Origin of the sequence: Sphingobium sp., assembly GCF_003248505.1 — a bacterium.
Classification (GTDB): domain Bacteria; phylum Pseudomonadota; class Alphaproteobacteria; order Sphingomonadales; family Sphingomonadaceae; genus Sphingobium.
The window spans coordinates 1-57,291 of record NZ_QFOA01000015.1 but is presented as its reverse complement, the minus strand read 5'-3'; the positions used below and the strand labels follow the sequence as shown (position 1 = coordinate 57,291).

Annotated in this window: 54 protein-coding genes (1 of these 54 only partly in view); 34 read left to right on the top strand and 20 right to left on the bottom strand. The window is 63.6% G+C overall.

The window, feature by feature from the left end:
• A protein-coding gene (locus tag DI606_RS08060) for an FAD-dependent oxidoreductase (protein ID WP_293981357.1) crosses the window boundary here: on the top strand, positions 1–387 show its final stretch. The gene continues 840 nt to the left of window position 1, outside the view; only the last 387 of its 1,227 coding nucleotides appear in the window; the start codon falls outside the window, past its left edge; the stop codon is at positions 385–387.
• 8 nt (positions 388–395) lie between these two features.
• Here the strand turns inward: DI606_RS08060 and DI606_RS08055 are convergent, their stop codons facing one another.
• The 4 genes from DI606_RS08055 to DI606_RS08040 form a co-directional block, all read right to left on the bottom strand.
• Positions 396–908: a 2'-5' RNA ligase family protein gene (locus tag DI606_RS08055; RefSeq protein ID WP_293981354.1), complete on the bottom strand. Its 513-nt coding sequence runs from the start codon at positions 906–908 to the stop codon at positions 396–398.
• Between the two features lie 150 nt (positions 909–1,058).
• Positions 1,059–2,030, bottom strand: a complete 972-nt coding sequence (gene mltG, locus DI606_RS08050; RefSeq protein WP_293981367.1) for an endolytic transglycosylase MltG — start codon at positions 2,028–2,030, stop codon at positions 1,059–1,061.
• A gap of 49 nt (positions 2,031–2,079) precedes the next feature.
• Positions 2,080–3,339, bottom strand: a complete 1,260-nt coding sequence (gene fabF / locus DI606_RS08045) for a beta-ketoacyl-ACP synthase II (protein WP_293981351.1) — start codon at positions 3,337–3,339, stop codon at positions 2,080–2,082.
• Between the two features lie 181 nt (positions 3,340–3,520).
• Positions 3,521–3,754: an acyl carrier protein gene (locus DI606_RS08040; protein ID WP_007689016.1), complete on the bottom strand. Its 234-nt coding sequence runs from the start codon at positions 3,752–3,754 to the stop codon at positions 3,521–3,523.
• Positions 3,755–3,963: 209 nt separating this feature from the next.
• Here DI606_RS08040 and DI606_RS08035 point away from each other — a divergent pair, with 209 nt between their 5' ends.
• The gene (locus tag DI606_RS08035) at positions 3,964–5,205 is read left to right on the top strand and encodes a glycosyltransferase family 87 protein (protein ID WP_293981348.1); all 1,242 of its coding nucleotides are present in this window, start codon (positions 3,964–3,966) and stop codon (positions 5,203–5,205) included.
• Here DI606_RS08035 and fabG read toward each other — a convergent pair.
• On the bottom strand, positions 5,159–5,899 hold the full coding sequence (fabG, locus tag DI606_RS08030; protein ID WP_293981346.1) for a 3-oxoacyl-[acyl-carrier-protein] reductase: 741 nt from the start codon (positions 5,897–5,899) through the stop codon (positions 5,159–5,161). The genes DI606_RS08035 and fabG overlap by 47 nt on opposite strands.
• A 23-nt stretch (positions 5,900–5,922) precedes the next feature.
• Positions 5,923–6,858, bottom strand: a complete 936-nt coding sequence (fabD, locus tag DI606_RS08025; RefSeq protein WP_293981344.1) for an ACP S-malonyltransferase — start codon at positions 6,856–6,858, stop codon at positions 5,923–5,925.
• Between the two features lie 159 nt (positions 6,859–7,017).
• Here fabD and DI606_RS08020 point away from each other — a divergent pair, with 159 nt between their 5' ends.
• From DI606_RS08020 to DI606_RS07995, 6 genes are all read left to right on the top strand, one after another.
• Positions 7,018–8,487, top strand: coding sequence for an efflux transporter outer membrane subunit (locus DI606_RS08020; protein WP_293981342.1), 1,470 nt, complete (start codon positions 7,018–7,020; stop codon positions 8,485–8,487).
• The gene (locus DI606_RS08015) at positions 8,484–10,004 is read left to right on the top strand and encodes an efflux RND transporter periplasmic adaptor subunit (RefSeq protein WP_293981340.1); all 1,521 of its coding nucleotides are present in this window, start codon (positions 8,484–8,486) and stop codon (positions 10,002–10,004) included. Before DI606_RS08020 ends, DI606_RS08015 begins: the two co-directional genes overlap by 4 nt.
• 6 nt (positions 10,005–10,010) lie before the next feature.
• The gene (locus DI606_RS08010; protein ID WP_293981338.1) at positions 10,011–10,712 is read left to right on the top strand and encodes an ABC transporter ATP-binding protein; all 702 of its coding nucleotides are present in this window, start codon (positions 10,011–10,013) and stop codon (positions 10,710–10,712) included.
• A 1-nt stretch (position 10,713) separates the two neighbouring features.
• Entirely contained in the window at positions 10,714–11,919 is a 1,206-nt protein-coding gene (locus DI606_RS08005) for an ABC transporter permease (RefSeq protein ID WP_293981335.1), read from the top strand.
• Between the two features lie 118 nt (positions 11,920–12,037).
• Positions 12,038–12,415: an RcnB family protein gene (locus DI606_RS08000; RefSeq protein WP_293981332.1), complete on the top strand. Its 378-nt coding sequence runs from the start codon at positions 12,038–12,040 to the stop codon at positions 12,413–12,415.
• 151 nt (positions 12,416–12,566) lie between these two features.
• On the top strand, positions 12,567–12,968 hold the full coding sequence (locus DI606_RS07995) for a BLUF domain-containing protein (protein WP_293981330.1): 402 nt from the start codon (positions 12,567–12,569) through the stop codon (positions 12,966–12,968).
• Here the strand turns inward: DI606_RS07995 and DI606_RS07990 are convergent.
• A complete protein-coding gene (locus DI606_RS07990; protein ID WP_293981328.1) occupies positions 12,965–14,365 on the bottom strand; it encodes a GntP family permease in 1,401 nt (466 codons plus the stop codon). The genes DI606_RS07995 and DI606_RS07990 overlap by 4 nt on opposite strands.
• 283 nt (positions 14,366–14,648) lie before the next feature.
• Between DI606_RS07990 and rpsF the strand changes: the two genes are divergently transcribed.
• The 9 genes from rpsF (at position 14,649) to DI606_RS07945 (ending at position 21,100) form a co-directional block, all read left to right on the top strand.
• The gene (gene rpsF / locus DI606_RS07985; protein ID WP_293981326.1) at positions 14,649–15,062 is read left to right on the top strand and encodes a 30S ribosomal protein S6; all 414 of its coding nucleotides are present in this window, start codon (positions 14,649–14,651) and stop codon (positions 15,060–15,062) included.
• Between the two features lie 13 nt (positions 15,063–15,075).
• Positions 15,076–15,300: a 30S ribosomal protein S18 gene (gene rpsR, locus DI606_RS07980; protein ID WP_004212076.1), complete on the top strand. Its 225-nt coding sequence runs from the start codon at positions 15,076–15,078 to the stop codon at positions 15,298–15,300.
• Positions 15,301–15,313: 13 nt separating this feature from the next.
• A complete protein-coding gene (gene rplI / locus DI606_RS07975) occupies positions 15,314–15,913 on the top strand; it encodes a 50S ribosomal protein L9 (RefSeq protein ID WP_293981299.1) in 600 nt (199 codons plus the stop codon).
• A gap of 163 nt (positions 15,914–16,076) precedes the next feature.
• Entirely contained in the window at positions 16,077–17,420 is a 1,344-nt protein-coding gene (locus tag DI606_RS07970; RefSeq protein WP_293981297.1) for a hypothetical protein, read from the top strand.
• A gap of 315 nt (positions 17,421–17,735) precedes the next feature.
• Complete coding sequence (locus DI606_RS07965; protein ID WP_293981295.1) at positions 17,736–18,068, top strand: hypothetical protein; 333 nt, start codon at positions 17,736–17,738, stop codon at positions 18,066–18,068.
• A complete protein-coding gene (locus DI606_RS07960) occupies positions 18,065–18,298 on the top strand; it encodes a hypothetical protein (RefSeq protein WP_293981293.1) in 234 nt (77 codons plus the stop codon). Before DI606_RS07965 ends, DI606_RS07960 begins: the two co-directional genes overlap by 4 nt.
• An 85-nt stretch (positions 18,299–18,383) precedes the next feature.
• The gene (locus DI606_RS07955) at positions 18,384–19,319 is read left to right on the top strand and encodes a DUF808 domain-containing protein (RefSeq protein WP_293981290.1); all 936 of its coding nucleotides are present in this window, start codon (positions 18,384–18,386) and stop codon (positions 19,317–19,319) included.
• A gap of 4 nt (positions 19,320–19,323) precedes the next feature.
• A complete protein-coding gene (locus DI606_RS07950; protein ID WP_293981287.1) occupies positions 19,324–20,688 on the top strand; it encodes an MATE family efflux transporter in 1,365 nt (454 codons plus the stop codon).
• A 91-nt stretch (positions 20,689–20,779) separates the two neighbouring features.
• Positions 20,780–21,100 carry a hypothetical protein gene (locus DI606_RS07945; RefSeq protein WP_293981284.1) on the top strand — a complete coding sequence of 107 codons (321 nt, stop codon included), beginning with the start codon at positions 20,780–20,782 and terminating at the stop codon, positions 21,098–21,100.
• A gap of 34 nt (positions 21,101–21,134) precedes the next feature.
• Here the strand turns inward: DI606_RS07945 and DI606_RS07940 are convergent, their stop codons facing one another.
• Genes DI606_RS07940 through DI606_RS07930 form a run of 3 tightly spaced genes read right to left on the bottom strand, consistent with a single transcriptional unit; the run spans position 21,135 to position 23,527 of the window.
• A complete protein-coding gene (locus DI606_RS07940) occupies positions 21,135–21,905 on the bottom strand; it encodes an ABC transporter permease (protein WP_293981282.1) in 771 nt (256 codons plus the stop codon).
• Positions 21,902–22,834 (bottom strand): ABC transporter ATP-binding protein, encoded by a 933-nt coding sequence (locus tag DI606_RS07935; RefSeq protein WP_293981280.1) that lies wholly within the window; start codon positions 22,832–22,834, stop codon positions 21,902–21,904. The genes DI606_RS07940 and DI606_RS07935 overlap by 4 nt, the downstream gene beginning before the upstream one ends.
• A 60-nt stretch (positions 22,835–22,894) precedes the next feature.
• Complete coding sequence (locus tag DI606_RS07930; protein WP_293981278.1) at positions 22,895–23,527, bottom strand: methyltransferase domain-containing protein; 633 nt, start codon at positions 23,525–23,527, stop codon at positions 22,895–22,897.
• Between the two features lie 196 nt (positions 23,528–23,723).
• On the opposite strand from DI606_RS07930, the gene DI606_RS07925 reads away from it, so the two are divergent.
• From DI606_RS07925 to DI606_RS07900, 6 genes are all read left to right on the top strand, one after another.
• Positions 23,724–23,948, top strand: coding sequence for a DUF2934 domain-containing protein (locus DI606_RS07925; RefSeq protein WP_293981276.1), 225 nt, complete (start codon positions 23,724–23,726; stop codon positions 23,946–23,948).
• 56 nt (positions 23,949–24,004) lie between these two features.
• Positions 24,005–26,110, top strand: a complete 2,106-nt coding sequence (glgX, locus tag DI606_RS07920; RefSeq protein ID WP_293981273.1) for a glycogen debranching protein GlgX — start codon at positions 24,005–24,007, stop codon at positions 26,108–26,110.
• Positions 26,107–27,819, top strand: a complete 1,713-nt coding sequence (gene treZ / locus DI606_RS07915) for a malto-oligosyltrehalose trehalohydrolase (RefSeq protein WP_293981270.1) — start codon at positions 26,107–26,109, stop codon at positions 27,817–27,819. The genes glgX and treZ overlap by 4 nt, the downstream gene beginning before the upstream one ends.
• Positions 27,816–29,531, top strand: coding sequence for a 4-alpha-glucanotransferase (locus DI606_RS07910; RefSeq protein WP_293981268.1), 1,716 nt, complete (start codon positions 27,816–27,818; stop codon positions 29,529–29,531). The genes treZ and DI606_RS07910 overlap by 4 nt, the downstream gene beginning before the upstream one ends.
• A complete protein-coding gene (treY, locus tag DI606_RS07905; RefSeq protein ID WP_293981266.1) occupies positions 29,528–31,930 on the top strand; it encodes a malto-oligosyltrehalose synthase in 2,403 nt (800 codons plus the stop codon). Before DI606_RS07910 ends, treY begins: the two co-directional genes overlap by 4 nt.
• A 90-nt stretch (positions 31,931–32,020) precedes the next feature.
• Positions 32,021–32,332, top strand: coding sequence for a hypothetical protein (locus DI606_RS07900; RefSeq protein WP_293981264.1), 312 nt, complete (start codon positions 32,021–32,023; stop codon positions 32,330–32,332).
• Positions 32,333–32,381: 49 nt separating this feature from the next.
• Here the strand turns inward: DI606_RS07900 and putA are convergent, their stop codons facing one another.
• The gene (gene putA, locus DI606_RS07895) at positions 32,382–35,975 is read right to left on the bottom strand and encodes a trifunctional transcriptional regulator/proline dehydrogenase/L-glutamate gamma-semialdehyde dehydrogenase (RefSeq protein ID WP_293981261.1); all 3,594 of its coding nucleotides are present in this window, start codon (positions 35,973–35,975) and stop codon (positions 32,382–32,384) included.
• Between the two features lie 98 nt (positions 35,976–36,073).
• Here putA and DI606_RS07890 point away from each other — a divergent pair, with 98 nt between their 5' ends.
• On the top strand, positions 36,074–36,565 hold the full coding sequence (locus DI606_RS07890; protein WP_293981258.1) for an Lrp/AsnC family transcriptional regulator: 492 nt from the start codon (positions 36,074–36,076) through the stop codon (positions 36,563–36,565).
• Here DI606_RS07890 and DI606_RS07885 read toward each other — a convergent pair.
• The 5 genes from DI606_RS07885 to manD all read right to left on the bottom strand — a co-directional run bounded on the left by DI606_RS07885 (position 36,549) and on the right by manD (position 43,273).
• On the bottom strand, positions 36,549–37,781 hold the full coding sequence (locus tag DI606_RS07885; protein WP_293981256.1) for an SGNH/GDSL hydrolase family protein: 1,233 nt from the start codon (positions 37,779–37,781) through the stop codon (positions 36,549–36,551). The two genes, DI606_RS07890 and DI606_RS07885, sit on opposite strands and share 17 nt — an antisense overlap.
• Before the next feature lie 104 nt (positions 37,782–37,885).
• Positions 37,886–39,370, bottom strand: a complete 1,485-nt coding sequence (locus DI606_RS07880) for a mannitol dehydrogenase family protein (protein ID WP_293981254.1) — start codon at positions 39,368–39,370, stop codon at positions 37,886–37,888.
• Positions 39,367–40,779 (bottom strand): glucuronate isomerase, encoded by a 1,413-nt coding sequence (gene uxaC / locus DI606_RS07875; protein WP_293981252.1) that lies wholly within the window; start codon positions 40,777–40,779, stop codon positions 39,367–39,369. The genes DI606_RS07880 and uxaC overlap by 4 nt, the downstream gene beginning before the upstream one ends.
• Positions 40,776–42,056, bottom strand: a complete 1,281-nt coding sequence (locus DI606_RS07870; protein ID WP_293981249.1) for an MFS transporter — start codon at positions 42,054–42,056, stop codon at positions 40,776–40,778. The genes uxaC and DI606_RS07870 overlap by 4 nt, the downstream gene beginning before the upstream one ends.
• Positions 42,057–42,061: 5 nt before the next feature.
• Entirely contained in the window at positions 42,062–43,273 is a 1,212-nt protein-coding gene (manD, locus tag DI606_RS07865; protein WP_293981246.1) for a D-mannonate dehydratase ManD, read from the bottom strand.
• Between the two features lie 290 nt (positions 43,274–43,563).
• On the opposite strand from manD, the gene DI606_RS07860 reads away from it, so the two are divergent.
• Complete coding sequence (locus tag DI606_RS07860; protein WP_293981365.1) at positions 43,564–45,708, top strand: alpha-glucuronidase family glycosyl hydrolase; 2,145 nt, start codon at positions 43,564–43,566, stop codon at positions 45,706–45,708.
• Between the two features lie 94 nt (positions 45,709–45,802).
• Positions 45,803–46,876 carry a LacI family DNA-binding transcriptional regulator gene (locus DI606_RS07855; protein ID WP_293981244.1) on the top strand — a complete coding sequence of 358 codons (1,074 nt, stop codon included), beginning with the start codon at positions 45,803–45,805 and terminating at the stop codon, positions 46,874–46,876.
• Positions 46,877–46,886: 10 nt separating this feature from the next.
• Here the strand turns inward: DI606_RS07855 and purB are convergent, their stop codons facing one another.
• The gene (gene purB, locus DI606_RS07850) at positions 46,887–48,203 is read right to left on the bottom strand and encodes an adenylosuccinate lyase (protein WP_293981242.1); all 1,317 of its coding nucleotides are present in this window, start codon (positions 48,201–48,203) and stop codon (positions 46,887–46,889) included.
• 279 nt (positions 48,204–48,482) lie between these two features.
• On the opposite strand from purB, the gene DI606_RS07845 reads away from it, so the two are divergent.
• Positions 48,483–48,902 (top strand): EF-hand domain-containing protein, encoded by a 420-nt coding sequence (locus DI606_RS07845; RefSeq protein ID WP_293981239.1) that lies wholly within the window; start codon positions 48,483–48,485, stop codon positions 48,900–48,902.
• 118 nt (positions 48,903–49,020) lie between these two features.
• Here the strand turns inward: DI606_RS07845 and DI606_RS07840 are convergent, their stop codons facing one another.
• The gene (locus DI606_RS07840; protein ID WP_293981237.1) at positions 49,021–49,215 is read right to left on the bottom strand and encodes a hypothetical protein; all 195 of its coding nucleotides are present in this window, start codon (positions 49,213–49,215) and stop codon (positions 49,021–49,023) included.
• 162 nt (positions 49,216–49,377) lie between these two features.
• Here DI606_RS07840 and DI606_RS07835 point away from each other — a divergent pair, with 162 nt between their 5' ends.
• Genes DI606_RS07835 through pyrF form a run of 7 tightly spaced genes read left to right on the top strand, consistent with a single transcriptional unit; the run spans position 49,378 to position 55,598 of the window.
• The gene (locus DI606_RS07835; RefSeq protein ID WP_293981362.1) at positions 49,378–50,520 is read left to right on the top strand and encodes a fumarylacetoacetate hydrolase family protein; all 1,143 of its coding nucleotides are present in this window, start codon (positions 49,378–49,380) and stop codon (positions 50,518–50,520) included.
• Positions 50,517–51,275, top strand: a complete 759-nt coding sequence (locus tag DI606_RS07830; RefSeq protein WP_293981234.1) for an SDR family NAD(P)-dependent oxidoreductase — start codon at positions 50,517–50,519, stop codon at positions 51,273–51,275. Before DI606_RS07835 ends, DI606_RS07830 begins: the two co-directional genes overlap by 4 nt.
• 1 nt (position 51,276) lies before the next feature.
• On the top strand, positions 51,277–52,152 hold the full coding sequence (locus DI606_RS07825) for an SMP-30/gluconolactonase/LRE family protein (protein WP_293981231.1): 876 nt from the start codon (positions 51,277–51,279) through the stop codon (positions 52,150–52,152).
• A 31-nt stretch (positions 52,153–52,183) separates the two neighbouring features.
• Complete coding sequence (locus tag DI606_RS07820; RefSeq protein ID WP_293981229.1) at positions 52,184–53,596, top strand: sugar porter family MFS transporter; 1,413 nt, start codon at positions 52,184–52,186, stop codon at positions 53,594–53,596.
• A gap of 2 nt (positions 53,597–53,598) precedes the next feature.
• Positions 53,599–54,498, top strand: a complete 900-nt coding sequence (locus tag DI606_RS07815) for an aldose 1-epimerase (protein ID WP_293981226.1) — start codon at positions 53,599–53,601, stop codon at positions 54,496–54,498.
• Between the two features lie 36 nt (positions 54,499–54,534).
• On the top strand, positions 54,535–54,927 hold the full coding sequence (locus tag DI606_RS07810) for a hypothetical protein (protein WP_293981223.1): 393 nt from the start codon (positions 54,535–54,537) through the stop codon (positions 54,925–54,927).
• The gene (gene pyrF, locus DI606_RS07805) at positions 54,924–55,598 is read left to right on the top strand and encodes an orotidine-5'-phosphate decarboxylase (protein ID WP_293981220.1); all 675 of its coding nucleotides are present in this window, start codon (positions 54,924–54,926) and stop codon (positions 55,596–55,598) included. Before DI606_RS07810 ends, pyrF begins: the two co-directional genes overlap by 4 nt.
• 10 nt (positions 55,599–55,608) lie before the next feature.
• Here the strand turns inward: pyrF and DI606_RS07800 are convergent, their stop codons facing one another.
• Together DI606_RS07800 and DI606_RS07795 are read right to left on the bottom strand one after the other, a co-directional pair.
• On the bottom strand, positions 55,609–55,767 hold the full coding sequence (locus DI606_RS07800) for an S-adenosylmethionine:tRNA ribosyltransferase-isomerase (protein WP_367119464.1): 159 nt from the start codon (positions 55,765–55,767) through the stop codon (positions 55,609–55,611).
• A 141-nt stretch (positions 55,768–55,908) separates the two neighbouring features.
• Positions 55,909–57,114 (bottom strand): site-specific integrase, encoded by a 1,206-nt coding sequence (locus tag DI606_RS07795; protein ID WP_293981216.1) that lies wholly within the window; start codon positions 57,112–57,114, stop codon positions 55,909–55,911.
• Between the last annotated feature and the right edge of the window lie 177 nt (positions 57,115–57,291).

The following is a 57,291-nucleotide window of genomic DNA, read 5'->3' as shown; positions in this document are numbered from 1 at the left end:
CATGCCAACCGTTTTGCAGGTGGCGCGCATATGCGGGTCGAATCGGTGCAGAACGCCAACGACCAAGCCAAGACCGCCGTCGCGCACATCCTGGGCAAGGACGAACCTTATGACGCCGTGCCATGGTTCTGGTCGAACCAATATGACCTGAAGCTCCAGACGGTCGGCCTGTCGGTAGGATTCGATCAGACGGTGCTACGAGGCGATCCGACTGCTCGCAGCTTTTCGGTCATCTATCTGAAAGGCGGAAAAGTCATCGCGCTCGATTGCGTCAATTCGGTCAAGGATTATGTGCAAGGCCGCGTCCATGTGCTGGCGAACGCCGCGCTCGATACGGCGCAGCTTGCTGACGCCAGCATTCCTTTGAAGGAGGTCGGGCTCGCCTGATTGCCGGATCAGCCTCTGAACATGGTCTTCATCGCCAGATCCCAGGGCCCGCCGCGATAATGCCACGCGGCGAGGCCTGAGATCGCCAAAGGGCGGGGTTCGAAGGTTTCACGCAGCCTGGTTGCAAGCGCCTTAGCCTCGTCGGGGGCGACCTTGTTCTGGACGGTGATATGAAGCCGGGGGCGGGCCTGATCCTGCGGCGTCAACAAACCGGCAAACGCGTCCGCAAGCGTCTGCCGCATCTCCAGCAGGCGCGGACTGTCGACGCGATAGGCTACACCGCGTCCCAGCATCATGACTTCCGTGAGACGCGCCAGGGGCGGTGGTCCGGCGCATAAGGCGCGCAATCGCTGCGCGATCTCGGCGATGGCCGATGGCGGCAAATGGTGAAACAGCGTGATGTGCGCCGTAAGATGGTTGCGTTCAGGCGGGAAATACGCCCGTCGCAAGGTATCCGCCAATGCGAAATCCTGTGCTCCCATGAGAGCCGTGACGATGATGGGGGCATTCTCGCTCGCCATGCGGCTCCCTCGACTTTGAAGCGGGCGGATGCAATTCCGCACAGACTGTCAGGCACCTATCCCGTTCAATCGAAAATGCAGGAAAGCAGGCGATGATGGCGAAGTCGTCGATATCATAGCCACTCCATCGGCATCACCCTTGCGCGAGGATCACAACTCTCCTCGCGCGCGTCGGATCTCGAACCATTTGCGCACATTTTCATTATGTTCCTGGTAGGTGTCGGCAAATATGTGCCCACCCTTTCCATCAGCCACGAAATATAGAGCCTTGGTTGCCTCAGGATGGAGGACAGCGAAAATCGACAGCTTGCCCGGGTTGGCGATCGGTCCTTTTGGCAGGCCGGTCATCGCATAGGTATTATAGTCGTTGACCGAAGCGATTTCCGATTTGCGGATACGCCGACCCAGCGGCTTGCCGCGCGTGATCGGATAGATGATCGTCGGGTCGGCCTGGAGCATCATGTTGGCGCGCAGGCGATTATAATAGACTGCGGCAACCTTGGGCCGTTCGGCAGGAATGGCGGTTTCCTTCTCCACGATGCTGGCAAGAATCAGTGCTTCCTTTGGCGTTTTAAGCAAAAGGCCCTTCGCCCTTCCCTCCCAAAGCTGCGCAAGCTCCTTGTCCATCGCGCGCTGCATTCGACGGAGCACGGCGGCGCGCGGCTCTCCTTTGTCGAAGGCGTAGCTGTCGGGCAGCACGCTGCCTTCTTCGGGAACCGTGATCGCGCCGGTCAGCTGATCGTTGGCCATCAGCCGCTCGTAGACGAGGATCGAGGGCATCCCTTCTGGAACGGTGACGAGGCGCGTAACCGTCTTTCCGCCTTGAAGGATGGAGAGAATATCGCTGTTGCTGGCACCGGCCGGGATTACGAATTCTCCCGCCTTAATCGGTTTCGCCGCACCGAAAATCTTTGCCCGGGTCAGGAAGGCGTCAGCGGACCGCACCGCCCCTTCCCGTTTGAGCACCACCGCTGCATCGGACAGACTCGCGCCTTCCGGAACGGCGATGCTGACGTCCTGCGGCGCCGGCCCCTTCTCGGTCCAACCGTGGACGAAACGAAATGCGATGAAAGCCGCAACGGCAAGACCCACCAGAACGACAGCGAGCCCGAACCGGCGCATGGAAGTTGAGCGGCTCTGACGTGCCATAGCCTGACCGCCCCCTAACCCGTCAGACCGCTTTCATGATGAGGGAGGCGTTGGTGCCGCCAAAGCCGAACGAGTTGTTCAAAACCGCGCGCACCTTCCGCTCCTTCGCTACGTGCGGTACGAGGTCGACACCCTTGCAGCTCTCGCTCGGCTCGTCGAGATTGAGCGTGGGCGGCACGATTTGGTCACGCATCGCAAGGATGCAGAAAATGCTTTCCACCGCGCCCGCGCCACCCAGAAGATGGCCGATGGCGGATTTCGTGGAAGACATTGACATAGTGGACAGATGTTCGCCGAACAGGCGCTTGACCGCGCCCAGTTCCAGTTCGTCACCCAGCGGGGTCGAAGTACCGTGCGCGTTTACATAGTCGATGTCGGCAAGGGAAAGCCCGCTCTTCCTCAGCGCCATTTCCATCGAACGATAACCGCCGCTGCCCTCCGGATGGGGGGCGGTAACATGATAGGCATCGCCCGACAGGCCATAGCCCACGACTTCGGCGTAGATTTTCGCGCCACGCTTTTTAGCATGTTCATATTCTTCGAGCACGACGACACCTGCGCCTTCGCCCATTACGAAGCCGTCGCGGTTGACGTCATAGGGGCGGCTCGCCTTTTCCGGCGTATCGTTGAAGTTGGTCGACAACGCACGCGCCTGCGCAAAACCGGCAATGCCGATGGGACAGATCGCGCTTTCCGCGCCACCTGCCAGCATCACGTCCGCATCGTCCATTGCGATCATGCGGGCCGCGTCGCCGATTGAATGCGCGCCGGTCGAACAGGCGGTAACGACGGCGTGGTTCGGTCCCATCAGACCATATTTGATCGATACCTGGCCGGAGATCAGGTTGATGAGGCGCCCGTGGACGAAGTGTGGGGAAACGCGGCTCGGCCCTTTGTTGGCCAGCACCAGCGATTCGCTTTCGATTCCGGGCAGCCCGCCGATGCCCGATCCGATCGAGCAGCCCGCACGCAACCGCTCCTCTTCGGACATATTGTCGAGGCCCGCGTCGCGCAAAGCCTGGCTGGCGGCGGAAATGCCGTACACGATGAAGGGATCGACCTGCCGCTGAATCTTGTGATCGACGTCAAGAGACGCGTCATAGCCATATTCATGGGTGGCCGGCTTCACTTCGCAGGCGATCCGGCATTTATAGTCGGTGGCGTCGAAGCGGGTGATTGTCGCCGCGCCGGATTTGGAAGCGATGATGTTCTTCCAGCTGGTTTCCACATCCCCGCCAAGCGGGCTCACCATGCCAAGGCCGGTAACGACGACACGACGCATATGCTAGCTCCGAATATGATATCTGGGCCTGTTCCCGCCCATGTAGCCATTGAAGGCGCGCTTTCAAACCACGCGCCCCATATGAAAAGGCTCCCCACGCTCCGGCGGGGCCGGAAAGGAGGAGCCGTTCCTTCTCGCAAAAAGCGGCGGCCGCCCCCTTCGGGATCAGGCCGCGAGCGCCTTACTGCTTGCTGTCGATATAATCGATGGCGTCCTTGACGGTGGCGATCTTTTCCGCCGCGTCGTCGGGGATTTCGACGCCGAATTCTTCCTCGAACGCCATGACCAGCTCAACGATGTCGAGGCTGTCTGCGCCGAGATCGTCGATGAAGCTGGCATCCTCCGTCACCTTTTCGGCTTCGACGCCCAGATGCTCGACGACGATTTTCTTTACGCGATCCGCGGTCTCACTCATGAGAGGTCCTTCTTACTGGGTATCGTTGATGGTCTGTGAACAACCGTTAAGGCAATGCCCTAGAGCCAAGCCCCGATAGAGGCAAGAGGGAAGGCCGCCAAGCCCCCTTCGACAGGCGCCGCAACATTGGCGGCACGGCGAGCGGATCGGGGCATCGTCCCCGCGTGGCCGTTTACCAAAGTTTCAGCCCGATCTGCAACAAAGGCCGCATGATCGCACTGCCCTTCCCCGACCGCTTCATCACGCGCGAACGCATCCGCGTTACGTCCATCATCCTGCTGGCAGCAACGATCATCGGCATCGGCTATCTGTTCGCAACGGCTCATGGCACAGTCGATATTCTCGGCAGGCCGCTCGGCACCGATTTTTCCAACGTCTGGACAGCGGGATGGATGGCCGATCAGGGGCGCGCCGCAGCGGCTTGGGACTGGAGCACGCAACATGCGGTGCAGAAACAGATTCATCACGATCCCCACATTCCTTTTTACGGCTGGCACTATCCCCCGCCCTTCCTGTTGATCGCCAGCCTGCTTGCAAAGCTCCCCTATGTCGCGGCGCTGCTGCTGTACCAGGCGCTGACGCTGGCGGGTGCGCTGCTGGTGGTGCGGCGCATCCTCCCAGACGAGCGGCTGGCGATGCTGGCCGCAGCCGGTGCGCCGGTCGTGATGGTATGCCTTGGCCATGGGCAGAATGCGTTTCTTACCGCAGCGCTGTTGGGCGGCGGGATGCTGACGATCGACCGGCGACCGTGGCTTGCGGGAATGCTCTTGGGCGCGCTCGTCTACAAACCGCAGTTCGCGGTGCTGATCCCGGCACTCATTCTGGCACGTGGAAATATCCGTGCGTTCCTGGGCGCGGGGGCGACCGTTACGATCCTGTGCCTGCTGACTTTTGCGATTTGGGGCTGGGCGGTTTGGCAGGCCTTTGTCGAATCACTGCCGTTGACCCAGCATATCATCATCGAAGCGGGCGCGACGGGGTGGGAAAAAATTCAGAGCCCGTTTGCCGCCATTCGCCAATCGGGCGGGTCCATAGCTGTCGCTTATGCCGTGCAGGGCGTTGTGACGGCCATCGCGATCGCGGCGGCGGGCCTTACGGCTTGGCGCGGATCGATGGAGGTGCGCGGCGCAGCCGCACTCAGCGCGGCTTTGCTCTGCACGCCCTATGTACTGGATTACGACTATGTCCTGCTGGGCGTCGCCATCGCATTTCTGGTGGCGGACATGCTACGGCGCGGGGTCATGCCATGGGAGCCGACGGGGCTCGCCTACGCCTGGGCCGCACCGCTGTTCGGTCGTGCGGTGTCGGAATTGACGCATGTCCCCGTCGACCTGATCGCCGCGCTTGCCGTTCTGTCGCTCGCCATGCGGCGCGCCATCCTTTTGGACGGCGCGCTGGACATGGTCAGATCATCGCCATTCCGCCGTTCACATGCAGCGTCTGGCCAGTGACGTAACCTGCCTCACGGCTAGCCAGATATACGACTGCCGCACCAATATCGTCCCCGCTGCCCAGGTCGCCCGCCGGAATCTTGGCGAGAATGCCGCTCTTCTGTGCATCGTTGAGCGCGTCCGTCATGGCCGATCTGATGAAGCCGGGCGCGACACAGTTCACGGTGATGCCGCGGCTCGCCAGTTCCTGTCCCAGGCTCTTCGACATGCCGATGATCCCGGCCTTCGATGCGCAATAGTTTGCCTGCCCCGGATTTCCGGTGACACCCACGACCGAGGTGATGGAAATAATGCGCCCGAAGCGTGCCTTCATCATCGGCTTGGCTGCCGCGCGCACCAGACGGAAGGCCGCTTCCAGATTGACTTGGATGACCTGGCTCCACTCCTCGTCCTTCATGCGCAGGATGAGGTTGTCGCGCGTAATGCCTGCGTTGTTGACCAGGATATCGATCTTCCCGCCCAAAGCTTCGACGGCCTGCGGCACCAGCGCATCGACGGAAGCGGAGTCGGACAGATTGCAAACCAGCGCCTTGTGGTCTCCGCCCAGTTCTGCGGCGAAGCTCTTGAGCTTATCCTCGTTACTGCCCGACAGCGCGAGCGTCGCGCCCTGCGCCGCCAGCGCCTGTGCTATCGACGATCCGATCCCACCCGAAGCGCCGGTCACCAGCGCGGTCATGCCTGTAAGGTCGAACATGGTTTTACAATCCTCTTTCCGGGTCAGAAGGCGGCGAGCGCCGCTTCGATATCGTCCATCGTGATGACGCTGCGCACGGTGGCGTCGGGCGCAATCCGCTTGATCATGGGACCTAGCACCTTGCCACCGAGTTCGACAAAGTCGGTTACGCCTGCGTCCCACATCGCCGCGATGGATTCGCGCCAGCGGACACGGCCCGTCACCTGCTCGACCAACCGTGCCTTGATCTCCTGCGGGTCCGCAATCGGGGCGGCAAGGACATTGGCGTAAACGGGCAGCAACGGGGCGTTCATCGTCGCCTTGCCCAATGCCGCTTCCATCGCTTCGGCGGCAGGCTGCATCAGCGGGCAGTGGAAGGGCGCCGAAACCGGAAGCAACACGGCGCGCTTGATGCCATGATCCTTCACCATCGCAACGGCGCGCTCGACCGCGCCTTTATGGCCTGAAATCACGACCTGCGTCGGGTCGTTGTCGTTGGCGACTGCGCACACTTCGCCCTGAGCGGCGGCGTCCGCCAGCGCCTGAGCCTTATCGATGTCCGCGCCCAACAGCGCCGCCATCGCGCCCTGCCCCACCGGCACGGCGGCCTGCATCGCCTGTCCGCGCAATTTCAAAAGCCGCGCGGTGGTGCCGATGTCGAACGCATCGACCGCACAAAGGGCGCTATATTCGCCAAGGCTGTGGCCAGCGACATAGTCGCCCTTTTCGGTCAGGCGGAAACCGCCCTCCTTCTCCATCACACGCAAGGTGGCGATCGCATTGGCCATAATCGCAGGCTGGGCATTTTCGGTAAGGGTAAGGTCGCTTTCCGGCCCGTCCACCATGATGCGAAACAAATGCTGCGACAGGGCGTCATCGACCTCCTGAAACAGTTCGCGCGCGGCGGGACTGGCATCGCCCAACGCCTTGCCCATGCCTACGGACTGGCTGCCCTGCCCCGGAAAAACAAATGCGCGCATCCCTATCGTCCTTTTCTGCGGCACTTCCCCAAAGCGCCTGTTTCTTCAATCGTTACACTTTGAGACATAAATGTCGTTGAGACGTACATATGCCTGCGGCAGTCAGAGGCTGAACTCGCCCGCCCAGTGCAGGGCGAAAGTGAAGCGGCCCCTTTAACGATGAGAGTGAGCAAGGAAAAGGTGCGTTATCGCAAGCTCCTGATCGGCGGGACGGCTCTGTTGCTGGCGGGATGCGCAGCAGGTTCGGACTATCACGCGCCGCAGGTAAGCGCGCTCGGCGTACCGGACGCTTATTATACCGCGAGCGGCGGGACCGTCCCGAGCGAGGCGGACCTCGCCCGATGGTGGACGCGGCTTGACGACCCCGCCTTGAGCGCGCTGATCGATGCGGCGGTCGCCAACAACCTCGACATCGTGCAGGCGCAGGCCCGTCTGCGGCAGGCGCGCGAGAGCCTGGTACAGGCCAACGCATCCTTTTTGCCTCAACTGAACGGTTCGGCCACCGGCGGCCGCAATTACAGCAGCCAGGACGCGGGCGGACGGCTGGACGCGAACGGCAACCCGATCGGCGGCGGCGGCGGCAACTGGTCGAGCAGCTACAATGCCCGCGTCAACGCCACCTGGCAGATCGACCTGTTCGGAGAGCTGGCGCGTGGGCGCGAGGCGGCGCGTGCCGATCTGGCAGCGTCGGGATACGACCTCGCCAATGTGCGCATGACGATCATCTCGGAACTCGTCACCAATTACGTGCAGGCACGGCTCGCACAGGAACAACTGCGCATCGCCCGCGAAACGCAGAAGGTGCAGGGGGACAATTACCGGATCGCTGGCTGGCGACTGCAAGCAGGGCTGGTGTCGTCCTTGGACGAGCAGCAGGCGCGCGCACAGCTGGCGCAGACCAACGCGTCCATCCCGCAATTCGAGGCGAGCCTGCGCGGCAGCCTGAACCGTATCGCGGTTCTGACGGGACAGGCGCCGGGGCAAGCGACCCGAACGCTGGAAACCCCCGCCCCCATACCCGCCGCGGCCACGACCATCGCTGCCGGCATCCCCGCCGACACGCTGCGTCAGCGGCCGGACGTCCGCAGCGCGGAACGGGCGCTGGCGGCCGCGACCGCACGGATCGGCGTCGCGCAGGCGCAGCTTTATCCAGCCCTCGGCATCAGCGGAAATATCGGTACAACGTCAAACGCGTTTCGCGATCTGTTCAGCCTCATCACCGGCGGGATCTTCGGCAATGTGCAACAGTTGATCTTCGATGGCGGTCGCGCCGCGTCGCAGGTCCGGTCGCAACGAGCGGCGGCCGACGCCGCCTTCGCCGCGTACAAACAAACGGTTCTCACCGCACTGGAAGACGTAGAAAACGCCATGGCACAGCTTGCCAGCGCGCGCACGCGAAAGGCCGAGTTCGCTACGGCGCTGGACGCGTCCGGCAACGCCGCGATCCTTGCCCGCAGTCAGTATCAGGCGGGTCTTATCGATTTTCAGACGCTGTTGACCAGCGAATCCACCTTGCTGAACGCCCGCAACAGCCTCGCGTCAGCGCAATCCGACGAGGTTCTGGCCGTCGCCCGGCTGTATAACGCGCTGGGTGGCGGCTGGCAGAACATGGACACCCAGCCCCGATGAGCAATGACATCACCCCGGACAAGGACCTCGACGATTTCCTCGGCGCGAAGCCTCAGAAGCCTTGGCGTAAATGGGCGATACGTGGGGTCATCGGCCTTGGACTCGTCCTGCTGATCCTGCTCGTCGCACGATGCTTTTCGGGGGATGAGAAACCCAATTACGCCACTCGCGAGGTGCGCACCGGCGACCTGACCGTCAGCGTATCGGCGACCGGAAATCTCAAGCCCGTCAATCAGGTCGATGTAGGGTCCGAACAGTCGGGCAAGATCACGGCAGTCTATGTCGACGTGAACGATCGCGTGACAAAAGGGCAACGGCTTGCGGAACTCGATACGCGCAGGCTGGTCGACACCGTGAACCAGAACCGCGCACAAGTCGCCGCCAGCCAGGCTCAGGTCGCGCAGGCGCAGGCGCAGGTCGCGCTCGCCAAGGCGACGCTCGACCGGCAGGAGAATGTCTTCCGCCTATCCGGCGGTCGTGTACCTGCGAAGACGGAACTTGATTCGGCCCGTGCCAACTATCAGTCGGCGCTCGGCTCCCTGCGCGCGGCGCAGGCGCAGGTCAGCGTGTCCCGTGCCCAGCTTTCGAGCGCGCAGACGAACCTCTCGATCGCGCAGATCGTATCGCCCGTGACCGGCGTCGTCCTGTCGCGCGATATCGAACCGGGCCAAACGGTCGCGGCCTCCTTCAACGCGCCGGTGCTCTTCACCATCGCGGAGGACCTTACCAAGATGGAGGTGGAAGTCGCGGTGGATGAGGCGGACGTGGGCCAGGTTAAGGAAGGGCAGGCTGCGACCTTCTCGGTCGATGCCTTCCCCGGTCGGACTTTCCCTGCGCGTGTCACTCGCGTCAATGTGGGGTCGAACGCGTCCAGCAGCAGTTCCACCTCCTCGTCCTCAGGCAGCAGCACGGCGGCCAGCACGACCGGGGCGGTCGTCGCCTACACCGCCGTTCTCAGCATCGACAACGAAGATGAAATCTTGCGCCCCGGCATGACCGCCACCGCCGACATTGTAACGCAGGAATTGCGCGACGTGCTGCTGGTCCCCAACAGTGCGCTGCGGTTCAAGCCGGACAGCGGTGCCGGCCAGGGCGGCGGCATTGCCAGCGTGCTCCCCGGACCGCGCCGGTTCCGCCGGGGCGGCGGAAACCGGCAGGTCAATTTCGGCGCAGGCAGCAGCCAGACTGTCTATGTCGTGGGCGAAGACGGCAATCCAAAGCCCATCCAAGTCGTTATAGGTGCGAGCGACGGCGCACGCACCGCGGTGACCGGTGGCGACCTCAAGCCCGGGATGCGTGTCATTACGGGGCAACTCGCCAAGGGGCAGGAAGCCCCGGCGGAAGACCAGCGCGACCAGCAGGGCGGCGACCGAAAGGCTGCGCCCGCTGGCGAACGGCGGCGCAATCCTGCTGCGGACGGCAAACCTGCCAGCATCGGCACGCTCGGCAATAGTGGAGATCGCGCGCCGGAGACGGCACCTGTCGCTCCCGTCGACGCGCGTCGGACAGGCAACTGATCCGTTATGAAGACCGATCCGATCATCGCACTGCGCGGCGTCACCAAGGTCTATGGCGAAGGACCGACCGCGTTTCAGGCCCTGAAAGGCATCGACCTCGACATTGCGGCGGGTGACTTCGTCGCGGTTATGGGTCCTTCGGGATCGGGCAAGTCCACAACGATGAATATTCTCGGTTGCCTCGATGTGCCGTCGGGCGGCGAATTCCTCTTCAAGGGGCGTCATGTCGAAACGCTGGATCGCGACCAGCGCGCCCTCCTGCGACGGCGCTATCTCGGCTTTGTTTTTCAGGGCTTCAACCTGCTTTCACGCACCACCGCGCTGGAAAATGTCGAATTGCCCCTCCTCTATCGCGGCGAGGACAAAAAGCAGCGTTACGACATGGGCATGGCCGCGCTCGACAAGGTGGGCCTCAGGCAATGGTGGGATCACACCCCTGCCGAACTGTCCGGCGGTCAGCAACAGCGCGTCGCCATCGCGCGCGCCATCGTGACTCAGCCCGACGTGCTGCTGGCCGACGAACCGACCGGCAATCTCGATTCGGAACGATCGGTCGAAATCATGCAATTGCTGACCGACCTCAATCGCAACAGCGGCATCACCGTTCTCATGGTAACGCACGAACCCGACATGGCCGCTTATGCCCGCACCATCGTGCATTTCAAAGACGGGCTGGTCGAACGCATCGATGAAGGAGTGGCGACCTGACATGCTGGGGACTACCGTCATCCTCGCCTTTCGCGCGATCAATCGGCACAAGCTGCGCAGCTTTTTGACGACGCTCGGCATCATCATCGGCGTGGCGGCGGTGGTGACGATGGTGACGCTCGGCAACGGAGCCACCGCGGCCGTGCGCGAACAGATCAGCTCGCTTGGCGCGAACGTGCTTCAACTGCGTCCGGGACAGGGTTTCGGTCGCGGCGGAGGCGGCCCGCGCCCGCCCGACTTCAAGGAAGGCGACCTCACCGCCATCGAAAACCAGCTCACCGGCGTGCGCGCCGTCGCGCCGGTCGTGCAATCGAGCGGCACGGCGATCTACGAAGGCAACAACTGGTCGACCACCGTCTACGGCACCACCTCCACCTATTCCGAAGTGCAACAGTGGAAGGTGGCGGACGGTCGCCTCTTCCTTCCCGACGAGGAGGAAGCAGGCCGCGCCGCCTGCATCATCGGCAATACGGTGCGCACCAACCTGTTCCAGGGAGCGGAGCCGGTCGGCAAGCGCATGCGCATCAAGGGCGTTTCCTGTCAGGTGATCGGCGTTCTGGCGACGCGGGGCCAGGGCGGCTTCGGCGATCAGGACGATGTCGTCGTCATGCCGATCAAGTTCGTGCAGCGCCGTTTCACCGGCGACCGCGACATCAGCCAGATCATGGTCGCGGTGGACGACGCCTACGACACCAGCACCGTGCAGACGAGCCTTGAGGAATTGATGCGCGAACGGCGCAAGATCAAACCGGGTTCGGAGGACAATTTCAACGTCTTCGACACCAAGCAGATCAGCGACACGCTGACAGGAACGACCACCATCCTGACGCAGATCGTGGGTGCGGTCGCTGCCATATCCCTGCTGGTGGGCGGCATCGGCATCATGAACATCATGCTGGTGTCGGTGACGGAGCGGACGCGCGAAATCGGCATTCGGCTCGCCATTGGGGCTGTCGCGCGCGAGGTACTGCTCCAGTTTCTGGTGGAAGCGATCGTCCTGTCTTGTCTTGGCGGGCTGATCGGGCTACTGCTGGCGCTTGCCGCCTCGCTCGCCATCGCGCCGCTGATGAAGGTGCCGTTCCTGTTCGGCCTGCGCGTGAACCTCATCGCCTTCCTGTTTTCAGCGGCCATCGGCGTGGTATTTGGCTATTTCCCGGCGCGCCGGGCGGCTGCGCTCAATCCCATCGATGCACTGCGCCACGAATGACCTTGATACATTTTCCGACATTCTTTGTGATCGCCTGGGACAGGCTCGTTACAATTGCTTCCTAACTCTGTGTTCGACGCCGGGAACGGCGCCCGACACAGAGGACAAGGAGCAAGACATGTTCAGGAAAATCATCATGGCCCTGACCGCCACCACCATGATCGCAGGCCCGATCGTGACCGCTCAGGCGCAGGCCCAGACCTATGGCCCCCATCGCCAGCAGGTCACCCGCACCGTGGTGAAGCAGAAGCCCAATGGCCGTACCGTCGTCAAAAAGCAGACCGTCGTGCGCAAGGATACGCATCGCCGCTGGGCGAAGGGTCAGCGCTTCGACCGGCGCTATGCGACCAATTATCGCGTGATCAACAACTACCGCGACTATCGCCTGAACGCCCCGCCGCGTGGCTATCACTGGGTCAGGTCGGGCAACGACGCCGTCCTTGTCGCTCTCAGCAGCGGCATCATCGGCGCCGTCATCGGCAGCGCCCTTCGCTAAGATCGGGTTCGCCACCTGCACTCGTCGCCCCGACGCCCGTCTTTCGGCTTCGGGGCGGCGGGCGCTTGATCTGGATTAACTACGAATTATCAACTATTTGCAAGCTATGTCCTGTGCCGTGTCGGGGGACATGGAAATAACAGGAACATGCATGTCCGTGCACCAGATCATGTATATAAGCAGCGCCACTACCGCAGTTTCATCCGTGGATTGCGCGGAAATCGCGCTGGGATCGGCCCGACGCAACCGCGTGGACGATGTGACTGGCCTGCTGCTGTTTAACAGCAAGCGCTTCCTTCAGGTTCTTGAGGGGCCCAGGGACGCTGTCGACCGCATCTACACGCGTATCGCGAAAGACCCTCGCCACGGGGCGATCGTCAAGCTCCGCGAGGGCAGCGTCCCGGCAAGGGAGTTCGGCAACTGGGGCATGGCCTATGACGACGCTGCGCGCCCGTCGGAACAGTTGCGCGACAAGGTCGCTGCGCTGCTCGACCAGGCAGGTCCTTCGACCCGTGCGCATTTCCTCGGATCGGCGGAAATGCACCGGGGCTAAACAAGCCCCGTCAGGTAGAACACGGCAATCACGATAAAGACGGTCAGCGTTTTGATCAGTGTCAGTGCGAAAATATCCTTGTAGGCCTGCCGGTGCGTCAGCCCCGTCACTGCGAGCAGCGTGATGACAGCCCCGTTGTGCGGCAGGCTGTCCATGCCGCCCGACGCCATCGACGCGATCCTATGCAGCACTTCGCGCGATATGCCGGCAGCGTCGCCCACCGCCATGAACTGGTCCGCCATCGCGGCGAGCGCAATCGACAGTCCGCCCGATGCCGATCCCGTAATGCCCGCGAGCGAGGTGACGGTGATCGCTTCGTTGACGAGCGGATTGGGAATGGCACGCAGAGCGTCCTTGACGATCAGGAAGCCTGGCAAGGCGGCGATTACTGCGCCGAACCCATATTCGACCGCCGTATTCATACCCGCAAGCAGAGCCCCGCCGACCGCCGCCTTCGATCCTTCGGCAAAGCGCTGTGCCACGGTCCCGAATGCGAACAGCAGGATCGTCGCTATGCCGGCCAGCAGCGCGCCTTCTACCGCCCAGAGCGCGGCGACCTGCGCCACCTTGACGGACACGGGTTCGGCCATGCCTGGGAGCGACAATGACACCGCCTCCTGCGGCAACCATCGCGGAATCAGGAATGTGAGCGCCAGATTGCCGAGGCCTACGACCAACAGCGGAAGCAAGGCGACGATCGGATGAACGCGCCCGCCCCCCTCGACAAGCTCCGGCTCGTTCACCAGCGTTTCGGGCGCGCCATAGCCTTCGCCCGCCGCCATCAGCGACCGCCGCCGCCAGCCCAGATACGCAAGTCCCATGGCGACGATACATAGAGATCCGATGCTGCCGAGCACCGGCGCGGCCCAGGTCGTAGTGCCGAAGAAGCTGGTGGGGATGATATTCTGAATCTGCGGCGTACCCGGAAGCGCATCCATGGTGAAGGTGATGGCGCCAAGGCCGATGGTCGCTGGCACCAGCCGCTTGGGGATGTCGCCCCGGCGGAACATCTCCGCTGCGAACGGATAGACGGCAAAGACCGCGACGAACACGGATACGCCGCCGTAGGTGAGCAGTGCCGTTACGATCATGATGGCGGGAATGGCGCGCGCCGTACCCACCACGCCGATCACCGCCGTCACGATCGCGCGGGAAAACCCCGAAATCTCGACCAGCTTTCCGAACAGCGCGCCCAGCAGAAACACCGGGAAATAGAGCTTGAGGAAGCTTGCGACCTTTTCCATGAACAGGCCGGAAAATGCCGTCGGCACCGCTGCCGGATCGGTCAGAAATACCGCCAGCATGGCCAGCAGCGGGGCCATCAAGATGACGCTCATCCCCCGATAGGCTGCGATCATCAGCAGGATGAGAGATAGCGCCGCGATTGCTACTGCCATATGTGAATCCCGCTCCTTCGTTGAGTGAAGCGCTCTCTCCTGCGCCGACGCAACTAAGAAGAAAAGAACGGTGCGCACAAGGTTGCAAGTGACGCTCATTCCCCCGCCCCGGCGAAAGGGCGATGCCGCTTGCCTTTCCCTGTTCTTTCCGCCATAGGCGCGCCTTCGTTCGGACGTTGGGGTGACTCGACCGCCGATGCGATGCTTAATTGCAGGACGACAGCCGGAGGGGCGTTCCACATGGGGTGGGCGTCAGCGATCGGCCAACAGAGAAGGCACAGACATGGCTCTTTACGAGCATGTGTTCCTTGCGCGCCAGGATCTGGCACAGGCGCAGGTGGACGCTCTGGCGGAAACCGCCACCAAGATCGTCGAGGATATGGAAGGCAAGGTCACCAAGGTAGAAACCTGGGGCCTGCGCAGCCTCGCCTACAAGATCGCGAAGAACCGCAAGGCGCACTATGTGATGCTGAACATCGACGCCCCCGCCGGCGTCGTTGCGGAGCTCGAGCGCCAGACGCAGATCAACGAAGACATCATCCGCTACATGACCGTCAAGGTCGATGCGCTCGAAACCGGCCCGTCTGAGATGATGCGCAAGCAGGACCGTCCGGACCGTGGCGGTCGCGGCGACCGTGGTGATCGCGGCGATCGCGGCCCGCGCCGCGAGCGCGAAGAAGCCCCGGCTGGCGAATAAGGAGATCTGAAACATGGCACGCCCGTTTTTCCGCCGCCGCAAGAGCTGCCCCTTCGCCGCCAAGGATGCGCCGAAGATCGACTATAAGGACGTTCGTCTGCTTCAGGGCTTCGTGTCCGAACGCGGCAAGATCGTCCCTAGCCGCATCACGGCGGTCTCCGCCAAGAAGCAGCGTGAGCTGGCCCAGGCCATCAAGCGCGCCCGTCATCTGGGCCTGCTGCCCTACATCGTAAAGTAAGGGAGTAGACCCCATGGAAATCATCCTGCTCGAACGCATCGAGAAGCTGGGCGGCATCGGCGACGTCGTAACCGTCAAGGACGGCTACGCGCGCAACTTCCTGCTGCCCAACAAGAAGGCCCTTCGTTCCAACAACGCGAACAAGAAGGTGTTCGAGGCGAACCGCGCCAAGATCGAGGCCGACAACGCTGCTCGCCGCTCGGATGCCGAAAAGGCTGCCGAAGGCGTCAACGGCAAGCAGATCGTCCTGATCCGCCAGTCGTCGAACGCCGGCCAGCTTTACGGCTCGGTCGCGGTCCGCGACATCGTCGAGGCTCTTCATGCCGATGGCGTCACCAATGTCACCAAAGCGATGGTGGTTCTGGAACGTCCGATCAAGACGCTTGGCCTGTTCGACGTCAAGGTCGCGCTGCACCCCGAAGTCGTCACCACGATCTCGGTCAATGTCGCCCGCTCGCCGGACGAAGCAGACCTTCAGGCGAAGGGCGTCGACGTGATGGCTGACCTCTTCGAAAAGGACGAGAGCGGCTTTACCGAAGATTACGATCCCAACGCAGAGCCGGGCGAGATCGCCACGGCCTCCGCGGACGAAGAGACGGTCGAAGAGGCCTGATCCCTTCCTTCGGATCGAAAAACGAGAAAGCCGCCCCTTGCCGGGCGGCTTTTTTGTTGCAGGAAGGATACCGCGCATCCTCCAACGCGAGTCGCTCTTTTCGATGGTTGCCAAAGCATCGTCCTTCGCCCGCCACTGGCCTCTGCTCCTATCGATGCTGCTGATGGCGGCATCCCTCATTCTCTTTTGGCCGGGCATCGTCAGCTATGACGCGGTCGGCCAATATGCGCAGGCGATGACGGGTCGCTACGACGACTGGCACCCGCCGGTCATGGCCCGGCTCTGGTCGTTGTTCCGCCCGGCGGAATGGCGGGCCAGTCCCATGTTGCTTTTGCAGATGGCAGGATATTGGCTGGGGTTCGGGTGGGTGGCGCAGGCTCTGTCCGGATGGCGGCGGATCGCGGTACTGGCCACCGCTCTTTTTCCGCCGCTGCTCGGCTGGCAGGGCGTGATCGTGAAGGACAGCCACCTGATGGCGGCAATGCTCCTGGCGACTGGGCTCATTCTCCGCTCCCGCCTGCGCGGCAGCCCGATGTCGCTGTGGCAACGGATCGTCGTTGCGATCCTTGTCGGCTATGCCCTGTTGGTCCGCGCCAACGCCGTGTTCGCAGTCATCCCGTTCGCCGTGCTGGCGGCGGTCCAGGGCCCGCTCCGTGTGCGGCACGCCGTAGCGGTTCTTGGCGGCATCGGCCTCGTGCTCGCCGTCAGTCCTGTCATCAACCATGGCCTGCTCGGCGCGCAGGACAGCGGGGTGCAGCGCACGGTTCCCCTTTACGATCTGGCCGGCATTGCCGTCCGGATCGACAAGCCGGTCGCAGGCCTCGCTCCGGGATCGGCGCAGGCGCTGGTGCAATCGCATTGCGTCAAGCCGCTTTTCTGGGATCCGCTTGGCAGCCGCGATCAGTGCATGGCCGCGATCCACCCGCTTGACCGCGATACGCCGGGGCATCTCTATCGATTATTGGCCAGTACGGCGGTCGCACATCCCTTCGCCTATTTGGCCCACCGCTTCGCTCACTTCAACTCTACCGAACGCTGGCTGGTCGGCGGGCACTGGCCCCTAGCCGTGCCGCCGTCCCGCACAGAGCCGAACCGGTGGGACCTGCCGGACCCGCACGACACCGCAGTCCTGGCATGGATGGCCGTTGCCGGGATTCTGGTCGGCACACCTTTATGCTGGCCGATTGTTTGGACGTTCGCGGGAGCGGTCGGCTTGCGGCTATGTTGGCGCGGACAAAGCGTTCGGGAGTCTATGGCTCGGGCCCTGTTTGCCTCGGCGATTGTGCAGGAAGCCAGTTTCCTCGCGATCAGCATTTCTTCCGACCTGCGCTATCACCTCTGGTCGATGGTTGCGGTCATGCTCGGCTGGCTGGTCACGGACCGCCGGGGGTCCAAAAGCCTTACCGTTACCACTGCGGTCGGCGCCTTGTTCATCGTTGCCACTGGCACAGCCGCACGGTGGGTCTTGCCGACGGCCCCGGCAAATTACGCCGACCTCATCAAATAGGATGGGATGACCCAGGGGTATCTGGGCTCCCCCTCGTTGCACCGGATTTGCTGCCCCCACCCGGCTCCTTCTTTACAACCGTTCGGGAAATTCCCCTGGCCTCATCAGGCAGAACGTCCCGATTCTCTTGGTTTTCCTCGACATGGCCGGCTTTACGTGTGTGCTCGTCAATGTAGTTGCTTTTGTCGGCTCAGGGCTTCGCTTTCCTTTGCCAACGGGCTTGCGATCCACCCGGTTATAAACCCATGTGTTGAAATCGGTGCGCTCGCGTAACGAAAGACGGAACGGCGCTTGGTTAACGGGCGTTCGGGTCGCATGGACAATCATACTCTCATCGAACGGCTGGCCCGATACCTCGCCGGGGATCATCCTGAAAACTGGCCCGACCGGGTGGAGGCAGCGGCAAGCATCCTGGCCCTGATGAAGCAGCCAGACAGCGCTATGTTGGAAGAAGGCGAAGTGGCGGTGTGGGAGCGGATGATCGATGCTGCCCTGCGTCAACGTTGGAACACGGCCTTGTCAGCAACCGGCGGGCATTGTCCCGACAGTGCCGACGCAGAAGGCGAAATGCCACTGACGCCCGACGCCGTCGGGCATGATCGCGCGGATTGGGTCCACATGCATCGTGAAAAGGAGAAGTCGTCATGAAGGGGCTATTGAAACTAGCCATCGTCACGGGCCTCGGCGCTTTCGCATTCAAAGGCTGGCGAGAATGGATGGGAACCGCGCAACCGCGCAAGGAGCCGGGATCGGCGGTGCCGCCGGGCGAAATCCGGGAAGCGGGGCCCCAGCACGGAATCGCCGCCAAGGACTGGGATGTTGTCGACGAACAGTCCGACGAGAGCTTTCCAGCCAGCGATCCGCCCGGTAATTATTGACGACCACGCTCCATTGCCCCCCTGCCCGCTGCGCCTTATGGAGCGCGCATCAGGGCGTTGATGCCCGTCACAGGGGAAATCTTCCATGCCTTCTGGGCTGATCGCGTTGCTCGACGACGTAGCGGGCATCGCCAAACTTGCGGCGGCGTCTCTGGACGATGTCGCCGGCGCCGCTGGCCGGGCTGGATCGAAGGCCGCGGGCGTCGTAATCGACGATACCGCTGTCACGCCAAATTACGTCATGGGCCTCAGCCCCCAGCGCGAACTGCCGATCATCTGGAAGATTGCCAAGGGCTCGCTCCGCAACAAGCTCCTGTTCCTGCTTCCGGCAGCTTTGGTACTTTCCGCCTTCGCGCCTTGGGCGTTGCCGCCGCTGCTGATGCTGGGGGGCGCCTTTCTTTGTTACGAGGCGGTGGAGAAAATCGTCGAGGCATTTCAGGGCGGTCATACTGACGAGGGGCCCGCCCCTGCCAGCCCGGCCGACCTTGAAACGCAAAAGGTATCGAGCGCCATCCGCACAGACTTCATCCTGTCGGGTGAGATCATGGCGATCTCCCTCGGCACGGTGGCGGACAAGCCATTGTGGGAACAGGCGGTCGTGCTCGTCATCGTGGCGTTCGTCATCACCGCAGGCGTTTATGGCGTCGTGGGCTTTATCGTGAAAATGGACGACATCGGGCTTCACATGGCCCAGCGAAAATCCTCCGGGGTCCGAGCGTTCGGTCGAGGGTTGGTCAAGGCGATGCCGGTACTAATGGCGGTGCTGGGGGTGGTCGGGACGGCGGCAATGCTGTGGGTCGGCGGCGGCCTGATCGTCCACGGACTGCATGAATTCCATTGGAACCTCATTCCTGGGACCATTCATCACGTGGCGGAAAGCGCAGCGCACGCCACCCCGGCAATGGGCAGTGCGGTCGATTGGGTCGTCAATGCCGCTGGCGGCGCGCTGGTGGGCCTTGTGATAGGCGGCCTTATCGTCGCTGCGCTGCACATGCTCTCGGCCAAGGCACGCAAGGGCTGACTCCATGACGTCTCCATGGCGGATCGAAGCAGGTGCCCTGATCGCGCTGGCGCTACCGATGATCGCGGGTAATGTCGCCTGGTCGGCCATCGCCGCGAGCGACCTGCTGCTGCTGGGGCGGCGGGGCGCGGAAAGCGTCGCAGCCGGGGCGCTGGCGATCAACCTGTTTCACGCCCTGCTGATATTCGGCATGGGGTTGGTGACCGCTGCGTCTCCGCTTATCGCCAGCGAACGTGGGCGCAGACGCCACAGCGTCCGAGAGGTTCGGCGCACGGTCCACCAGACGCTGCGTGCCGCCCTGTTCTTCGTGCTGCCGGGTTGGATCGTCCTGTGGGAATGCGAAACCATCCTGCTGGCCATGGGACAGGAACCGGACCTCGCACGCGAAGCCGGGCGATTGATGCACGGCCTGCAATGGGCGCTTCTGCCGTTCCTGGGCTTTACAACGCTGCGCAATTTTATCGCTGCGCTGGAGCGACCGGTTTGGGGCCTCGTCATCATGCTCGCGGCCATTCCTGTGAACGTCCTGATGGGCTGGGCCTTGATCTTCGGACATCTGGGGTTGCCCGAACTTGGATTGTTCGGGGCGGGCCTGGCCAGCAGCATCTCCTCTTCCTTCCTGTTTCTGGGGTTGCTGGCGGTCATTCTGATCGACCGACGGTTCCGACGTTACAGCTTGATGGGGCGTTTCTGGACGCGCGATCGGCAGCGGCACCGGCAGGTGTGGGCGCTGGGCCTGCCGATAGCGGTGACGCTGGGTTTTGAAACGACCGTGTTCAACGCGTCCGCGTTCCTCATGGGGCTGATCGGCCGCGAATCGCTGGCGGCCCACGCCGTCGCGATCCAGATCGCGGCGCTCGTCTTCATGGTGCCGATGGGCATCGGACAGGCGGCCACCGTCAGGGTCGGCATGGCCTATGGCCGCCGCGACCGTGAGGCGATAGGCCGCGCAGGGTGGCTCGCGCTGGGGCTCGGCACCGGATTTGCCCTGTGTGCCGCCGCGCTGCTAGTCTTCGCCCCGCGCGCGCTGATTTCGGCGTTCCTCGACCTTTCCGATCCCGCCAATGCACGGACCGCCGCGCTGGCGGTCAGCTTCCTCAGCATCGCCGCCCTTTTCCAACTGGTCGATGCGGCACAGGCGGTTGGCGCGGGCGTGCTGCGCGGGGTTCAGGATACGACCGTACCCATGATTTTCGCACTCATCGGCTACTGGATCGTCGGGATCGGCGTGGGCGCGTTCCTTGCCTTTCCCCTGCATATGGCGGGCCTGGGCATATGGATCGGCCTCGCAAGCGGCTTGGGCGCAGTCGCTTTTCTGCTGGTGACGCGATGGGCCATGCGCGATCGGCTTGGCCTCACCCCGTCCTGAACGGTTTATCGCGAGGATTGCACGACAGGAGCATGGTGCAGCGCACAAAACAATTGAAAGACTCGCGCGAATCGGTCAATCAGACGCCATCATGCAAGCCCCGACCGAGATTTTTGAAGCGATCGCGCTCCAGAAGTGCCTGAAAGTGACCTACAACAAGATGGTGGTCACGCTGGCGCCGCACATCCTTTATACGCGCCATGACGAAATGTATGTCGACGCGGTCACCACCGACCGCGACGGTCGCCCGCCGCGTGAACTGAAGCTTGGAACGTTCAAGCTCGCGGGACTTTCCGATATCGTGGTTCTCGACGAGCCGTTCGAGGGAATGTACGGCCTCTACAACGAAGGTGACGACAAATATAAGGGCGTGACCCTTTTTGCCATCGCGCCCGAAAGCGCGGCGGCCTGATCCCTGCCGGTGTGGCGGCGGCACTGCCCCCTCGTCATTTCTTAAGTCGATACCCGGTGCGGAACATCCATGCGATGACCGCGACGCACACCGCCAGCATCCCGGCGGCAAACAGCAGGCTGAACTCGATCCCCACGTCTCCCCGACCGAAGAACGTCCAGCGGAAGCCCGAGATCAGATAGACGATAGGGTTGAACAGCGTGATCGTTCGCCAAGGTTCGCCCAGCATGTGCACGGAATAGAAAGCGCCTCCCAGAAACGTCATCGGCATGACCAGAAGCAGGGGGATCACCTGCAACTGTTCGAAACTCTGCGCCCAGATGCCGAGGATGAAGCCGAACAGGCAGAAGCTGACCGCGATCAACACCATGAAAGCCGCCATGGCGAAGGGATGCGCCACCGGCACGTCGACAAAGAGATGAGCGGTGACGAAGATGATCGTGCCCACGATCAGCGATTTCGTCGCTGCCGCGCCGACATAGGCAATGACGGTTTCAGTCGCGGATACGGGCGCGGAAAGCAGTTCGTAGATAGTCCCGGTGAACTTGGGCATGTAGATGCCGAAGCTGGCATTGAAGATGCTCTCGGTGAACATCGACATCATGATGAGGCCGGGCACGATGAACGCGGCATAGGGGATACCGTCGATTTCCGTCATGCGGGACCCGATCGCACCGCCGAACACCACGAAATAAAGCGACGTAGTGATGACGGGGACCAACAATCCGGTCAGCAGCGTCCTGCGAAACCGATGGAGTTCGAAGGCGTAGATGGCCGCGATGGCACGCAGATTCTGTAGGCTCATGCGGCCGTCTCCTGATGGACGAGGCTGACGAATATGTCCTCAAGGCTGCTCTGGCGGGTGTTCAGATCCTTGTAGCCGATGCCAAGATCGCCCATCCGCCGCAGGAGCGAGGAAACACCGGTACGCTCTGCCTGCGCGTCGAAAATATACTCGATCTCGCTCCCTTCGGCGTGGAGCGTCACGTCCCATTCGGCAAGCTCGGGGGGAACGGCCCGAATCGGATCGGCCAGAACGATGCTCAATGTCTTTTTGCCGAGCTTCTTCATGAGTGTGGCCTTTTCTTCGACCAGCATCAGTTCACCCCGGTTGATGACCCCAACGCGGTCGGCCATCTCTTCCGCTTCCTCGATATAATGAGTGGTGAGGATGATGGTGACGCCGGTGTTGCGCAACTCACCGATCAACTTCCACATATCGCGGCGCAATTCCACATCGACGCCTGCGGTCGGTTCGTCGAGGAACAGAACGCGGGGCTCGTGCGACAATGCCTTGGCGATCATGACCCGGCGCTTCATCCCGCCCGACAGTTCCAGGATCTTGCTGTGCCGCTTGTCCCACAGAGACAGGTCGCGCAGTATCTTTTCGACATGGGCATCGTTGCGCGGCTTGCCGAAAAGGCCGCGGCTGAACGTTACGGTATCGATCACCCGCTCGAACTGGTCCGTCGAAAGCTCCTGCGGCACAAGTCCGATGGCCGAACGTGCGCCGCGATAATCGCGTGCGATGTCATGTCCGGCAACGGTCACGCTGCCGCCGGTCGGGCGCGCGATGCCGCAGATGATGGAGATCATCGTCGTCTTGCCCGCCCCGTTAGGGCCGAGCAGCGCAAAAATCTCGCCTTCCCGAATAGAAAGATCCACGCCTTTCAGCGCTTCGAAACCCGACGAATACCGTTTCGTCAGGCCGCTAATCTCGATGATGGATGCCATGAATGGCTCAAGCCCCTTTTGCGTTATCGCAAAGATAGGGGGGCAGTGCCGATCCGCAACCTATTCCCCCTTGCGGAAGAAATGGAAGACCGTGGCAGGCGGGAAGTTTCGCACGGTCTGACCCGCGCGCTCGACCTCTAGGCCGAGTGCGTCGAGCACGTCGCGGTTGACCGGCGGGCGCATGGAGTAGGTAAATTGTACCAAGCGACCGCCCGGCCGCAGCATGCGGAACGATTCGGACAGGATGTCGGCGTGCGTCCCACGGTCCATCGCCAGCAGCGGCAAGCCGCTGACGACCGCCTGATAATCGCCCGGCTCTCCCTCCGTTGCAGTAGATACGATCTGCGCCGGCACTTCGAGGACCGATACGGCGGGAAAATGACGGCGAAGGCCGCGGGCGAAGCCGGGATTGATCTCCACCACCTCCAGCCGGTCGGGGGGCAGACCGGTGCCGAGGATCGCGCGAGTGAAGACACCCGTGCCGCCGCCAAGTTCGAGAACGCGCCCGCCGTCAGTCGGTTCGATACGCGCCACCATCAGGCGCGCCAGATATCGGCTGGAAGGAACGACCGACGCAGTCTGGCGCGGCTTTTTGACCCATGCGGCGAGAAAATCGAGATACTCGGTCGCGCGCGCCCGAAACTCGCTGTTGGGCAAGGCGATCGCGCGGGTGCGCTTGGGCTTATATTGCATGGGCGAAATGCGACCGCTCTCTTACCATCCGCCTCCCCTTAGCGATGTGTACGGCCCACGTCGATTGGCTTTCGTTCACTGCCGTCCGACGATGAGCCGACGAAATTTCATCATGGGCCGATGCCCATGCATCCTAATCGCGACGCGCGCATTAAGGCTAGAAGCGTCAGCCGCGCCAACAGGGAGGCTTTGATCGATGGATGACAGGGAAGACAGGATACGCGCACGCGCACACGAAATCTGGGAAGCGCAAGGCCATCCCGAAGGTGTAGCCGACCAGCATTGGCAGCAGGCAGCGTCGGAAATCGACGCTCTTGACGATGGTGGGCCGGAAGCCGAATTGCCCAATCCTCTCGCAACCGGTGCCGCAGCCGAAGAACTGGCGAAACCCAGGCGTCGACGGAAAGGCGCAACGGCGTAACGAGTCGCCGCCTAATTACTACCTTTGCCCCTTTCACCATACGATCCGGAGGCCGCTTGAGCCATTTTCCCGACCGCCTGGAGGGCGGCTCACCCTATCCGCTCGGTGCCAGTTTCGATGGCCTCGGCGTCAACTTTGCCATCTTTTCCGCCAATGCCGATCGTGTCGAACTTTGCCTGTTCGATCCCCAGGGCAAGAAGGAATTGGTGCGGCTGACATTGCCCGAGTGCACCGATGAGGTCTGGCACGGGTATCTGCCGGGCGCGCGTCCCGGCCTCCTTTATGGCTATCGCGTCCACGGCCCTTTCGCGCCGGAACAGGGCCATCGCTTCAACCCTAACAAGCTGCTGCTGGACCCATACGCCCGCCGCCTTTCGGGTAGTCTGCGATGGAACGACGTTTTGCACGGCTATCCCCTGCGCGGGCGCAAAGGCGATCTGGGCTTCGACAAGCGAGACAGCGCCCCCGCAATGCCCAAGGCCGTCGTGACTCACGACAGTTTCGATTGGTCGCGTGACGTGCGGCCCAATATTCCCTGGTCCGAGACCGTGATCTATGAAGCCCATGCGAAGGGCCTCACCAAATTGCTGGAGGCTGCTCCGCCACAGGAACGCGGCACCTTCGCTGCGCTTGCCCATCCCAAAGTCATCGACCATATCAAGCGCCTTGGCATTACCACCCTGGAGCTGATGCCGATCCATGCCTTCACGCAGGACCGCTTCCTTCAGGAAAAGGGTTTGCGCAACTATTGGGGCTATAACACGCTCAGCTTCTTCGCGCCGGAGCCGAGCTACTTTTCCAGCGACACGCATGACGAACTACGCGTTGCGGTGCGGCGACTTCACGCAGCGGGGATCGAGGTCGTTCTCGACGTCGTCTACAACCACAGTTGCGAAGGCAGCGAGGCGGGCCCGACGCTGTCCTGGCGCGGGATCGACAACGCATCCTATTACCGCCTACTGCCTGACGACCCGCGCTATTGCCTCAACGACACCGGTACGGGCAACACTTTCAAGCTGACCCATGCGCGCGTGATCCAGATGGTGGCAGATTCGCTGCGTTACTGGGCGACGAGCTTCGGTGTCGATGGCTTCCGGTTCGACCTTGGCTTGACGCTGGGCCGAACCGACCATGGTTTCGACCCCAATGCGGGCCTGTTCGACGTGTTGCGTCAGGACCCGATCCTTGGACGCCTGAAACTCATCACCGAACCGTGGGACGTCGGTATGGGCGGATATCAGCTCGGCAATTTCCCGCCCGGTTTCGCCGAATGGAACGACAAGTATCGCGACACCGTGCGTCGCTTCTGGCGTGGCGATCCGGGGCAACGCGGCGACCTGGCCGCTCGCCTTGCCGGATCAGGCGACCTTTTCGACCGGCGTGCGCGTCGCCCTTGGGCGAGCGTCAACTTTCTGACCAGCCATGACGGCTACACGCTGGCCGACCTCGTCTCCTATGAAGAGCGCCATAACGACGCCAACGGTGAGGATAATCGCGACGGCCACGACAATAATCTCTCCCGCAACTGGGGCGCGGAAGGGCCGACCGACGACGCTGCCGTGAACGATACGCGTAGATGCGTGCGCCGGGCAATGCTGACGACCCTGCTTGCGTCCCTTGGCACCCCGATGCTGGTCGCCGGCGACGAATTCGGGCGCACACAGGGTGGCAACAACAACGCCTATTGCCAGGACAATGAGATCAGCTGGCTGGATTGGTCCATGATGGAGGAAGAGGACGGCAAGGCGCTGTTCGACTTCACTGCGCGCCTTATCGCTCTGCGTAAGAAGCATCCGGTCCTGCGGGCTGCGACATTCCTCTACGGGCAGGATTCGCCCGGGTTCGGCGTCAACGACATCGAATGGTGGGACGAGCGCGGGCAGCAGCTTTCGGCAGAAGATTGGGAAAATCCCGAAGGCCGGGCCCTCGTCATGCGGCGAGCCACTTTGAGAGACGATGGGCGGGTAGAAGCGTTGACATTGCTCCTGAACGCCAGCGACGACGTGATCGACTTCACCCTTCCCACCCCGTCGGCGCCGCGCGAGGTGCTGATCGACAGCGCCCAGCCGGAACGGGAACCGTTCGAAATCGGCGACGAATATGGGGTCCAGCCCCATTCGGCGGTGCTGATCTGCTGGGTCGCGGACAAGCCCGGCGCATGACTTCATGGGGCCCCTCGGCGCTGGGCCGCGATCGCTGGCGCTTTTCCCTATGGGCGCCGGATCGCGACGCTGTGACGCTGGAACTTCGCGACGGCCACATCCAGCCGATGGCGAAGCATCAGGATGGCTGGTTCGTCGCTGACGCCCCAGCAACGGACGGCACACGCTATCGCTTTCGGCTAGAACCCGGCCTCGCCGTTCCCGATCCGGCTTCGCGGCAGCAGGACGGCGGCGTCCATGGCTGGAGCGTCGTGGTCGACCCGTCGCGGTTCGAACCGGCGCAACATTGGTCGGGCCGACCGTGGGAAGAATCCGTAATCCTTGAGGTTCATGCCGGATTGTGCGGCGGCTTCACCGGCATGATCGGGCTATTGGACCGGTGGGCTGACCAGGGCATCACCGCTATCGAATTGATGCCGGTCAACGCCTTCAGCGGCAATCGCAACTGGGGCTATGACGGTGTGCTGCCGTTCGCGCCTGCGGAATGCTATGGCACGCCCCATGAGGTTCGTGCGCTGGTCGATGCCGCGCATGAGCGCGGCCTGATGGTATTTCTAGATGTCGTCTATAACCACTTCGGGCCCGACGGAAATTATCTCGGCGCTTACGCTTCCCCGTTCTTCCATGCCGATAAACATACGCCATGGGGCGGCGCAGTGGCGGTGGACCGGTTGGAAGTCGCTGCTTTCTTCATCGAGAATGCCCTGATGTGGCTTAACGAGTATGGGTTCGACGGCCTTCGTTTCGACGCGGTGCACGCCATCGGCGACGATGCATTTCTCGACCGGTTGGCAGGCGAGGTTCGTGCGGGCGTGGCACCCGGTCGGCATGTTCACCTCATGCTGGAAAACGAGCATAATGACGCCGACCGCCTGTCGCCCGAGCGCTACGATGCGCAATGGAACGACGATTTCCATAATGTCATGCACGTTCTGCTGACCGGCGAGACCGATGCCTATTATGAAGATTTTGCCGAGCGTCCCGCCGAACGGCTCGCTCGCTGCCTGGAGCAGGGATTCATCTATCAGGGCGATCCTTCTCGTCACCAGCAAGGCAAGGCGCGCGGCAAGCCCAGCGCCCACCTGCCGCCGTCGGCCTTTATCTCTTTCCTCCAGAATCACGATCAGGTCGGCAATCGTGCCTTAGGCGAGCGGCTGATCGCGCTGACGACACCCGAAAAGCTCAGGGCCGCGACCGCGCTGCTTCTCCTGATGCCGCAAATCCCTTTGCTGTTCATGGGGGAGGAGAACGGCGCCCGCAGCCCGTTCCTCTTCTTTACCGACTTCCACGATGATCTTGCCGACGCGGTACGGGAAGGGCGACGCAAGGAATTTGCCGGCTTTGCCGCTTTCTCCAGCGACGAGGCGCGCAGCCGCATACCCGATCCCAACGATCTTGCCACATTCGAACAATCGCGCGTGCATTCAGGTGTCGATGCGGACGAATGGGGGGCCTTCTATCGAGAACTGATCACGATCAGGCGAGAGCGCATCGTGCCGGGCATCCGGGAATGCCGCGCCCTGTCCGCATCGGCTTTGACGGACAAGGCGGTCGAGGCATCCTGGAAGCTGGGAACAGGCGAGACGCTGACGATCCTGCTGAATCTGGGGGAGGCATCCGTTCCCCCCTCCTCCCCTGCGCCCCCGCTTTATGCCAGCGGCGATCCCGACGGCCCCACCAGCTTTGCCGCGTGGATCGATTCCGCATGAATGTCTTGCATCAGTTAGCGGCGAAGGCCGGGATTGCGCGCGAATGGACGGATGCGGCGGGCGTGCAGCAGTTGGTGGCCGACGATGACCTTCGGGCCATTCTTGCCGCGCTGGGCGTGGATGTGGCGACGAGGGCGGGAATGCTCATCGCCCTCGACCAGATCGAGGATGCGCGTGCCCGTCGCCCGGTGCTTTTCACCGCAGACTGTAACGAGCCGATTATCCTCCCCGACGCCCCCCTGATGGGCGAGGACGGGCAAGTGGTGATATGCGACCCAGCGCTGTCGGGTATCCCCCACCCAGGCTATTACCGGATGGATCTGCCCGACGGATCGCTGACCGTGGCCGTCGCACCCGAACGCTGCCCCGGCATCGACCGTCCCTTGTGGGGCGTCTGCATCCAAATCCCGTCGCTGCGAGGTACTGGCGACTTCGGCGATTTTGATACTTTGGCGCAAGCGGTGACGGCGCTGGGCAAGGCCGGCGCGGACGCGGTTGCGATCAGCCCCGTTCATGCGCTTTCGCTGGACGATCCCGGTCGATTCGCCCCCTATTCGCCATCGAGCCGAACCCAACTCAACGCCCTTTTCGGCGCAGCCAAGGTCAGTCCCTCAAGGTTGGACGCCGATCTCATCGACTGGCCCCGCGCCGGGCCCGCCAAGATCGCCGCGCTCCACGCACTGTGGAGCGAACAAGGCGAGCCGGACGATTTTGCCGCGTTCCTCAACCGCCATGCCCGCGAAGGGCTGGACGCGGTGCAAACCTGCGCCCGCGCCGCCGGGATGGCAGTCGGCCTCATCACCGACCTTGCCGTCGGGGTCGATCCGGAAGGCAGCGAAGTCGCCGCTAGCCCGCATCTCTTTCTCAATGGGCTGCGCATCGGCGCACCGCCCGATCCGCTCGGTCCGCAGGGACAGGATTGGGGCCTGACGAGCTATAGTCCCAAGGCGCTGGTTAACAGCGGCTTCGATCCCTTCATCGCCATGTTGCGCGCCAACATTCCACAGGGCGGAGGCATCCGCATCGATCACGCCTTCGGCCTGCGGCGGCTCTGGGTCGTTCCGGAAGGACGACCTGCCAGCGCAGGCGCCTATCTCTCCTTCCCGTTCGAAGATATGCTGCGGCTCATCAAACTGGAAGCATGGCGCAAGGGCGCAATCGTCATCGCCGAGGATCTGGGGACCCGGCCGGATGGGTTTAGCGAATCGCTGGAAGCTGCGGGTGTCTACGGCATGGCGGTCCTGCCCTTTGCCCGGGACGGGGAGGGCGCATTTCTTCCCGCCGCCGCCTATCCGGCAACATCGGTGGCGATGAGCGCGACACATGACATAGCGACGGTTGCGGGCTGGTGGACCGGTCGCGATCTGGAATGGAACGATCGTCTCGCGCGCGGCGGTCCGACCGCAGTCGAGCGGGCGCAGGATCGGGCAGCGCTCTGGCAGGTCATCGGGAACGGTGCTCCCCAGCCTGCGGATGACGATCCCGCACCGGTGGTCGACGCAGCGATCGGTTTCCTTGCCCAAACGCCCTGCCCGCTGACGCTGATTCCGATGGAGGATATGGCGGCGCTTGTCGAACAGCCCAACCTGCCCGGCACCATCGACGAACATCCTAACTGGCGTCGCCGCCTTCCCGCCCCCATGCCTGCGCTTCTGGCGCAGCCGGAAATTGCCGCCCGGATCGCGCGGCTCAATCGGAAGAGAGGCGCATGATCCCCCGCGCGACCTATCGTCTGCAACTGACACGAGACTTTCCTTTCGCAGCCGCCGAACGCATCGTCCCCTATCTGGCGGACCTTGGCGTCAGCCACGCCTATCTTTCACCGATTACGACAGCGTGTAGCGGTTCGACCCATGGCTATGACGTCATCGATCCCACGCGCATCAATCCCGAACTGGGCGGCGACAAGGGCTTTCGCAGCCTTGTGGCAGCGCTGCGGCAGCGGGAGATGGGAGTCCTGATCGATATCGTGCCCAACCATATGGGGGTTGCGGGCGGGGAGAATCGCTATTGGACCGACGTGCTGCGGCATGGAGAAAACAGTGCCTACGCGTGCTGGTTCGATATAGACTGGACCGGACCGCTCATCCTGCCGGTACTGGGTGCGCCTCTTGCCCAGGCGATTGCGGCGGGTGACATCGCGCTGGTCGAAGATGGGTCAGACCCGCACCTCATCCTCTATGGCGAGCAGCGGCTTCCGCTTCGTCCCGGATCGCTGGAAGGGGCACCCGACGGCAGCGACAGGATACGCGCCGTCATTGACCGACAACATTATCGCCCGGTCTATTGGCGTACCGCGAACGACCGGCTCAACTGGCGGCGTTTCTTCGCAATCAACGAACTGGCGGGCGTTCGCGTCGAAGATCCCGCCGTGTTCGAGGTGACGCAAAAGCTCTATTTCGATCTCTTCGCCGAAGGACTGATCGACGGAGTCCGGATCGACCATGTCGATGGCCTGACCGATCCGGCGAGCTATTGCCGCGCGATGCGCGAGCGCGTCGACGCAATCGGCGGCGGTCAGCGGCGCGCCCTCATCATCGTCGAGAAGATATTGGCGGCGGACGAACCGCTGGCCACCGATTGGGGAATCGACGGCACCAGCGGCTATGATTTCATGCGCGATGTCACTGCGCTGCTGCACGATCCCGCAGGCGAAGCGCCGCTTGCTGAAACATGGCTGTCGCTCGACCCTGAGCATGGAGATATGGATCGGCTGGTGTTGCAGGCGCGGCAGGACATGCTCGCTTGGCAGTTCGACGGGCAGTTAATAAGTTGCGTTGCCGCGTTCGTCGCGCTGGCGCAGTCCTCCGACCAAGGGGATGATGCAACGCCCGCGATGTGGCGGCGTGCGATCGAGCGGCTGCTCTGGATATTCCCCGTCTACCGCACCTATGGCAACGGTCGCACGGCACCGCTCAACGACGCGAAAGCGCGGAACAAGGCGTGGAAGGATGTGCAGCCTCACCTTCCCCCGGGCGAAACGCAGGTGGCACGCCGCGTCCTCGACTGGCTGGCGGGGGAAGGTCCGGGCGATCCCACCCTCGCGGGGGAAGCAGTGCGCCGTTTCCAGCAACTATCCGCCCCCATCGCCGCCAAGGGGGTGGAAGACACCGCTTTCTACCGGTACGCGCCCCTCCTGTCCGCCAACGATGTGGGCTCCGCGCCCGAACAGTTTTCGATAGCACCCGGTCTTTTCCACCAGCGTGCCGCAGAGCGCGCGCGCGACTTTCCCCACGCGATGCTGGCGACCGCCACGCACGATCACAAGCGCGGTGAGGATGTGCGGGCGAGACTGGCGGTGTTAAGCGCCGTGCCCGGCTTATGGCAAAAGCATTGGCGCAAATGGGATGCGATGAGCGATCCCGATGCGACGGTTCACCCCGCCGACCGCTATCAACTGTGGCAGACCCTTATGGGTGCATGGCCGGGTTCCGACGCATCGATGGAACTGTTTCTCGATCGCATGAGCGGTTGGCTGGAAAAGACCCTGCGGGAGGGGCGGGTCCGCTCAAGCTGGGAAGCCCCCGATACGGCCTATGAGGCGGCAGCGCAGGCGTTGCTTGCGTCCGTCCTTGCTAATCGCGAACTGATCGGCGACGTGGACAGCTTCGTCCAGCGCCTGCGTCCTGCGGCTATGGCGAACAGCCTCGTCCAAACGGTCCTCAAATTCTGCACACCCGGCATCCCCGACATCTATCAGGGGTGCGAAGCACTGGATTTCAGCCTGGTCGATCCGGACAACCGTCGCCCGGTCGATTACGATCGCAGACGCCAGTGGCTTTCCCACCCGGATGGAGACGATGGGATCAAGCTCGCTCTGGTGCATGAATTGCTGACGATGAGGAGGAATGCGCCCGCGCTTTTCGCTGAGGGCGATTATCGCTCCCTGATTGTCACCGGCGCGCGCAAAGATCATGTTCTGGCCTTTCGACGCCAGCATGAGGGCCGCACTCTGTTTTGCGCCGTGCAGATCCGTTGCGGTGCCACGATGGTCGACGCGCAAGGCCAGCCGCACTCATCCTGGTGGGCCGACACCCAGATAGAGGGATGCGACGATCCAGCGGCCATTCTGTTCGCCGACCGACCCTACAGCGTTAAGCTGTCTGAATAAATTGACAGATTAGGGGGAACCGTCGGGGTTATTCATGCGTATCTTTGCCATCGGCGCGGCACATTCGAAGCCGCCCCAAGGCAGGTGGTGATGATCGACGTTGCGTTTCTGGAATGGCTGGCGCCGCATACTCAGAGTTTTCAGCTCCGATCCAATCCTCAATATGACAGCCACACGACGGTGGCTCGACACATCCTGCATTGCGACCGTTTGGGCGAACCACTTCAATTCAGCACGACCGACGCCCGCAAGGCTGCCATCGAACATGAGAGTCTTTGGGAGTTGAGCGTTCGCCTTCTGGATGGCGGCGTCGCCCATCTCGGTGCGCCCTCGCTGGAAGAATGCCTCGCTTTCGCGCGTGCCCGTCTGGCTCCAAAAACCCTGCGCGCCATCGCCGCCTGACTCATCCCGCCGTTTCGCGACAGCGAGATGGACAGGTCCACGTATTTATTCAGCCTATCATCATCAGGCTGGCGTTGCCCCCGGCAGCCGTCGTGTTGATGGATGTGGACACCTCTTCCAATAGCCAGTCCAGGCAATAGCCGCTGTCTTCCACATGAACGGAGGCGATGGGGCCGGGGAAATCGGCCGCCTGCCGCGTCACCGCCGCGACATGCGCCGCATCGCCCTCTACCAGGACTGCAGCATATGGGCCTTCGCCGATATTGCTGAACCATGTCGCGACTTCGGACGGCAGGCCGGGAGGAAGCGTCATGTCCTGCACGATGCCGCGATTGCCGGTGGCGAGGACCGCCGCCATCTGGCAAAACAGGCCCTGCCGCGTCGAGGGCTGCATCAGGATGCGTCCGCGCGGGTGCAGCGCATAAAGGTTCCGCTCGCCCACCGGGCCGGGAAGTTCCAGTTCGACACCGATCGCCGATGCGTCCCCTGTCCGGCGCACCTGCGCGGCGGCGTCGCCCTCCCCCTGCGCATCGAGCCAGTCTGCAAACGCGTGCAGGGGCGAGCGCAAATGGCTGACCCGTTCCGCGAATACCGGCGGCGTCGTGACCAGCCGCCCGAGATAGAGCGGTCCACCCGCCTTCGGACCTGTGCCGGACAGGCCGCATCCGCCGAACGGCTGAACCCCGACGATCGCCCCTATGACGTTGCGATTGACGTATATGTTGCCGACCTTCACCCGGTCGGTCACGCGGGCGATGGTTTCGTCCAGCCGGGTATGCAGGCCGAAGGTCAGGCCATAACCGGTGGCGTTGATCTGATCGACCAGCGCGTCCATTTTGTCGCGCCGGAACCGCAGGACGTGCAGCACCGGGCCGAACACCTCGCGGCTCAGGTCCGCGATACTGTCTATCTCGATGATCGTGGGCGGGACGAACGTGCCCTGCCCGGTTTCAGGCGACAGCGGGGTCTGTTCCACCTTGCGACCCATCGCGCGCATCGCCGCGATATGACGCTCGATCCCGTCGCGGGCTTCGGCGGTGATGACGGGGCCGACATCCATCTTGAGCGCGTCGGTCCGACCGATCCGCAATTCGGCGAGCGCGCCCTTCAGCATCGTCAGCGTCCGGTCGGCCACATCCTCCTGAAGGCAGAGGATACGGAGCGCCGAACAACGCTGACCCGCACTGTCGAAGGCAGACGCTATGACATCGGCCACCACCTGTTCGGCAAGCGCGCTGCTGTCCACGATCATCGCATTCTGCCCCCCCGTCTCGGCGATCAGGGGAATGGGCTTTCCAGCAGGCGACAAGCGCGTTGCGAGTTGCTTCTGGATGAGGCGCGCGACTTCCGTCGATCCGGTGAACATCACGGCGGCGGTTTCGTTCGCAGCGACCAGCGCCGCACCGATGCTGCCGTCGCCCGGCACCAGATGCAGCGCATCGACGGGAACACCCGCCTCATGCAACAGGCGCACCGCTTCGGCCGCGATCAGCGGCGTTTCCTCGGCAGGCTTTGCAAGCACGGCATTGCCCGCGACCAGCGCGGCGGCGACCTGCCCGGTGAAGATCGCCAGCGGAAAGTTCCAGGGTGAGATGCAGGTGACGACGCCCAGCGCGCGCTGAGCGGGACCGAAGGTCGAACGGGCCTGCGCCGCATAGTAGCGCAGGAAGTCGATCGCTTCGCGCACTTCGGCAATCGCGTTGGGCAGCGATTTGCCCGCTTCACGCATGATGAGGCCAAGAAGGATCGGCATCCGCGCCTGCATCGCATCGGCCGCGCGGTCGAGCGCGGCAGCGCGGTCGGCGACAGCCATGTTGCGCCAGCCCGACGCGGCAGCGGCAATGGCGGCGGCCCGCGCTTCCTCCTCGTTCGCTTCCGTCACATGCCCCACGACATCGCGATGGTCCGCAGGGTTGAGCACAGCACGCACCGTCCCCTCACCGCTTGCGGGCGCGGCTTTCCAGTCCAGCGTTGCACTGTGGGTCAGCGCTTCGCTCAAATCGGCCAGCACGGCTTCGTTGCTAAGGTCAAGGCCCGCCGAATTGCGCCGGTCGGGATAGAGGTCGGCGGGCAGAGCGATCTGGTCATGCTGCGCGCCGGGATGCGCCATCGCGCGCACCACATCGACCGGATCGGCGACAAGCTCCGAAATCGAAACGGCGGGGTCGGCGATACGGTTCACAAAGCTGGAGTTCGCCCCGTTTTCCAGAAGGCGGCGTACCAGATAGGCGAGCAACGTTTCATGCGTTCCGACCGGCGCATAGATGCGGCATGGGCGGCCCAGCTTGCCAGCACCGACGACCTGTTCGTAGAGCGGCTCGCCCATGCCGTGCAGGCACTGGAACTCATAGTCGCCGATGCTGAAATCCGGCCCTGCCAACTCATATATGGTTGCGAGCGTCTGCGCATTGTGCGTGGCGAATTGGGGGAACACAGCGTCACGCGCGCCCAGCAGCTTCCGCGCGCAGGCGACGTAGGCGATGTCGGTGTGCAGCTTGCGCGTATAGACGGGAAAGCCCTCCAGCCCGTCGACCTGCGCGCGCTTGATCTCCGCGTCCCAATAGGCGCCCTTCACCAGCCGGACCATGATCCGGCGTTCGGCACGGCGGGCGAGGTCGACGATCCAGTCGATGACGAACGGGCACCGCTTGCCATAGCCCTGCACCACAAAGCCCAGGCCGTTCCATCCGGCAAGGTCCGGGTCCAGCGCAAGGCTTTCCAGCAGGTCGAGCGAAAGTTCGAGGCGGTCGGCCTCCTCCGCATCGATGTTGAAACCGATGTCGTAACGCTTGGACAGCAGCGCCAGTGTCCTGACCGCAGGCAACAATTCGCCCATGACGCGATCCGCCTGCGCACGGCTGTAGCGCGGATGAAGCGCCGACAGCTTGATGGAAATGCCCGGGCCGCCATAGATGCCGCGTCCCGCCGACGCCTTGCCTATGGCATGGATGGCGCGCTCATAATCGGCGAAGTAGCGCGCGGCGTCGGCGGCCGTGGTCGCCGCCTCCCCCAACATGTCGTAGCTGTAGGAAAAGCCTTTCGCCTCCATGTCGCGCGCGCGTTTCAACGCTTCCTTGATCGTTTCGCCGGTGACGAACTGTTCGCCCATCATCCGCATGGCGAGATCGACGCCGCGCCGGATCACAGGCTCGCCCGCGCGCGCGACGAGCCGGGTCAGCGCAGCACCCAGGCCGCGATCGTCGACGCTGCCGACGAGCTTTCCGGTCACGACCAGGCCCCAGGTCGCCGCGTTGACGAACAGCGACTTTTCGCCGCCCAGATGCGATCCCCAATCGCCATCGGCGATCTTGTCGCGGATGAGGGCATCGCGCGTATCGTTGTCCGGAATGCGCAGCAGCGCCTCGGCAAGGCACATGAGCGCCACGCCTTCCTGGCTGGACAGCGCATATTCCTGTACCAGTCCTTCGACCCCGCTGCCCTTGTGATTGGCGCGAAGGGCGGTGACCAGACGGGTCGCTGTGGCGGCCACGGCAACCTGCGTCTCATCTGGAAGCGTCGCCGCCTCGATCAGCGGGGCCATCGATTCCGCCTCGTCACGGCGATAGGCGGCGGTGATCGCGGCACGCAAGGGTGTGGGCCGGGCGATGGCGGGCGCGAAGGCGGAAAAGGGCTGGTCGATCATGCCGATATCATAACCAGAATCGCAAGTTCGTTTCGACCGAATTTAGGCCATCTGACAATCATAATGACTTATTATTACGCATCCAGTAGGCATATAGGATGTCAAATACATCATCCGCAGTCGATATGGACGAATTCGACCGCCGCATCGTCGCCGCTCTGGTCGAGGACGGGCGGATGTCCGTCACCGACCTGGCCGCCACGGTCGGCCTCTCCAAGACGCCGTGCCAGGTGCGATTGCGGCGTTTGCAAGAGAGCGGCGTCATTCGCGGCTTTCGCGCCATCGTCGATCCCGCCAAGCTCGGCATGGATCATGTCGCCTTCACCGAGGTGAAGCTGTCCGATACGCGCGAGGCGGCGCTCAACGAATTCAATGCCGCCGTGCGGCGTATCGCCGAGGTCGAGGAATGCCATATGCTGGCAAGCAATTTCGACTATCTGCTCAAGGTGCGCACCGCCGACATCCGCCGCTACCGCGCGGTGCTGGGCGAGAAGATCAGTGCCCTGCCCCATGTCGCCAGCACGTCGACCTTCGTCGCCATGGAAACCGTGCTGGAAGCGGGCAACCGCCGCGTCAGTCGAAAAGGGTAAGCGGAATGGCGTCCCCCATCGCCCGGTATCCGGCGGGCGACGGGTGTAGCGCATCGCCTTCGTCATAGGCGGGCAGCAGCCGGTCGGGCCGTGCCGGATCGCGCGTCACCCTGTCGAAATCGATCACCGCGTCGAAATGACCGGGCTGCCTGATCCATGCGTTGACGGCCTGCCGATCGGCCTCGTTCTGCGCGTCGGCATGATAATAGGCGTTGCCGACGAAGGGCATGACGGTCGCGCCTACCACCTTGATGCCCTTCGCATGGGCGCGCGCGACGATCTGGCGATATGCGCCGATCATGCGAGCGACATGCGCTTCATGCGCGCCCTTGCTCACCGGCGCTTCGCGGGTCAGCGTGCCAAGGTCGTTGATCCCTTCCAGCAGGATGACATGAGTGACGCCCGGCTGCGCCAGCACGTCGCGGTCGAGCCGCGCAAGCGCGCTGGGACCGAGCCCATCGTCCAGCAGCCTGTTGCCGCCGATCCCCTGATTGACGACGGAAACGTTCCGCCGCTCGCCATCGGCCTGAAGCCGCTCGGCCAGCCGGTCGGTCCAGCGGTCGTTGCCGTTGGTTGTCGATCCGCGACCGTCGGTGATCGAATCGCCGAGTGCGACGATGACGCGCGCGGGGCCGCAGCGCTCCACCTCCAGCCCCGACAGATGGAACCAGTGATCGAAACTCGCCGAACCGGCCATGACGGCATCGCCCAGATGATCCCCCGGCAGATGCCACGATGTGGCGCGCGATCCGGGATGCGACGTTTGTTCAGGTTCGCCGCGATAGCGGATCGACACCGCGATATTCTCCAGCGCATGGGCGGGCATGGCAACCGGATCGGATAGATAATCCGCGCCGGGGGGAATGATGACATCGACCTTCCCGTCGAAACGCAGGGGCAGGATGCTGCGCGGATCGACGGCGGGTGACGCTGCGCTCGGCGCGCGGGCGATGCTCGCCCCGGCGATCTGGAGCGGCTGCGTGCCTGCAAGATTGGAAAAGCGTACGCGCAGGCGGTCGCCGGAGACGGACGGGCGAACGATCTGACGCAGCGTGCGGTCGGCGAGCGTTCCGGGCGGCAGGACCGCATCGCCCACGGGCTTGAACTGCGCCGAAGCCCATGCCGCCGTCCACACCGGCGTGCAGCCCTTCGCCTGAGCCGTCGCGGGGATCAGGGCGGCCAGCGGCAACATCAGCCAGGCCAGACGGATCTTCACGATAGGCTCTCCTGCTTCATTCCTGTCGGCCCCACGAAAAAGCGGGCCGGCCTTTCGACCGGCCCTCAACGTCATCCCTGAGGGAGGATCGGGTAAACCATGTGTCAGGCAGCGTCCGACCGCGCCTGCGCCAATATCGTGAGCGCGCCGCGCGCGCCCTGCGTTTCCAGCACGGTCAGCCAGCGCACCAACTCTTCGCGCAGGCGCGGATCGGCGGCCAGCGTGGGCGGCACGATGGCCGGAAGGCCCAGTATCGCGCGCACGCGCGCTTGCGGCGAGTCGGCGGCGTGCAGCGCAGCCGCAATGGGTGCGGCCAGCGGATCGTCGATCATATGGCCCTGCCCATGATCGTCCCGCCCCGCCTGCCAGCGTATCCACGCAGCAACGGCAAGCGCGAGTGCAGCGATGCCCTGCCCCGCCGCCAGCCGATCCGCGATGGGAGCGAGCAGGCGCTGCGGCAGTTTCTGCGACCCGTCCGTCGCGATCTGCCGCGTCCGATGGCGCAGCGTCGGATTGTCGAACCGCGCCATCAGTTCGCGGCGATAGGCAGCTACATCCAGTTCGGGCGGCGGCGACAAGGTGGTTTCCGCTTCGTCCCACAGCGCTTCCACGAACAGCCGCGCCGGTTCCAGCGCCAGCACCTCATGAACATGCTCGATCCCGGCAAGCCCGCCCAGATAGGCGATGCCGCTATGCGCGCCGTTGAGCAGGCGAAGCTTGGCGTCTTCCCACGGCGCGACGGTGGCGGTGATCTCCACCCCCGGACCGAAAGCGGGGCGTGGGCCGCAGAAGCGGTCCTCGATCACCCACTGGGTGAACGGCTCGGTCTTGACCATCGCGCGATCCTCGACGCCGATGGTGTCGGCGAGCGCCGCGATGTCTTCCTGCGTCGTGGCGGGGACGATGCGGTCGACCATCGTCTGGGGAAAAGCGCCTTCCGCCGCGATCCATTGCGCAAGCGATGGGTCATGCCGCTCGGCCAGCGCAAGCACGGCGTCGCGCAGCCGCGCACCGTTGTGCGGCAGATTGTCGCAGCTGATCGCGGTGAACGGTGGCAGTCCGGCGGCGCGGCGGCGGACAAGAGCCGCGACGATGAAGCCGGGCGCTGTTTGCGGACGGTCGAGCGAAAGCAGGTCGGCGGCCAGTTGTGGGTCGTCCTCGATCAGCGCGCCGGTCGCGGGGTCGAGCTTATAGCCTTTTTCCGTGACGGTCAGCGTCACGATATGCGTATCGGGCGACGCCATCGCCGCGACCAGCGCGCTGGGATCTTCGGGCGCGACGATCACGCGCCGAACCGCGCCGACGACGCGTGCCTGTTCCCGATCCCCGTCGCGGACCAGCATGGTGTAAAGCCCGTCCTGCGGCTCCATCTGGTCGCGCACGGCTGGCGAACGGAGCGACGCGGCCACGATCCCCCAACGCTGGTCGCCCGCTTCGAGCGCGTCGTCGAAGAACGCCGCCTGATGCGCGCGATGGAACGCGCCGATGCCCAGATGCACGACGCCGCATCGGACCGCAGCGCGATCGTAGCCTGGGCGCGTGACCGAGCCGGGCAGGCTTTCCAGCGATGCCGCCGACAACCGCGTCATAGCTTGTAGGCCTTTTTCGCCAGATCGTAGGCGAGCGCATGGGCGAGTTCGAAGGCTTCGTCCTCCTCCATCCGATGTTCGGCTACAAGCTGGGCGAGCCAGGTACAATCCATCCGCCGGGCGACGTCGTGCCGCGCGGGGATCGACAGGAAGGCGCGCGTGTCGTCGTTAAAACCGACCGTGTTGTAGAAGCCCCCCGTTTCGCTCGCGCGCTCGCGGAAACGACGCATCCCTTCGGGGCTGTCGTGGAACCACCAGGGCGGCCCCAGCCTCAGCGCCGGATAATGGCCTGCGAGCGGCGCGAGTTCGCGCGAATAGACATCCTCGTCCAGCGTGAAGAGGATCAAGGTCAGGCGCGGATCGTTGCCGTAGCGGTCGAGCAGAGGCTTGAGCGCCTGCACGAATTCGCCCGCCGTCGGGATATCCGCCCCCTTGTCGCGTCCGAAGCGGTCGCGCACGGCCTCGTTATGGTTGCGGTGGACGCCCGGATGCAGCTGCATCACCATGCCGTCCTCGATCGCCATGCGCGCCATTTCGACCAGCATGTGCCCCCGAAACAGTTCGGCATCGCGCGTGCTCGCGGGACCGCTCGTCACCCTGTCGAACAGAGCCTCCGCCTCTTCGCGCGAGAGGTTAGCGGTGAAGGCGCTGGGATGGCCGTGATCGGTGGATGTCGCCCCCGCCTCACGAAAATCGGCACGGCGTTTTTCGTGCGCGCGCAGATAGCCGGCATAGTCCTTGGTTTCGCCCGTCATCGCGCAGAAACGCTGCACATTGTCGATGAACCGGGGGTCGTCGGGGTCCATTACCGGATCGGGGCGATAAGCGGTCACGACGCGCCCGCCCCAGCCCGACGCGCGGATCGCGCGATGATGGTCGAGCGGATCTAGCGGCCCTTCGGTCGTTGCGATCACTTCGATATTGTAGCGCTCGAACAGGGCGCGCGGGCGGAATGCATCGGTCTTCAGCGCGGCGTCGATGATGTCGTAATAATGATCGGCGGTGGCCGCCTCCAGCCGCACGTCGATGCCGAACGCCTGCGCGAACACCCAGTCGAGCCACAGCCGCGACGGCGTGCCCCGGAACAGGTGATACCGCTCGGCGAATCGCCGCCAGATGGCGCGGGGGTCGCTTTCGGTCGCGCTGCCATCGACGGTCGGCACGCCCAGTTCGTCCAGCCTGACGCCCTGGCTGTAGAGCATACGGAACACATAATGGTCCGGCACGATCAGCAGCTGGGCGGGATCGGCGAAGGGATCGTCATAGGCGAACCAGCGCGGATCGGTGTGCCCGTGCGGGCTGACGATCGGCAAATCCCGGACGGTCGCATGGAGCGCCCGCGCAATCGCGCGCGTTGCCGGATCGGACGGGAAGAGACGGTCGGGATGCAGACGCAACGGCTTGGTCATGGAAGGCTTTCGGCGGGGATCGCCACCGCCTGATAGCGGGGCAGGAGAAGGTGGATGACCGCAAGCGCGATCAGATAGGCGACCGATGCGACCGCGAAAATGGGGCCGTAGCTGCCGATGGTTTCAAGGATCACGCCTGCAAACTTGGCCATCAACATGCCGCCCACCGCGCCCGACAGGCCGCCCAGGCCCACGACCGATCCCGCCATCCAGCGCGGGAAGACATCTCCCGGCAGTGCGTAGAGATTGGCGGAAAAGCCCTGATGACCGGCGCAGGCAAGGCCGATGAGGCCGACCGCGACCCACATCGAGGGCGCTTGCGCCGCAAAGGCGATGGGGACAGCGCAGCAGGCGGCCAGCAGCATCGCGGTTTTGCGGGCGCGATTGACGCTCCATCCCCGGCCCATCAGCCGCGACGACGCCCATCCGCCCGCGACCGACCCCACGTCCGCGAACAGGTAGACGGCGATCAGCGGCGGACCGAAGTCCAGCATCTTGACGCCATATTGCTTGTTGAAGAAATCGGGCAGCCAGAAGAGGAAAGTCCACCATACCGGGTCGATCAGGAACCGGCCGAGCATATAGGCCCAGGTCTGGCGATGGCGAAAAAGGCTCGTCCATTTGACGGAGCGCTTGGGCTCCACCGGATCGGTCTCGATCCACGCCAGCTCTTCGGGGGAGAGGCTCTTCTTTTCGCGCGGGCGCCGGTAGAAGCCAAGCCATGCCGCCAGCCAGATCACGGTCAGCAGGCCGGTCAGGACGAACGCCCAGCGCCAACCCAGCGACACCGCGATGATCGGCACGATCAGCGGCGTCAGAATCGCGCCGACGTTGGACCCTGCGTTGAAGATGCCGATGGCGAGCGCCCGTTCCTTTTTGGGGAACCACTCGTTCGTCGCGGCGATGGCGGCGGGGAAAGTCCCCGCCTCTCCGACCGCGAGCGGAATGCGGGCCAGCAGCATCCCCGCCGTCGAGGTGAAGAAGATGTGTGAGACATGGCCGATGGTCCACAACGCGACGGCGAGCGCATAACCCGCGCGCGCGCCGATCCGGTCGATCAGCCGCCCGAACACGACATAGGCGATGCCGTAGCCCGCCTGGAACCAGATGGCGAGGTCGGCATAGCCGCTCTCGCTCCAGCCGTAGCGCGCCTGAAGATCGGGCTTCAGCGTGGGCAGCACCAGCCGGTCGATATAGCTCAGCACCACGGCGGCAAAAAGCAGGCCGCAGACGATCCAGCGGACTCTTCCGGACGGCTTGGGGATCGCCTGCGTCATGGCGATCACCAGTTGAACATCGTGCCATCTTCCAGCCGGTTCACCGGCAGGAAGGCGCGCTGATATTCATATCCTGCTGCGAGTTCCTCATCGATGTCGACACCCAGCCCCGGTTCGTCGCCCGGATGCATCATGCCGTTGTCGAAGCTGTAGGCATGGGGGAAGACGGCGTCGGTTTCGGGCGTATGGCGCATATATTCCTGCACGCCGAAATTGGGGACATTGATGTCGAAATGGAGCGCGGCGGCCATGCAGACCGGCGACAGGTCGGTCGCCCCGTGGCATCCGGTGCGAACCTGATACAGATCGGCGAGCGCGGCGATCCGGCGCAGGTGGGTGATGCCGCCGGCATGGACCACGGTGGCGCGGATATAGTCGATCAGCTGGTTCTGGATAAGATCCTTGGCGTCCCAGATCGAATTGAAGATCTCGCCCACCGCGAGCGGTGCCGTGGTGTGCTGGCGGATGAGCTTGAAGGCTTCCTGATTTTCCGCAGGCGTCGCATCCTCCAGCCAGAAGGGGCGATAGGGCTCCAGATCCTTGCCGAGTCGGCCTGCCTCGATAGGGGTGAGCCGGTGATGGATGTCGTGCAGCAGATGCACGTCCCAGCCCAACGCTTCCCGCGCGGCCTTGAACAATTCGGGCACGACACGCAGATATTTGGGAGTGTTCCACACATTTTCGGAAGGCAGGTCGGAGTCTGCGGGTTCGTAGAAATACCGATCCTTGGACACCCCATAGGTCGACGCCATGCCCGGAATGCCGCATTGCAGGCGAATCGCCTTGTAACCCTGGCGCTGGTAATCGAGCGCGGCTTCGATCGTTTCCTCGATGCTGACGCCGTTCGCATGGCCGTACACCATCACGCCTTCGCGGCTGGCGCCGCCCAGCAGCTGATAGACGGGAAGACCGGCAATCTTACCCTTGATATCCCACAGCGCCATGTCGACCGCCGCGATCGCGGTCATCGTCACGGGACCGCGCCGCCAATAGGCGCCCTTGTACAGATACTGCCAGATATCCTCGACCCGGTGCGCGTCGCGACCGATGAGGCAGGGGATGACATGATCGGTCAGATAGCTTGCCACCGACAGCTCGCGACCGTTGAGCGTCGCGTCGCCGACACCGGTGGTGCCATCGTCGCAGATGATCTTGAGCGTGACGAAATTACGACCCGGGCAAGTGATAATGACACGGGCGTCAACGATCTTGGGCATTTGGACGATCCTGTTCAGAAGAAGTTGAACGTGAAAGGCAGCGCGGGGCGCATGGCGCCCCGGACGATACGGCAGACTGAAAAAACGTGGAGTGGGACGCGGTGCCCGCGGGGAGAAAGGCGTCGCCCGCCTTGCCACTATGCTCGATCATCCACCCCTCCTTTTTGCGCGCGGCGCATCTTTCCGCTTGCCGCCACCGAACTGATACCGTTACCATCGCGACAGAGACAAGGCTTGTCAATGCCCGACTGCGGGGTTGAGGCTGAATGGACGGTAGGGGAGAGAGTTCGATGCTGGCGCGATTGTTATGCTGGATGGTGGCGTTGGCGACGGTAGTCCTGCCGCCTGCGGCTCGCGCCGAAGACGGCTACGATCTGTGGCTGCGCTATCGCCCTGCCGACGCTGCCCGGTCCCACGATCTTGCCGCCCATGCGACCGCCATCGTCGCGTCCGGCAGCGATCCCATGCTTGCGGTCGCGGTCGCCGAATTGCAGCGTGGCGTCAAGGGAATGACCGGCGCAACCGTGTCGCGCTCCACAGCTGCGCAGCCCGGCGCGATCGTGCTGGCAAAGGCGCAGGCGGGAACATCCCTCCCTATCGACACCGGCAAGCTGGGCGAGGAAGGCTATGCGATTCGCTCCACGCAGATGAACGGCGTGCCCGTCACCCTGATCGCCGCAAACAGCGAACGGGGTTTGCTCTACGGCGCCTATGGGTGGCTGCGCCTGGCGCAGAGCGGCGCACCGCTCGACCGGATCGACGTGCGCAGCGCGCCGCGCATCGGGTTGCGGATGCTGAACCATTGGGACAATCTCGATGGCACGGTCGAGCGCGGCTATGCCGGTATGTCGATCTGGGACTGGTGGCGGCTGCCCGATTATAAAGGGCCACGCTATACCGACTATGCCCGCGCCAACGCGTCGATCGGCATAAACGGCACCGTGCTCAACAATGTGAACGCGAAAGCGACGAGCCTGACCGCCGCCTATATCGCCAAGACAGCGGCGCTGGCCGATCTGTTACGCCCCTATGGGATCAAGGTCTATCTGTCGGTAAAATGGACCGCGCCGATGGAACTGGACGGCCTCAGAACCGCCGACCCCCTCGACCCGCAGGTCGCCGCCTGGTGGAAGGCGAAGTCGGACGAAATCTATCGCGCGATCCCCGACTTCGGCGGGTTCCTGGTCAAGGCGAACAGCGAAGGCCAGCCCGGACCGCAGGATTACAAGCGCACCCATGCGGACGGCGCCAACATGCTCGCCGCGGCGGTCAAGCCTCATGGCGGCATCGTGATGTGGCGCGCCTTCGTATACCAGCACGACAATCCCGACGACCGCGCCAAGCAGGCCTATGACGACTTCAAGCCGCTCGACGGGCAGTTCGCCGACAATGTGCTGGTCCAGGTCAAGAACGGCGCAATCGACTTCCAGCCGCGCGAACCCTTTCACCCGCTGTTCGGCGCGATGCCCAAGACGCCGCTGATGATGGAATTCCAGATCACAAAGGAATATCTGGGCCAGTCGACGCATCTCACCTATCTCGGCCCGCTGTTCGAGGAGGTACTGAAGTCCGACACCCGGTCGAAGGGCAACGGCTCCACCGTCGCCAGGGTGGTCGACGGATCGCTCGACGGGCACCGGCTGACCGGAATCGCGGGCGTCGCCAATATCGGCGTGGATCGCGACTGGAGCGGCTCCGTTTTCAACCAGGCGGACTGGTATGCGTTCGGGCGCATGGCCTGGGACCCGGACCTGACGGCGCAGGCGGTCGCGCACGAATGGGCGGCGCAGACCTTTTCCCCCGATCCGCGCGTGGTCGATCCCGTCGTCGCCATGATGATGGGATCGCGCGAAGCGGCGGTCGATTACATGACCCCGCTCGGCCTGGCCCATGTGATGGCGACGGGGCATCATTACGGCCCCGGCCCCTGGGTGTCCGATCTCGCTCGCCCGGAATGGAACCCCGTCTATTATCACAAGGCCGACGCGAACGGCATCGGCTTTGACCGGACGGCGACGGGCAGCAACGCCTTCGCGCAATATGCGCCGCCCGTCGCAAAGATGCTGGCGAACCCCAAAACCACGCCCGACCGCGACCTTCTCTGGTTCCATCACCTGCCCTGGACCTATCGCCTGTCGTCGGGCGACACTGTGTGGGACGGGATGGTGCATCGTTACGATCGCGGCGTCGCCTATGTGGAGGACATGCAGCAGCGGTGGGACACGCTGCGTCCCCTGGTGGACGCAGAGCGGTTCGAGCAGACGCGCGATTTCCTGCGTATCCAGCGGCGCGAGGCGCAATGGTGGCGCGACGCCAGCATCGCCTATTTCCAGTCGGTCAATCGCCTGCCCCTGCCCGCAGGATCGGCGGTGCCCGCCCACGACCTCGACTGGTACAAGGCGCAGAACTTCCCCTTCGCGCCAGGTCACTGGTAAATGCCGCACTGCAAAACATAAGTTGATTTTTACCGTCAACGCTGGTCGAGATGCAGGCATCTTTTCGCGCGCCGCAGTTTCGAAAGTCCCAGCCGTGACCGACACCCGCTCTTCCCGCCGCCAGCGCAACGCTCCTACCATCAACGATGTGGCGCTGGCAGCCGGGGTGTCGCCCATGACCGTCTCGCGCGTCATCAATGGCGAGCAGGTCGTGCGCCCGGTGACGCGGGAGAAGGTGGAAACGGCCATCGCCGCGCTCAACTACGCGCCCAGCGCCGCCGCGCGCACGCTGGCGGGCGGGGACGAAACGCGGATCGGCCTGCTCTATTCCAACCCTTCGTCCTCCTATCTCAGCGAATTCCTCGTCGGCAGCCTCGATCAGGCAAGCCGCAGCGGCATCGATCTGGTGGTGGAGAAATGGGATGAGCGAACCTCCGTACGCGCCGTCGTGGAGCATCTGAAACGCAGCCGGATCGACGGCGTGGTGCTGCCGCCGCCGCTCTGCGACCTTGCCGAACTGCTGGACGCCCTGCGAAAGGCGAGTATTCCCGCTGTCGCCGTCGCGTCCGGCCAGCCGCATTCGGACATGCTGGCGGTCAGCATCGACGACTGCCATGCCGCCTACGAAATGACGCGACACCTGCTGTCGCTCGGACATATGCGCATCGGCTTCATCAAGGGCAATCCGAACCAGAGCGCCAGTTCGCGCCGGTTCGAAGGTTATGTGAAGGCGCTGGAGGAAGCCGGGCTGCCGGTGCGGGACGACCTGATCGCGCAGGGCTTCTTCACCTACCGGTCGGGCCTTGACGCAGCCGAGCATATATTGGCGCTGGCCGACCCGCCGACCGCGATCTTTGCGAGCAACGACGACATGGCAGCGGCCACCGTCGCCATCGCGCATCGCACCGGCCTCGACGTGCCCGGCGACCTCACCGTCTGTGGCTTCGACGACACGTCGCTGGCGACGACGATCTGGCCTGAATTGACGACCATCCGCCAACCGATCAGCGACATGTCGCGCGCGGCGGTCGAAGCGCTGGTGCGCCAGTTGAAGCCCCGCCGGGGCGGCGACGGCGATGCGATCCAGCATCAGGTTCTCGATTATGCGCTGATCCGCCGCCAGTCGGACGCCGCGCCACGCACCCGGCCGCGCACCGGCGGCCGGTAGGCGCAGCCGGTCAGCTTTCGCCGAACACCCGGGCGAAGATCGTGTCGACCTGCGCGAAATGGTAATCGAGGTTGAATTTATCCTCGATCTGCTCGGACGTCAGCGCCGCGGCGACATCGGCATCGGCCTTCAGCAGTTCCTTGAGCGACAACTGCCCGTCCGATTCCCACACCTTCATCGCGTTGCGCTGGACATATCGATAGCTGTCCTCGCGGCTCACCCCCGCCTGCGTCAGCGCCAACAGCACACGCTGCGAGTGGACGAGGCCTCCCATCTTGTCGAGATTCTTCATCATCCGCTCGGGATAGACGAGCAGTTTGTCGATGACGCCGGTCAGGCGGCCCAGCGCGAAGTCGAGCGTGATCGTCGCATCGGGGCCGATATAGCGCTCGACCGACGAATGGCTGATGTCGCGTTCATGCCACAGCGCCACATTCTCCATCGCGGGCAGCGCATAGGCACGCACCATGCGGGCAAGGCCGGTCAGATTTTCCGTCAGTACCGGATTGCGCTTGTGCGGCATCGCCGAGGAGCCCTTCTGCCCCGGCGAGAAATATTCCTCCGCTTCCAGCACCTCGGTGCGCTGAAGGTGGCGGACCTCGACCGCGAGCCGCTCGATGGACGAAGCGATGACACCCAGCGTCGCAAAGAACATGGCGTGGCGGTCGCGCGGGATGACCTGCGTCGACACCGGTTCCACCGACAGACCCAGCTTGACTGCGACATGTTCCTCGACGCGCGGGTCGATATTGGCGAAGGTGCCGACCGCACCGGAAATGGCGCAGGTCGCGACTTCGGCGCGCGCGGCGACGAGGCGCGCCTTGCAACGACTGAATTCGGCATAGGCCTCCGCCATTTTAAGGCCGAAGGTGACGGGTTCGGCGTGGATGCCGTGGCTGCGACCGATGGTCGGCGTCAGCTTATGTTCGAAGGCGCGGCGCTTGATGACCTCCAGCAGCTTGTCGATATCCTCGATCAGGATGTCGGACGCGCGGGCCAGTTGCACGGCAAGGCAGGTGTCCAGCACGTCGCTCGACGTCATGCCCTGATGCATGAAGCGCGCTTCGTCGCCCACCTGTTCGGCGACCCAGGTGAGGAAGGCGATGACATCGTGCTTCGTGACCGCTTCGATCGCATCGATTGCAGGCACGTCGATTGCCGGATTGGTCGCCCACCAGTCCCAGAGCGCCTTGGCCGCCGAGGGCGGCACCACGCCCAGCTCGCCCAGCTTCTCCGTCGCGTGGGCTTCGATCTCGAACCAGATGCTGAAGCGCGCCTCCGGTTCCCAGAGTGCGGTCATCTGCGGGCGGGCGTAGCGTGGGACCATCGGGCGAATCCTGCATTGGCTTAAAGAAAAAGATGGTGCGCCGCCTAGCAGCGTCCCCGCCACGGGGCAAATGCGCACTCCTGTCCCACCGGCGAGGCGAGTCGTCGCAACTCGTCGGCCGATATGAGACGAGCCGAACGGAGCGGCAGGACGAGTCGCCGGTCATGAACAGCCGTTCAGGAACATTCGGGCGTTCTGGTCTATTGTCTTTACACAGGAAACATGACGGGCGAACGGGCCTCTGGCTCGATCCCGATGAAGAAGATGCAGGAGATTGCGATGTTGCGGACCCTAATCCTTACGAGCGCGCTTCTCGTCTCGGCGCCCGCGTTGGCGCAGCAGGCGGCACAACCATCGATGCAACCGAACACGGCGTCGCCGCAGGCCATGCCGCAATCGACTGCGCCCGCTCAACCCTCCACCACGCAACCGGCTACGTCGGCAAGCGCCATCGCATCCATCGTCGACAGCGAGTTCGCTGCTTATGACACCAACAAGGATGGCGTCCTCGACCAGTCCGAATTTTCACGCTGGATGGTTGCGCTGAAGGACCAGGAGATGAAAACCACCGGCTCCACTCTGCCCGCTGAAAAGCTGACCGCTTGGGTCAGCGGCGCGTTCACCTCCGCCGATAAGGACAAGAGCGTTACCGTCAGCAAGCCCGAACTTATCAGCTATCTGAGCGGCGGCGCAGCTTGAACTAATTTCCCCGCCTGTCACGAAGGCAAGGAAAGATGACCCTGAAGGGTCGCACGGGGCGGCATGGAGCGAAGGCCATGCCGCCCCATTTTTGCGATTCGCGGAAAAATGAAGCGCTTCAGCCTTTACGGCGCGTGTAAAGCAGCGCCGCGACGATAGCCGCCGATCCGATGCCGACCGCTGCGCCGGTCCATATCCCCTTCCCGACCGACTTGCCCGCAGCTGTAGCGAGATCGGGCACCTTTTCAGGCGAAGATGGCGAAGGGGGCGTTGTTGCGTCGGGGGTCGACGCCGTGTCTTCGTGCTTGCTCATGGTCCGACCGTTTATGCCCGAAAGGGGGGCGGACGGGAAGTGCGTCGTCACATGATCGTAAACTTGTTCCATTGGCGCAGCATCGTTGCAACATCTTCTTGACTTCCCGGCCCCATCCATGCTGGTAGCGCTATCAAACGTAATATGCTTTAGGAGCTGATGATGCCGGGGGTTGCTGCCTTGCTCGATTGCCTTCCTGCCGACTGGCGGGACGGACTGTTTCTCGGACGCGTGGAAACGGCGCAGGGGCCCAGCCCCATCATGGTATCGGGCGGTGTCGCCTACGACATGAGCCGCGTGGCTCCCACCCTCTCCCAACTGGTTGAAAAGCTGCCGCTATTGCCGGATGCCGGCGAACCGCTCGGGCCGCTCGACGTGATCGACCTGCCGCTTCTGAGCCCGGTAGATCTGCAATGCGTAAAGGCATGCGGCGTCACCTTCGCGCTGTCCGCCATCGAACGCGTGATCGAGGAGCGCGCCCGGGGCGATGCCGCCGCCGCCGCCGACATCCGCAGCCGTCTGGAAGAACGGGTGGGCGGCTCGATCCGCGCGGTATCTCCCGGCTCACCCGAAGCCGCCGCGCTCAAGGCCGCACTCATCGAGGATGGGCTGTGGTCGCAATATCTGGAAGTGGCGATCGGACCCGACGCCGAAGTATTCACCAAGGCACCGGTGCTGTCGACCGTGGGCCTGGGCGCGCAGATCGGCATCCGTTCAGATTCGACCTGGAACAACCCGGAACCTGAGATCGTGCTACTGGTGAACGCGACCGGCAAGACGGTGGGCGCGACGCTGGGCAATGACGTCAATCTGCGCGATTTCGAAGGACGCTCCGCGCTCCTGCTCGGCAAGGCCAAGGACAATAACGCGTCCTGCTCGCTCGGTCCGCTGGTGCGCCTGTTCGACGACGGTTTCACCATCGACGACGTTCGCAACGCCGAAGTCGAACTGACCATCGACGGCCCCGAAGGCTATCGCCTGGAGGGGACGAGCAGCATGAACCAGATCAGCCGCGATCCGCTCGACCTCGTCCGTCAGACCTTGTCGGAACATCAATATCCCGACGGTTTCGCCCTTTTCCTCGGCACGCTGTTTGCGCCGGTACAGGACCGCGACGAGCCGGGCCGCGGTTTCACGCACAAGGTCGGCGATATTGTCGCCATCTCCACCCCCCGCCTCGGCACGCTCGTCAACACGGTCGTCACGTCGAAGGACGCAGCGCCTTGGACCCAGGGCCTGGTCGCTTTCATGACCAACCTTGCCGCGCGCGGCCTGCTGAACGCCAAAGAGAAAGTATCTGCATGACCGGTGCCACCTACCCCAGCTTGAAGGACAAGCGGGTTTTCATCAGCGGCGGCGGTAGCGGTATCGGCGAGGGATTGGTCGAGGCGTTCGTGGCGCAAGGGGCGAAGGTCGCCTTCTGCGACATCGCCGTCGCGGAAAGCGAAAATCTGGTCGCGCGGCTGTCGGGCGCCAGTCACGCGCCCATCTTCCACGCCGTCGACCTGCGCGACATCGCGGCAGTGCAGGCGATGATGGGCGCGGTCGAGCGGCAACTGGGCGGCATTGATATCCTCGTCAACAACGCCGCCAACGACGACCGGCATGCGATCGAGGACGTGACGACCACCTATTGGGACGAGCGCATGGCGGTAAACCTGCGCCACCTCTTCTTCGCGGCGCAGGCGGCGGTGCCCGCGATGAAGCGCGCGGGCGGCGGGGTGATCCTCAATTTCGGGTCGATCAGCTGGCATCTCGCCCTGCCCCAGCTGGTGCTCTATCAAACCGCGAAGGCCGCGATCGAAGGCCTGACGCGCAGCCTCGCCCGCGACCTCGGTCGAGACAATATCCGCGTCAACACGATCATCCCGGGCAATGTGAAGACCCCGCGCCAGGAAAAATGGTACACGCCCGAAGGCGAGGCCGAAATCGTCGCCGCCCAATGCCTCGACGGTCGCATCCTGCCGGTTGACGTTGCTGCGCTCGCGATGTTTCTGGCGTCGGACGACGCGCGCTATTGCACGGGTCACGACTATTTCATCGATGCAGGATGGCGCTGACATGACCATGACGGAACCGCAGAGCATATTGTCACTGGGAGCGACACTGGGCGAAGGCCCGGTCTGGGTCGCGCGCGACGCGGCGCTGTGGTTCGTGGACATCAAGGAACATCGCATCCACCGCTTCGACCCGGCGCTGGATGCGGGACGAAGCTGGAACGCGCCCGCGCAGGTGGGCTGGGTTCTTCCGACCGACGACGGCCTGTTCGCCGCGGGGCTGCAGACCGGGGTGCACCGCTTTGATCCCGCAGACGGCAGCTTCGCCCTGCTCCACGCCCCCGAAGCGCATCTGCCGGGCAATCGCCAGAACGATGCGTGCATCGCGCCCGACGGGGCAATCTGGTTCGGGTCGATGGACGATGCGGAAGACGCGCCGAGCGGGCGATTCTATCGGGTCCACAAGGGCGAATGCGCGGAAACGGGACTGCCGCCCGTCAGCATCACCAACGGTCCTGCCCTCTCGCCCGATGGCGGCATCCTCTACCACACGGATACGCTGGGCAAACGCATCTGGCGCACGACGCTGTCACCGGAAGGCGCAGTGGGCGAAACCAGCCTCTTCGTCGAGATCGAGGACGGCGCAGGCCATCCTGACGGCACGACCGTCGACGCGGAAGGATGTGTGTGGACCGGGCTGTTCGGCGGGTGGGCGGTGCGCCGCTACGATCCGGCGGGCAGGCTGATGCGCGAAATCCGTTTCCCCGTGGCCAACATCACGAAGATCGCCTTCGGCGGCGAGGGACTTGCGACCGCCTATGCGACGACGGCGCGCAAGGGACTGGATATGACAGCGTTGACAGAACAGCCTCTCGCGGGCGATCTGTTCGCCTTCGACCCCGGCGTCGCGGGGCTGCCGGGGCCCGTCGCGACGCTGTAGCAAAGACAAGATAGCAGGAAGGACGACAAGAATGAGTGAGGGGAGCGCCGGGAAGGTCAACATGGCCTTCATCGCAGCGATCGTCGCGGTGGCGACGATCGGCGGCTTCATGTTCGGCTATGATTCGGGCGTCATCAACGGCACGCAGAAGGGGCTGGAAAGCGCCTTCGACCTCGGCAAGCTGGGCATCGGCATCAACGTGGGCGCGATTCTGGTGGGGTCTTCCATCGGCGCGTTCGGCGCGGGGCGGATGGCCGACATCATCGGTCGACGCGGCGTCATGATGCTGTCCGCCATCCTCTTTCTCTTGAGCGCGCTGGTCGCGGGCGCTGCCGGATCGTCGATGATCTTCATCTTCGCGCGGATCGTCGGCGGCCTTGGCGTCGGCGCCGCGAGCGTGATCTCGCCGGTCTACATCTCCGAAGTCACACCCGCCGCCGTGCGCGGCCGTTTGTCGTCGGTGCAGCAAGTGATGATCATTTCGGGCCTCACCGGCGCATTCGTCGCGAACTTCGTGCTGGCGCGCTATGCGGGCGGATCGACCGCACCGCTGTGGCTCGATTTTCCGGCCTGGCGCTGGATGTTCTGGTTGCAGGCGATCCCCGCCGCCATCTATTTCCTGGCGCTGCTCGCGATCCCCGAAAGCCCCCGCTACCTTGTCGCGCGCGGGCATGACGACCGGGCGCGAGTAGTGCTGACCCGCCTCTTCGGCGCGGAGGAAGCCGCGCGCAAGGTCAACGAAATCCGCGCCAGCCTGTCCGCCGATCATCATCGGCCCAAGCTGTCCGACCTCCTCGACAAGGTGAGCGGAAAGGTCCGCCCGATCGTATGGACCGGCATCGGCCTTGCCGTCTTCCAGCAACTCGTCGGCATCAACGTCGTCTTCTATTATGGCGCGACCCTGTGGGAAGCGGTCGGCTTTTCGGAGGATTACGCGCTTCAGACCAACATTCTGTCCGGCGTGCTGTCGATCGGCGCCTGCCTTGCCACCATCGCGCTGGTCGACAAGATCGGGCGCAAGCCGCTGCTGCTCATCGGGTCGGCGGGCATGGCAGTGACGCTTGCGACCGTCGCCTACGCCTTCTCCACCGCCGTCACCGGAGCGAACGGCGCGGTGTCGCTGCCCGGCAACAACGGCATCGTCGCGCTGGTCGCGGCGAACCTCTATGTGATCTTCTTCAACATGAGCTGGGGCCCGATCATGTGGGTCATGCTGGGCGAGATGTTTCCGAACCAGATCCGCGGGTCCGGCCTTGCCGTTGCGGGTTTCGCCCAGTGGATCGCGAACGCCGTCGTTTCGGTCAGCTTCCCCTCCCTGGTCGTGTCGCCCGGTCTGGCCGTCGCCTATTGCGGCTATGCGTTCTTCGCGTTGGTATCCTTCTTCTTCGTGCGCGCCATGGTCAACGAAACCAAGGGCCGCGAACTTGAGGACATGGTCGGCTGATCGTGGGCGACGGGACGGACGACCGCATCATCCTGAAGGCGGGAGCGCTGGAAGCCGCGCTCTCGCCCGCACTTGGCGGAGCGTTGCTGCACTTTTGCGCCGACGGCACGGACCTGCTGCGCCGCACGCCGCCGGACGCGACCGATCCGCTTGCGATGGCGTGCTTCCCGCTCGTTCCCTACGCTAACCGGATCGCGCACGGTCGCTTCGCCTTCGACGGTGCGGAGCATCGGCTCCCGCTCAACTTCGGCGACCATCCGCACAGCATCCATGGCTTTGGCTGGCAGGCGAAGTGGACAGCGAAAGAGACAGCTGCAACGCATGTCACGCTGATCCACGATCATGACGGCGGGATGGGGTGGGACTGGCGCTATCGGGCGGAGCAGCACGTGGCGCTGACACGCTCGCAGCTGTCCATCTCGCTGTCGCTTTGGAACCGGAGCGACCGCCCGATGCCCGCCGGGCTGGGCTTCCACCCCTATTTCGCGGCGGACGACGCGACCCGGCTGGACTTCGTCGCGCGCGGCGTCTGGCTTTCGACACCCGACATGCTGCCGGATCGGGAAGCGCCCGCAGACGCGCTGCGCGACTGGTCGAAATCCGCCCCGATCCTGGGCGAGAGCCTCATCGACAACAGCTATAGCGGCTGGACAGGCTCGGCGACCGTGACGCGCGGCGACGGGCGAAAGCTGACGCTGCGGGGCGAAGGCACGGACTGGCTGCACGTCTACCGACCGCCGGGCGAAGCCTTTTTCTGCCTCGAACCGGTCAGCCATATGCCCGATGCGATCAATCGCGGCGGCATGAGGGTGGTGGCGCCGGGCGATTGCATCGCGATCGGCATGACCATCGCGGTCGACAAAGATGACGAGGCGCTTTCGAAAACCGCCGCTATCGCCTAAGCTGCCCTGCAGAGAAGCAGCGAGAGTGAGAAACCAATGCAGTTTTTGCGGACCGCCTTCTGGGTCGTCATCGCGGTCGCCGCCGCGTTATTCTTCAAGGCGAACAACGGTCCGCTCGTCATCAAGATCTGGGGCGACATCGTGTGGGAAACACGCGTGTGGTTTCCGATCCTGCTCGCTTTCCTGCTGGGCGCGTTGCCGTTCTGGACCGTCGCGCGCGTAACGCGCTGGCGTCTGCGGCGACAGGTGGAGGGGAGCGAACGCGCCCTTGCCGCCGTTGCCGCCACCGGCGTGCCGCCGCCGCCCGCAACACCCGCCACCCCCGCACCGGTCATCGCCACTGGCCCCGGCATCTCGACTGGCCCCGGCATCTCGACTGGCGACGTCCCCGCCCCCCTTCCCTCCACGCCCGCCGCAGGTATCCCATGAGCAGTCCCATCTATGTCGCCATCGACACCCCCGACCTCGGCAAGGCGCAGACGCTCGCCGGTCAGGTGCGGCATCATGTCGGCGGGTTGAAGCTGGGCCTCGAATTCTTTTGCGCCAACGGGCATCAGGGCGTGCATGAAATGGCGAAGTTCGGCCTGCCGATCTTCCTCGACCTCAAACTGCACGACATTCCCAATACGGTCGCCAAGGCGGTGCAGGCGCTCCACCGGATCGAACCGGCGATCCTAACTGTGCATGCAGCGGGCGGACGCGCGATGCTGGAGGATGCGAAGGCGGCGGCGGGCGCTCATACGAAGGTGGTGGCAGTGACCGTTCTCACCAGCCTGGACGACGGCGACCTGATGGACATCGGCGTCGGCGGCAAGGCGGAAGATCAGGTCCGCCGCCTCGCCGACCTGGCGCAGAGCGCGGGGTTGGACGGGATCGTCTGTTCCGGTGAGGAAGTCGGGATCGTCAGGAAAGAATGGAGCGACGGCTTCTTCGTGGTGCCCGGCGTGCGCCCCGCCGGCGGCGCGAAAGGCGACCAGAAGCGGGCAGTCACCCCGCGCGAGGCGCTGGATCGCGGCGCCTCGATCCTGGTGGTGGGCCGCCCGATCAGCCTGGCCGAAAATCCCGACCTCGCCGCACGCGAGATCGAAGCGACGCTCTGACGATCCGGCCTCAGCGCTGCGGCAGCAGCAGGCTGGAGTCGCCATAGCTGTAGAAGCGGTAGCCCGACGCGATGGCATGGGCATAGGCCGACTGCATCCGGTCGCGGCCCATCAGGGCAGATACCAGCATGAACAAATTCTGATTATAACGTGAAAAAGTATTAAATATCATCTGCTTAGAGCGTAGGCGGAAGGCATTTTTGAATGCCTCCCACCAACTTCATAAATCGAGCCGAAGGCCGGATTCGCCCGTCATCCTATCAAAGATATTTTGCTAGGATAGGTCGGCTCGAAATGACCCACCGCGCTCCTACACAGCCGGTAGTTCCGCAATGGCTGGTTCGGTCATCCCGCACGCCCAAGTCGTCCCCGTAAGCTGCGATGCGGCATTGACGGCATTGAGCAGCGTGCCGGACGACAGATGGGCATAGCGCTCGGTCGTCTTGACGGACGAATGACCCAGCACCTTCGACACGACATACAGCGATTGGCCCGAGTTCACGAGGTTGGACGCAGCGCTGTGGCGCAGGTCATGCATCCGCAAATCGGGCATACCCGCTCGTATGCGGGCTTTGTTCCAGGCGTTATAGATCGAAAGAAACGGCTTCATCGTATCCGGGTTCGGCACGATATAGGGGCAGGCGTCGAAGCGCGGGATCGACTTCAACACATTGATCGCATCCTCCGACAGGGGGGCGTAACGCGGCTTCCCCGTCTTGGTCGTCGGGATGTACCAAGTCTTCCGCTCGAACGAGACCTGTTCCCACTTGGCGTCGAGCAACTCACGCTTGCGGCACCCGGTAAGGAGCAGCAGCGCGACGATGTAACGCAGCATGAAATTGGGGCTTTCTTCGACCGCCGCCTTCAAACGTTGGGTTTCGTCAGCCGACAGGAAGCGTTCGACACGGTTCTCCGGGTCTTTCAGCCTGATACCCTCAAGCGGGTTGACCTCCGAACCCGGAAGGTTCCAGCGCTTGGCGAGACGCATCATGTGCCCAAAGATGACCTGCCAGCGATTGACGGTCGCCTGCGCATAGCCATCGACGGCCACCTTCGACTGCAACCATTCGAGAATATCGGTCTGGCTGAGTTCGTTCAGATGAAACTTCCCCCACTTCGGCAGAAGGTGAAGATTGAGATAGCGGGCATCAATGTCATGACTGCGCTTGTAGGTCCGCACATGGTCCAGATAGCGCTCCGCCAGTTCCGACAACCTTGGGATGCGGCGATTGGCATAACGCTCCTCAGCCGGGTTCTTGCCGACTGACACCCGCCCCTTGATGCGGATCGCCTCCTTCTTGGCTTCCGCAAAGCTGATGTCGCCGACGCTGGCGATCTTGTACTGGCGCTGACGGCCATAGGGGTCTTTGTACCGCAAGGCGTATGTCCCCCGGCCATTCGAGCGCATTTCACAGACAAAGCCGGTTATGGCCGTGTCGAAATAGGTCTGGGTCGACCGTTCCGGCGGGCAGAACAGTGTCGGGATGATGGATGCTTCGAGTTTGATCTTGGGCATGGCTAACCTTTCAATGGCAACAGGGAGCCGTTCCCGGAACCTCATGTCAGAGGCTCCGGGCGGCGTTCAGTGAATGGTGTGTTGATTGCCGCTGAGAAGTGACCCGGGGTTTTCATCGAGAAGTGACCCACCTTGCGATTATGTTTCGGATGTCAGGGGTGGGTCAAGATGGGGTTT

Bases quoted from the DNA above. Each gene is read 5' to 3' on its own strand.
- DI606_RS07930 (WP_293981278.1), bottom strand. From the start codon at position 23,527: ATGCAATATAAGCCCAAGCGCACCCGCGCGATCGCCTTGCCCAACAGC.
- fabF (WP_293981351.1), bottom strand. From the start codon at position 3,339: ATGCGTCGTGTCGTCGTTACCGGCCTTGGCATGGTGAGCCCGCTTGGC.
- DI606_RS08010 (WP_293981338.1), top strand. From the start codon at position 10,011: ATGAAGACCGATCCGATCATCGCACTGCGCGGCGTCACCAAGGTCTAT.
- DI606_RS07960 (WP_293981293.1), top strand. From the start codon at position 18,065: ATGAAGGGGCTATTGAAACTAGCCATCGTCACGGGCCTCGGCGCTTTC.
- DI606_RS07950 (WP_293981287.1), top strand. From the start codon at position 19,324: ATGACGTCTCCATGGCGGATCGAAGCAGGTGCCCTGATCGCGCTGGCG.
- DI606_RS08040 (WP_007689016.1), bottom strand. From the start codon at position 3,754: ATGAGTGAGACCGCGGATCGCGTAAAGAAAATCGTCGTCGAGCATCTG.
- DI606_RS07925 (WP_293981276.1), top strand. From the start codon at position 23,724: ATGGATGACAGGGAAGACAGGATACGCGCACGCGCACACGAAATCTGG.
- DI606_RS07830 (WP_293981234.1), top strand. From the start codon at position 50,517: ATGACCGGTGCCACCTACCCCAGCTTGAAGGACAAGCGGGTTTTCATC.
- pyrF (WP_293981220.1), top strand. From the start codon at position 54,924: ATGAGCAGTCCCATCTATGTCGCCATCGACACCCCCGACCTCGGCAAG.
- treY (WP_293981266.1), top strand. From the start codon at position 29,528: ATGATCCCCCGCGCGACCTATCGTCTGCAACTGACACGAGACTTTCCT.
- DI606_RS07825 (WP_293981231.1), top strand. From the start codon at position 51,277: ATGACCATGACGGAACCGCAGAGCATATTGTCACTGGGAGCGACACTG.
- DI606_RS07955 (WP_293981290.1), top strand. From the start codon at position 18,384: ATGCCTTCTGGGCTGATCGCGTTGCTCGACGACGTAGCGGGCATCGCC.
- rpsR (WP_004212076.1), top strand. From the start codon at position 15,076: ATGGCACGCCCGTTTTTCCGCCGCCGCAAGAGCTGCCCCTTCGCCGCC.
- rpsF (WP_293981326.1), top strand. From the start codon at position 14,649: ATGGCTCTTTACGAGCATGTGTTCCTTGCGCGCCAGGATCTGGCACAG.
- DI606_RS07795 (WP_293981216.1), bottom strand. From the start codon at position 57,114: ATGCCCAAGATCAAACTCGAAGCATCCATCATCCCGACACTGTTCTGC.
- DI606_RS07935 (WP_293981280.1), bottom strand. From the start codon at position 22,834: ATGGCATCCATCATCGAGATTAGCGGCCTGACGAAACGGTATTCGTCG.
- DI606_RS07900 (WP_293981264.1), top strand. From the start codon at position 32,021: ATGATCGACGTTGCGTTTCTGGAATGGCTGGCGCCGCATACTCAGAGT.
- DI606_RS07995 (WP_293981330.1), top strand. From the start codon at position 12,567: ATGTCCGTGCACCAGATCATGTATATAAGCAGCGCCACTACCGCAGTT.
- DI606_RS07845 (WP_293981239.1), top strand. From the start codon at position 48,483: ATGTTGCGGACCCTAATCCTTACGAGCGCGCTTCTCGTCTCGGCGCCC.
- uxaC (WP_293981252.1), bottom strand. From the start codon at position 40,779: ATGACCAAGCCGTTGCGTCTGCATCCCGACCGTCTCTTCCCGTCCGAT.
- fabD (WP_293981344.1), bottom strand. From the start codon at position 6,858: ATGCGCGCATTTGTTTTTCCGGGGCAGGGCAGCCAGTCCGTAGGCATG.
- DI606_RS07890 (WP_293981258.1), top strand. From the start codon at position 36,074: ATGTCAAATACATCATCCGCAGTCGATATGGACGAATTCGACCGCCGC.
- DI606_RS08000 (WP_293981332.1), top strand. From the start codon at position 12,038: ATGTTCAGGAAAATCATCATGGCCCTGACCGCCACCACCATGATCGCA.
- treZ (WP_293981270.1), top strand. From the start codon at position 26,107: ATGACTTCATGGGGCCCCTCGGCGCTGGGCCGCGATCGCTGGCGCTTT.
- DI606_RS07965 (WP_293981295.1), top strand. From the start codon at position 17,736: ATGGACAATCATACTCTCATCGAACGGCTGGCCCGATACCTCGCCGGG.
- DI606_RS08005 (WP_293981335.1), top strand. From the start codon at position 10,714: ATGCTGGGGACTACCGTCATCCTCGCCTTTCGCGCGATCAATCGGCAC.
- DI606_RS08015 (WP_293981340.1), top strand. From the start codon at position 8,484: ATGAGCAATGACATCACCCCGGACAAGGACCTCGACGATTTCCTCGGC.
- DI606_RS07910 (WP_293981268.1), top strand. From the start codon at position 27,816: ATGAATGTCTTGCATCAGTTAGCGGCGAAGGCCGGGATTGCGCGCGAA.
- mltG (WP_293981367.1), bottom strand. From the start codon at position 2,030: ATGCGCCGGTTCGGGCTCGCTGTCGTTCTGGTGGGTCTTGCCGTTGCG.
- putA (WP_293981261.1), bottom strand. From the start codon at position 35,975: ATGATCGACCAGCCCTTTTCCGCCTTCGCGCCCGCCATCGCCCGGCCC.
- DI606_RS08035 (WP_293981348.1), top strand. From the start codon at position 3,964: ATGATCGCACTGCCCTTCCCCGACCGCTTCATCACGCGCGAACGCATC.
- DI606_RS07870 (WP_293981249.1), bottom strand. From the start codon at position 42,056: ATGACGCAGGCGATCCCCAAGCCGTCCGGAAGAGTCCGCTGGATCGTC.
- DI606_RS07835 (WP_293981362.1), top strand. From the start codon at position 49,378: ATGCCGGGGGTTGCTGCCTTGCTCGATTGCCTTCCTGCCGACTGGCGG.
- fabG (WP_293981346.1), bottom strand. From the start codon at position 5,899: ATGTTCGACCTTACAGGCATGACCGCGCTGGTGACCGGCGCTTCGGGT.
- DI606_RS07940 (WP_293981282.1), bottom strand. From the start codon at position 21,905: ATGAGCCTACAGAATCTGCGTGCCATCGCGGCCATCTACGCCTTCGAA.
- DI606_RS07970 (WP_293981297.1), top strand. From the start codon at position 16,077: ATGGCGGCATCCCTCATTCTCTTTTGGCCGGGCATCGTCAGCTATGAC.
- DI606_RS07945 (WP_293981284.1), top strand. From the start codon at position 20,780: ATGCAAGCCCCGACCGAGATTTTTGAAGCGATCGCGCTCCAGAAGTGC.
- manD (WP_293981246.1), bottom strand. From the start codon at position 43,273: ATGCCCAAGATCGTTGACGCCCGTGTCATTATCACTTGCCCGGGTCGT.
- rplI (WP_293981299.1), top strand. From the start codon at position 15,314: ATGGAAATCATCCTGCTCGAACGCATCGAGAAGCTGGGCGGCATCGGC.
- DI606_RS07990 (WP_293981328.1), bottom strand. From the start codon at position 14,365: ATGGCAGTAGCAATCGCGGCGCTATCTCTCATCCTGCTGATGATCGCA.
- purB (WP_293981242.1), bottom strand. From the start codon at position 48,203: ATGGTCCCACGCTACGCCCGCCCGCAGATGACCGCACTCTGGGAACCG.
- DI606_RS08020 (WP_293981342.1), top strand. From the start codon at position 7,018: ATGAGAGTGAGCAAGGAAAAGGTGCGTTATCGCAAGCTCCTGATCGGC.
- DI606_RS07810 (WP_293981223.1), top strand. From the start codon at position 54,535: ATGCAGTTTTTGCGGACCGCCTTCTGGGTCGTCATCGCGGTCGCCGCC.
- DI606_RS07840 (WP_293981237.1), bottom strand. From the start codon at position 49,215: ATGAGCAAGCACGAAGACACGGCGTCGACCCCCGACGCAACAACGCCC.
- DI606_RS07860 (WP_293981365.1), top strand. From the start codon at position 43,564: ATGCTGGCGCGATTGTTATGCTGGATGGTGGCGTTGGCGACGGTAGTC.
- DI606_RS08055 (WP_293981354.1), bottom strand. From the start codon at position 908: ATGGCGAGCGAGAATGCCCCCATCATCGTCACGGCTCTCATGGGAGCA.
- DI606_RS07820 (WP_293981229.1), top strand. From the start codon at position 52,184: ATGAGTGAGGGGAGCGCCGGGAAGGTCAACATGGCCTTCATCGCAGCG.
- DI606_RS07880 (WP_293981254.1), bottom strand. From the start codon at position 39,370: ATGACGCGGTTGTCGGCGGCATCGCTGGAAAGCCTGCCCGGCTCGGTC.